The organism is Ancylomarina sp. YFZ004, from assembly GCF_054254355.1.
The window spans coordinates 57,672-115,342 of sequence record NZ_JBTCHQ010000010.1 but is presented as its reverse complement, the minus strand read 5'-3'; the positions used below and the strand labels follow the sequence as shown (position 1 = coordinate 115,342).

Below are 57,671 nucleotides of genomic sequence, written 5' to 3'. Positions count from 1 at the left end.
CTAATGGGAAATTTCATGAATATACCATTATCGACAAAGATAAGGTGGAGCGCAATCAGTTTTGGGCTGGATTTAAGAGTGCATCGGGTCTCGTGATTGGTGTAGGCTATGATACAACTGAGCTTACGAAGACCTTGACTGAATTAAATATCACGGCAGACAAGCTTCAGGAAGCTAATCAAACAAAAGATAAATTCTTATCGATTATTGCTCACGACCTTAAGAATCCTTTCAATGCTATTGTTGGATTTTCTGATTTATTGTGTTCTAGCTATTCCGATTTAGATGATGAAACGAAACTAGATTTAATCAAGGATATCCAGCATTCGGCTAAGCTTAACTTTAATTTACTAGAGAAAATGCTCGAATGGGCTATGAGTCAATCGGATCATATTCCGTTTAATCCTGAAGTTCTAAATTTGCAAAATCTCATTTCAGATTCTACTTCTTTTGCTGCATTTCAGGCCAATCAAAAACAAATAAATATCATAACAGAAATTCAAACCAATATTCAGATTTTTGCTGATGAAAACATGCTAACTAGCTTACTTCGCAATTTAATATCTAATGCTATAAAATTTACTCCCGACCAAGGTGAAATCAGAATTAAAACTGAACCTATGGACGATCAGGTTAAAATTTCAATTAAAGATACCGGAGTAGGTATGAGCGCTGAAAATATTGAGAAGCTATTCCGCACCGACGCCAAGGTGCAAACCTCAGGAACCAAAGACGAAAAAGGAACTGGCCTAGGTCTTCTTATCTGTAAAGAATTTGTAGATAAGCATCAAGGTGAAATTTGGGTAGAAAGTGAACTAGGAAAAGGTAGTGAATTTATCATGATATTCCCTAAGCAAGGTATTAATTAAGACTAAACGTATATAGATTCAAAATAACAAAACGCAAGGAATTGACTGTATCAATCCTTGCGTTTTCTTTGGTTATCCCTATTAAATTAATGCTGAAGCATCGCTTCAAAAGTCTTAACCAGATCTTTAAAATCTGGATATATTCTTTCTGCATTTTCTATAGTCTGATCCTTCAAAAGCTTCTTAAGATTCGCCTGTCCTCCTTTATGAATCAGAAAATCAATAAAAGCTCCTCCCATTGGGTAAGATAAGTCTCTTTCATATTGTGTTGGAGATTCCCAAAGTTCAAGCAAATGAAACTCATCTTTAGGCAATACTTTTCTAGCTTGATCCATTTTATTACGAGATGTTTGATCAAAATACACACAGATACCTTCATTTATCAACTTGCTTTTTTTCTTTGGTTTAATAGCAATATCACAAAGAATATGGCAAATTTCATGTCCCTTAGTTTGTTTATACCAAGCATTTATAATTTTTCTTTCCGAATTAGCAAAACCTAAAGGTCTTTCAAACAAATCAAAGGCTTCTTCCCTATCCTTCCAAACAAAGAAATCGATTTTCTTAGGCAAATCAGTCTTAAAGAACTTATTAACACTTAAAAAAGCCTCTTCATGTCGCTTAATATAATTTTCTATATTCTCAATAATTGATTCATCCTGAAAATGAAACCTAAGATGTTCAGTTTCGTGAATATTCCATTTCTGGAAAAATTTATTCTCTTGAAAACGCATTAATTGGTTATGAGCAAAACGAGTACAATTTCGGGTCGCTTTCATTTCCCTCGCCTTTTTTAAATTCTCCACACCCATATCAACCAATCCTGTATGGTAATATGCAGTACCCAATTCAGCTAAACTCCATGATTGAACTGATGGATGAGCAATTTTGTCAGCCAGAGCCTTCTTTAAAAGAGGAATAGCCATATCATACTGTCCAATAGCCACATAAGATCGACCAATAATCATATTAAGTATAGCATCATCAGGTGATTGCTCAAGTTTAAGCATCCCTTTTTCAATTGCTTTTTCGAATTTACCTTTTAAGTATAGCTTACTTAAATCTTTATGTTGAGCTGAAAGCAAAAGACTAAAAGACAGGAAGATGATTAACAAAACATTCTTCATAATTACATTATATTTTTTCTGTTTCTGAATAAAGACATAAAGCTACAGTTAAATACATATTGAGCAATATGTTTTTTATTAAAATTCTATAAGATATACGATTAATAACTTAACCTACACTTTTAATCTATTCGTGTAAGAAAACTGTCATTCCATTTTATTTTATCACTATTTTTGCGGATCTTTAAGAGTAATTATATATAACAAACATTTATATTATCATGAATTTGCCAATATCTAAGTTTAAAGATTGGAAAATAAAATCCAGACTATTTATTTTAACTATTGTCTCCATTACAAGCATTCTCCTTTTGGGATTCCTGGCAAATTACTTTTTCCAATCCAGCCGTGTTATTACCCTATTTATGAATGCTAACCGTATTCATAACAACACCTTTAATAATGGTGTTCAGGATTATTATAAATACATTGCTACGGGTGATACAACCTATTATATTTCCTCGGTTAATAACTTAAGGGAAGCAAATAAAATGGCTTATACATTTTCTAATGTAAATGATCATTTAATAAATTTGAATAAAGAAGAATTTATTGCTCTTTTTTATAGTGCGTTCCCTAAAAAGCATCATCCTGAAGAACAAATTGTTAACACTTTTTACGATCGATTAAAGCTACTACAAAAATTCGATCCTCAAAGAATGGCCGATAATCAAGCAATTGCTCAAAATGGCTATCAAATTGGCTTAGAAGTTCAAGAACATGTAGAAAATCATAAAGCAGGGGAAATCAACTACGAACTATTAAAAGCAATACATCAACTTCAAGCCCATTTTGGTGAATTCGCTCAGCAAACTGATCAATTATCAAATACGGTGAGCAATGCTTTGATTTACGTGATTGGTTTTGTCATCTTACTTATTGCTATTTTTATTTCGAGTATTTCATACATCATCAATAACTCTATATCAAAGCCAGTTGCTGTTTTAGCGAAGAGTTTCAACTTATTAAATAAAGGTATACCTCAAAGGAGATTAGAGTATAAGAGTAATAGCGAACTAGGTATTTTAACCCAATCTTTCAACGAAATTCAATTTGGCTTCTCCCGAATTATTCACAACATTCAGAAAGTTGCAGAAGGAAATTATCAGGTAAAACTAAGTCCTAGATCGAAAAAGGATGAATTTACTCACACTTTTAATCGCATCGTCGATCAGCTTGAAGCTGCAGATAGAAAAAATAAAAACGCCAACTGGTTTCGTACTGGTATGAACCAACTAAATGAGCAGTTACGTGGGGATCAAGAGATAAACGAAGTTTCGAGTAACGCTCTTGAATTTACAATCAACTTCCTTAATGCTGAACTGGGTGCGTTATATCTTTTTGATGAAGTTAGTGAAGCGTTTAATCTTGTTGCATCACATGGACTACCAGACAAAAATCAGTTTAAATTCATAAAAAAAGGGCATGGTTTAATTGGTTCCATGGTTGGCAACGAGGAAATTAAGCATATCAAAGATCTACCTCGAGATTATTTCACTATTTTCTCAGGAACTGGAGAGATTAGTCCTCAAGAAATCATTTTAATCCCATTAATATTCAACAATCGCCTATGGGGCGTTATGGAGTTGGCCTCAATTCGAGAATTTGGGAAACACAAGATCAATTTTCTGAAAACTGCTAATGAAACAATAACAGTAAATATTGCTTCTTCGATTGCCAGAGAACGTCTTGAGACATTACTACAAACAACTCAAGATCAAGCCAGTGAATTGCAAGTTCAGCAAGAAGAGTTAAGAGTGGCTAATGAAGAGCTTGAGGAGCACACTAAGATATTAACTGAAAACGAAAAGAAACTCCAAGTCCAACAAGAAGAGTTGAGAGTTGCCAATGAAGAGTTGGAAGAACGGACAAATCAGTTGGAACTACAAAAGAATGAGATTGTACAAAAAAATCTTAACCTATCTCAAACTCATACCGAACTTGAATTAAAAGCTAAAGAGCTTGCACAAGCTAGTCAATACAAATCTGATTTCTTAGCAAATATGTCGCATGAACTGCGTACTCCTTTGAATTCTTTGTTGATTCTATCAGGGATGCTTACTAAGAACAAAAAGGGAAACCTGACTAAATCTGATATTGAATCTGCTGAGATCATTCACAAGAGTGGCAAGGATCTTTTGCAATTGATCAACGAAGTCCTTGATTTATCTAAAATTGAAGCTGGCAAAATGACGGTTGAATTTGCTACTACCAATGCAGCAGATATCAAACATGAAATTATGCTCGATTTTAAACATCAGGCTGAAAAGAAAAAAATAGCACTCTCAGTTGAGATTGCAAATGATATACCAGCATCATTTGTTAGTGATAGATTAAGATTATCACAAATCATCAAAAACTTACTATCAAATGCCATCAAATTCACAACAAAAGGAAGTATCACTGTTACTTTTAATAAGTATGATGAAAAGATAGCACTCATGCGAAACGATCTAGATCCATCTCAAGCTCTTTCTATTTCGGTAACAGATACTGGAGTTGGTATTCCTGATGATAAAAAGGAAGCCATTTTTGAAGCATTCCAACAAGCAGATGGAAGCACATCCAGAAAATATGGTGGTACAGGCTTAGGCTTATCTATCTCAAAAGAATTAGCCTTTATGCTGGGTGGGGAAATTCACCTGGAGAGCAAACTCAATCAAGGTTCTGTATTCACTATTATTATTCCTATTGAACCCCGCGAAAGTTCTCTTAATAACAAGGCTCAGATCGCAGAAATTTCATCATCTAAAGTAAACCATTCTGAAGTTGCACCTAAAAAGAACGAAAATATTATAAAATTCATTGATGATGACAGAGAGCAAGCGTTATCAAAAGCTCTGGTTCTTTTAATTCATCCCGATAAGAAGAAAGCAGAAAAACTTATAAAGCTTATTCATAAAAACGATTTTCAAGCCGTAGTAGCTATCGATATAGAGTCGTCAATGCCATTAGTGGAGAAATATCAACCGACTTCTATTATTATTGCGTCTAAACTTCTATTAACAAATGGTGAAGAACAATTAGCCAAATTAAAAGAGAATCCACTAACATCAAATTTACCTCTTCATATCGTCTCACCAATTGATGGACTAAAGAATGAGAACAAAGAACAACTAACGACTGTAAATGCCATTGATTTTAATTCGGCAATGAACAAAATTAACAAACAGCTTTTCTCTGATTCAAAACAAATATTAATAGTTGAAGACAGTGCCTTAACAAGAAAAGTAATTCACACCCTATTACAGCAAACCAATGCTCAGATTGATGAAGTTGAAAGCGGTTCTGATGCACTAGAACAAATAAAAATTAAACAATACGATTGCGTAATACTTGATTTAGGTTTACCCGATTTTTCGGGGCATGAATTATTACAAAAATTATCAATTTTAGACATTAAGATTCCTAACACAATTATCTATACAGGGAAAGAACTTTCACGAGAAGAACATCGTGAACTAAGCAAATACACTAATTCTATTATTCTTAAGGGAATAAAATCAGATGTTCGTCTAATGGACGAAGTGACTCTTTTCTTACACCATGTTGCTATTAAGAATCCTCCAATTCCGACTAAAGCTATAAGCGAAATTGATGAATCTATCTTTAAAGGCAAAACGGTTTTAGTCGTTGACGATGAAATTAGAAACATATTTGCCTTGGGTAAAATACTTGAAGATAAAGATATGGAAGTACTTGAAGCCGAGAATGGAAAAATAGCACTTGAAGTACTTAAAAAACACAAAAATATAGATTTAGTTCTAATGGATGTCATGATGCCTGAGATGGATGGTTATACAGCCATTGAGCATATTAGGAAGACTCCAGGCATTAAGGATATTCCTGTAATATGCACAACAGCTAAGGCTATGAAAGAAGATTATGACAAAGCTATTTTTCATGGAGCTAACGATTATTTATCGAAGCCTATTGATGAAAACAAGTTATTTTCTATGTTAAAAATTTGGTTATACAATTAAGCTATGAATAAGGACAAAATACTAATAGTAGACGATAAAGAAGAGAATTTAATAAGTCTTGAATATATTCTTAGCGATTTTAATGTTGAGATCATTAGAGCTTTTTCTGGTGAAGAGGCATTGAAGTGTACGCTAAAAAATGAGTTTGCAATGGCCATTCTCGACGTTCAAATGCCTGGTATGGATGGCTATGAAACATTGGAATTAATGCGTCACAGAAAAAAGACTAAATACCTTCCTGTTATCTTTGTTTCAGCCATACATCAAAGTGATTTTCACATTATAAAAGGAATAGAAACAGGTGCTGTGGACTTTATACCAAAGCCAATTATACCAGAAGTTCTAAAAGGAAAAGTAAGCGTTTTCCTTGATCTATACCGACAAAGAAAAGAATTAGACCTTGTACTAAAATATCTTGAGGATAAAAATGAAGAACTAATTATAGCTAAAAATAAAGCTGAAGAAGCCACTCAAGCTAAATCGATGTTTCTAGCGAATATGTCTCATGAAATCAGATCTCCTATGAATGGCATATTGGGTCTTTCTCGCTTAATGCAAAATGAAACGAAGAATTCAGAACATCATGATATGCTCAATGTTGTAACAACATCAGGCGAACATCTCTTACAAATTATAAATGACATTCTCGATTTCTCAAAGATTGAAGCAGGACAGATTGACTTAGAATGTATTGATTTTGATATTAGAAAATTATGTGATACGATATACCAACTACTCAACTATAGAGCTGTTGAAAAAGGAATTAGTTTTAATATAGATATTGACCAAAACATTCCAAAAGTTCTAAGAGGAGATTCTTTTAGATTAAACCAGATCATCATGAACTTAACCAATAATGCGGTTAAATTCACACTTAAGGGTGCTGTTAATGTGACAATTAAGGTGCTTGAGAAAAACAAGGAGTGGGTATCTATATTATTCTCAGTAAAAGACACTGGAATTGGAATCCCAGATAAGGCACAAAAGACATTATTCAAAGAATTCACTCAATCTGACAGTTCTATCTCTAGACAATATGGAGGAACTGGTCTTGGGCTCGCAATTTCAAAAAATCTAACCAATTTAATGGGTGGTAAAATCACTCTTCAAAGTAAACAAGATTTAGGTTCGGAGTTCATGTTTGAACTCAAATTCGAATATAAAGAACAGGAAATGATAACAGGTCTTAGCAACAACAAAGAACTATCACAAGATCTCACAATTCTTGTGGCAGAAGATAATCCTATCAATCAAAAAGTAGCCGTTTTAACTTTACGCCATCTAGGTTTGACTTGTGATATTGCTAAAAATGGTCTTGAAGCTCTTGAAATGTACAAAGAAAAAAGGTATGACATTATCCTTATGGACATGCAAATGCCAGTACTTGATGGACTTAATGCTTCATCTAAAATTAGAAGCTATGAGATAGATGAAAATATCGACAATTCAACTTATATTATTGCTCTAACAGCAAATGCATCATCTGATAATAAACAACAATGTCTTGATGCTGGTATGAATAATTTTTTAAGTAAGCCATTTAAAGAAGATGGCTTAAAGGCTGCTTTGAGTCAAGGAATCAAAATTATTCATTAAGATGACCGGCAAGCAAGATAAACTCGATAAGTTTGAGAATATCGATATCGAAATACCTTTAATACTTGAAGCTATCTACCAAAAATATGGTTATGATTTCCGAAGGTATTCTCGTTCTCATATTAAAAGACGATTGGTACACAGATTAGCCATCAGTAATTTGGAAAGTATTTCTCAAATGCAGGACAAGCTAATGCGTTCGAAAGATTTTTTCATTGAACTACTTGAAGATTTATCAATCAATGTCACTGAGATGTTCCGTGATCCTGATTTCTACGCTTCATTTCGAGAACATGTCATTCCAAATCTAAAAACGTATCCATTCATTAAAATATGGCATGCAGGCTGTTCAACAGGTGAAGAAGTCTATTCCTTTGCAATACTTTTACGGGAAGAAGGCATTCTAGATCGTTGCCAAATTTATGCTACAGACTTTAACCGAAAAGTTCTCGAAGTGGCCAAACAAGGCATCTACCCTATTCGTAACATCGATCAATATGAGAGAAATTACGTAAAATCAGGAGGCAAATCTAAATTATCTAATTTTTATACGATGAAGTATGGATCTATTAAATTGGATCAATCCTTAGTGAAAAAAGTCGTTTTTGCTGATCACAATCTTGTAACTGACTCTGTTTTTGCAGAAGTAAATCTAATTATTTGCCGAAACGTACTCATATATTTTAATCGAGACCTACAAAACAAAGTGATAAACTTATTCCATGAAAGTCTATCATCTAGTGGTCATTTGTGTCTTGGTTCAAAGGAAAGTTTGAAATTCACAAGCAAAGAATCCTGTTTCTCAGATGTGGATGATAAACAGAAAATTTATAAGAAAAGCTTGAGCAAATCATGTATAAAGCTTTAGTAATTGGCACTTCTTTTGGAGGACTAGAAGCTCTAAAGGCTATTATTCCTCTTTTACCAAAGGATTTTCCTCTGGCAGTCATTGTTGTTCTCCATATTGGCGACAATCAAAATGATTCTTTTATTCGATTTCTCAATGACATCAGCCAATTACGCGTAAAGGAGGCCGAAGAAAAAGAAACAATTTCTCCTGGGACAGTCTACTTTGCACCTCCAAACTATCATTTATTGATTGAAGATGATGAGACCTTCACACTCTCCACAGATGCTAAAATCAATCATTCCAGACCTTCAATAGATGTTCTTTTCGAAACAGCAGCTTGGTGCTATAGACATGATCTTATTGGTGTTGTCCTATCTGGCTTAAACCAGGATGGTGCCTATGGTTTACTCCAAATAAATGATTTAGGTGGTATTTGTATAGTTGAAGATCCTGAAAACGCTATTGCCAGAATCATGCCTTCAGCAGCTTATAAAATTGCAAAACCACAGTTTATTACACCTCTTCATCAAATTGCTGAAAAAATTACTGAACTTATACTATCTCAAAACTAAACAAATCAACTTCATATCAAATTAATCTCTACTTTTGAGTAATTAATTTATTCAAAATAGACTATGCCAATAAATATAGAAATCAAAGCAAGTTGTTGCGATTTAAGCAAGATTAGAGAGATCCTTAAAAGTCAAAATGCAGATTCCAAAGGTACAGATCATCAAAAAGACACCTATTTCAATTCTAACAAAGGACGTTTAAAACTTCGTGAAGGGACTATTGAGAACAACTTAATCCATTACGAACGAGAAAACATTGAAGGTAGTAAAGAAAGTAAATTCACACTTTACAAAACCGAGCTAAATTCTAATCTTAAGACGATATTAGAAAAAGCTCTTGGCAACAAATGCGTTGTCGAAAAAGATAGAGAAATATTTTATATAGACAATGTGAAATTCCATCTTGACACAGTCAAAGATCTTGGAACATTTTTAGAGATTGAGGCTTCAAACAAAGATAATATCCTCACGAAAGATAAACTTCAAGAGCAATGTAACTACTATATAAAGTTGCTTCAAATCAATCCCAAAGATTTTATCTCAGATTCTTATTCTGATATGATTCAACGAAACAATTTATTTTCACAAATCCTCATTGAAGAATAATAGGTATAGTCTTGAATTCTAACAAAGGTTTTTATGTTGATTCAATTTTGAGTAACTTGAATAAAATCTTAAAAACAAACTGCCATGCTTCAATTCGAATACGATATCCGAAGTCATAAGGTTAAAGCACTTAATGGTAAGAGTAAACAGTTAGCTGTTGGTATTGCATTTGTCATCACAGCTATTGTTTTATACTTCTTTGTTAGATACTTAGAAATCATACCTCTATGTAGATATTTTGCCCCTTTTTTAATTCTTATAGCATTTATCTATACTATCGGAATTCTATTAGGCTGTAAGTTTATGTACCCTCGTGAATATCTGAAAATAAACTCTCGAAGGATAAAATATAAATATGGGTGGTTTAAAAGACGAACAAAAATCTATAGAAAAGATATCAAAGCTTTCAAGTTGGAGAATTATGAACTCATCGTACTAACGAAAGAACAAGAAGAGTTTAGAATTTGCCTAAAAGATTTTTCTGATGAAGACATCATAGTTTTAAAGGGTTACCTAAACATTACTAAAGAATAAATTCAGAAGATATAAAAAAAGCAGCCTTGAAAAAATATTTCAAGGCTGCTTCATTTTATTTGATAGTCATTCGAGCAAAAGGAGCTGTATCCTGTTCCACAAAATCATTTTTTAGATATTTAAAATAACCTGTAACAGCTACCATTGCAGCATTATCAAGAGAGTAACCAAGCTGTGGAATATAGACTTTCCAGCCCATCTTAACAGCAGCATCCTTCATTGCATTCTGAAGTCCTGAATTAGCCGAGACACCTCCAGCAATAGCCACTTCTTTTATTCCAGTCTCTTTAACAGCACGCTTAAGCTTATTCATCAACACATCAACAATTGTATTTTGAATTGATGCACATATATCATTCATATTTTCCTCTATAAAGTTAGGATTCACCTTCACTTTATCTCGAATGAAATATAAAAATGATGTCTTAAGCCCACTAAAGCTATAATTTAGACCTTGTATTCTTGGTTTATTAAACTCAAAAGCCAGAGGGTTTCCTTCCTTAGCTCTTTTATCAATTACGGGGCCTCCTGGATAAGGAATTCCCATAACTTTTGCACATTTATCAAAAGCTTCTCCAGCAGCATCATCAATAGTTTCACCTATCACTTCCATTTCCATATGATCTTTCACAATTATAATTTGCGAATTACCTCCTGAAACTAAGAGTGCTAAAAATGGAAAGTTCGGATGCTCATAAGTATTTTTCAAATCATCAATAAAATGAGCTAGAATATGTGCTTTCAAATGATTAACCTCGATCAAAGGAATATTCTTTGATAAAGCAAAACCCTTTGCAAAAGAGGTGCCTACCATCAAGGATCCCAAAAGCCCTGGTCCTCTCGTAAAAGCCACAGCATCAATATCATCAGCAGTTACATTGGCTTTCTTTAAAGCTTGATCAACAACTGGAATAATATTCTGTTGGTGGGCACGAGATGCCAACTCTGGCACAACACCACCATATGCCATATGCACAGTTTGAGTGGCAGTAATGTTAGAATGAATCACTCCATCGCGCAAAACTGAAGCCGACGTATCATCACATGATGACTCAATTCCTAATATCGTTATACTCATTAAATTAAAAATTAACGTAAAAACATTAAAAAAGACTATAATCACAGCTTTCACAAGCTGTTTTCTATTTCTTTTTATCTAATTTTGTGCAACTGCACTCAAAAGCACAAAACTATTAAAAAATTTCTCAAAATATCAATTTGGGCCATAGCAAGTATCATTATGGTGCTTATATTGGCATATCTTATATTTTTGAGCCCTCGAGTACAGACTTATATCAGTCAAAAGATAGCCAAATCTATATCAGAGCAAACCCATACGCCTGTTACGATTGAAGGTGTAGATTTTTCTCCTTTTAAAAGCATTATCCTCAAAGGTATTTACGTTGAAGACTATAAACAAGACACTTTGATTTATGTTGGAGAACTTAAATCGAAGCTCGATTCAATAAATTTCAAAACACGAAAAGCCTATATTGGTAAACTTATCCTAAATAAAGCTTACTTTAATTTGTACGAAGACGAGGATCGTAAACAAAACCTTCAGGTTTTTATTGATTCGCTTTCTAAAAAACAAAGCCCACAAGACACTTCAATCCATAAAAAATCGTGGGACATTAATGTTTCCAATCTCGATTTAATTAATTCTCATTTTAGCTTTGTAACTAGTAAGGCCAAAAAGCAAGCTTTCGGGATGAATTACGACGATATTGATGTTAGAAACATTAAACTTCAAGCTCGTAATATTAAAATCATAGGCGATTCTGTTGATTTCGATATGAAACACATGAGTTGTGTTGAAAAATCAGGCTTTGAATTAAAAGATTTTAAAACTCATAGCTGGATTACACCCACTCAATGGGGCATGTCTAAAGTTACATTCGTCTCACCTAAAAGTCGACTATCTGCACGTCAAATACTCTTGAATTATAAAACTGGACAAGGGTATTGGAGACAGTTTACAAAGAAGATGGAACTGGATTTTCAAATCGAATCGTCAAAAATTAATTTTGAAGATATTGCCTATTTTAATGACAAGCTTTTAGGATTTAAAGAATTTGGGTTTTTATCAGGGAATATTTATGGTACCATTTACGATCTAAAGGGGCGTAATATCAATATCCTATATGGTAATCAAACCAGTTTCAAAGGTCGGTTTTATATGAATGGTCTTCCTAAAATTGCGGATTCATATCTTGAAGCTGACTTCAAAGAACTGACCACTAGCATTGCTGACATTGAAAATGTATATATCCCAAATTATAAAGACAATCACATTCAGCTTCCCAGCCAACTTGATAATTTAGGGCTCATTCATTATCAAGGTAAGTTCAATGGATTCATAAATGATTTTGTCTTTTATGGAAATTTCCAAACTGACCAAGGTGATATTAGAACCGATATTCTACTTAAACCTAGCCTTACAGAAAACAACCTAAGCTTCACAGGGGATATCAATACTCAAGATTTTAACCTTGGAAATCTATTAAGTCAAGAAAAAATCGGAAAAGTATCGATGAATTTAGCCTTGAAAGGTTCAACTTCCAAAGATGTAACTCAGGGAGTAATGAAGGGTAATATCACTAAATTCAATTTCTTTGATTACGATTACAAGAATTTATCACTCGATGGGTATTTCGCTGATAAACATTTTGATGGTAAAATCTCACTTCTCGACCCAAATATTGGCTTTGACTTTACAGGTAAAATCGACTTTTCGAAAGAGACTCCAGTAGTTAATTTCGAATCTCAATTGAAGAATGCTAAATTATTCCCTCTACATCTAAATACAAAAGATGAACTCGCAGAACTCAATTTGAGCTTAAATGCAAATTTTACCGGTGCTCGATTTGATAATGCAAATGGTAATATTATCATCAATAATATTGAATACAAGAACGGCAGAGGAGAATACAAATTAAATGAGATTAAAATCGATTCTAAAACCACTCCTGAGCTCAAACAGTTTGATTTGAAGTCAGATTTGGCCGATTTAAGTGTAAAAGGTAATTACGAACTCGGAGAGCTTGTTTCGTCCTTATCAAACATGATATATTACTATCTTCCAGCTTATGCTCCAGATTCATCATACACAAAAATTGATTCAACCAATAAATTTGAATTCGATCTTTTATTAAAAGAAAATGTTGGATTAACCGAATTAATTTACCCAGAAATAAACTTAGCACCACAAAGTCAGCTGAATGGAGAAATTAATGCTAAAGAGCATTCCTTAATTCTTAAGCTTGACATTCCATCCTTAAATTACGATTCAAAAATTATTGAGGGAATTAAGGTTAGCTTGAACACCGATAATAATAAGCTTACTTTAAAAGGACGTAGTGATAAATTTTCCTTCACAGATGATTATAACATTTTCAATCTTTCACATCAGATTGAAGCCCAAAATAACCAACTCAAATACGATTTAAACTGGAATAACTGGGGTGCAAAAACCTATAGTGGCTCTTTATCAGTCATCGGAATTGCCAGCTCAGAAACACTGAATTCAGACCCCAAATGGGAAATTGATATTCTGCCAAGTACTGTGATTCTTGCCGATAGCACTTGGAAAATCAGCCAATCACACATTCAAATAGACAGTACGAGTTATACCATCGATCAATTCAGTATTAGTCAAAATGATCAATTCTTATCAATAGATGGTAAGGTATCAACTCAAGTTGAAGATATAATTAAATGTCAAATTAATAATATCAGCTTAAAGAATATAAATACCATTACCGACAGTAAGAATTTAGGTGTTGATGGTAATACTAGAGGTTATTTTCAGCTTTCAGACTTTTATGGAGATCGCCTAACCAAAGCTGATCTTGTTCTTGATAATTTGACTTTTAATAAAGATACGATTGGAGATTTCTATCTTAAAAGTGATTGGGATAAAATTGAACAAAAACTCTCCGTAGAATCATATGCGATTCATAACAATAAGCGAGAAATTAATATTGAGGGAGGCTATTTTCCTGCTTCAGATTCAATTAATCTAAGTCTCACCTTAGATTCTATGCGCATGAATGCACTTCGACCTTATTTGGATGGTAATATATCTGAATTGGAAGGACGATTGGGTGGATTCCTGAAAGTAGAAGGTCCCAGCAGTTTACCTCGCTTTTATGGCAAGCTTAAATTCCTAGATACGAGCTTTAAAATTGATGAGTTGCAAACAAAATACTCATGTAATGACAGTATTATTTTAACACCTCAAGAAATACAATTTAATAACTTTAAATTCTATGATTCTGAGAATAATCTGGCTGAAATTTATGGTGCCATCACACTTAACGATTTCGAAAATATTGGTTTAGATCTAGCTCTAACTACCAAAAACTTCAAACTTCTTAATACAAAAATTACTGACAATGAGCTTTTATACGGTCAAGCTTATATGACAGGCATTACACATTTATATGGCTCTCCTGATGATATAGAAATTGAGATTGATGCAAAAACAAATAAAGATACGCGCATATACATCCCTCTTAATAAGACAGGTGACATTGAAAAAAGTAATTTTATCACTTTTATTAACTCTTACGAAACAGTCGAAATCGTAAAGGAAAAATATGATATTGATCTAAGTGGTATAAAACTAAATTGCAATCTTGAAATTACGCCAGAAACCGACATACAAATCATTTTAGATCCTAAAATTGGAGATATAATAAAAGCCAATGGTAATGGTAACCTAAAACTAGGAATTGATACAAAAGGTGATTTTAATATTTACGGTAACTACACCATTAACACAGGAAGTTATTTATTTACGCTTCAGAATGTAATCAACAAGAAATTTGATTTATCAAATGGTGGAACTATCAAATGGAATGGAGATCCTTATAGTGCAACAATTGATATCAATGCCGTATACAATGTAAAGACGACACTATACGATCTTTTATTGAATACGCCTTACGTCGATAATACTAAAAAGATACAAGTTCAGTGTAATATGAACCTAAGTCAACAGCTTAGCAATCCGATTATTCGTTTTGATATTGATTTTCCATCACTCGATCAACAAACTCAAAGTATCTTAGAAGCTCTCTTCTCAACAGAAGATGAAATGAATAAACAAATTTTATCTTTACTCGTATTGAACCGTTTTTATACTCCAGAGTATATGAGGTCTACAGATCCTGAGTTTGAAAACAAAAATTCAAGTTATGCAGTTGGGGTCACAACTAGTGAGCTATTATCTAATCAATTATCTAACTGGCTTAGTCAGATTAGTAATAAATTTGATGTTGGATTCAGTTACCGCCCCGGGGATAATATTACCGGTGATGAAATAGAATTCGCACTCTCAACACAAGTTTTCAACGATAAAGTTACTATCAATGGTAATTTAGGAACCAACTCCAATTCCAACCAAAATCAAGACAATGATATTGTTGGTGACTTTGACGTGAATATAAAGCTTGATCAAAAAGGGAAGTTTCAAATGAAGGCTTTTACCCGATCAAACGAATATTTATCCGATTATGCCTCTCGAAACACCCAAGGTGTTGGTATATTTTATAAAGAAGATTTCAACACTGTCGGTGAATTATTCAGAAAATACCTGAGTTTTTTAAGAAGCAACAAAAAAGACAAAAAGACTGAGTAACAAAAACTTAGCAAAACATTCCTTTTATTTTGAATTTTAGCAATCTAATAATTCAAACTCACCTATTTTTATTAAAGCTCATTCTAAATTACAGCATATACACTTTTATTAGTGTTTAGGTAATATACAGCATATTCTGGATAGTTAAATATAGCTATATTAGACATCTACAAAAATCAATTAATTAACTATTTAAAAAAAATAATATGTTTACATTAATGGTCGTGGTTTTTGTTCTTGGCTATATTGCGATTGCCCTCGAACATCCATTGAAGATTGACAAAGCAGCTTCTGCTCTGCTTATAGGAACAATAACTTGGGCACTTTATGTGTTTGGAGGCGTTGATATACTTGGTTCGGGAGTAAGTCGAGCGTGGAATGAGTTCGTACTTCTCAACCCTGATGAAGATACGGCCAAAGGTATGCTTCATTTTATTACGCATAATGAAGTTCTTCATCATCTTTCTGAAATTTCCGCAATTCTTTTCTTCCTTTTGGGAGCCATGACTATTGTTGAAATCGTAGATCAACACCAAGGTTTTAAGATCATTACTGATAAAATTAAAACAACTAATAAAGTTAAGCTTCTTTGGATATTAAGCATCTTAACTTTCTTCATGTCGGCAACTTTAGATAATCTTACAACAACAATTGTACTTGTTGCCTTAATCCGAAAACTTATTGATGATCAGAAGGACCGTTGGTTTTTCGCATCTATGGTTGTTTTAGCTGCAAATGCAGGTGGCGCATGGTCCCCTATTGGTGACGTTACAACCATTATGTTATGGATTGGTGGACAAGTAACCACTGTAAATATTATTGGACACGTAATCTTGCCTAGCTTGGTAACAATGCTTGCTCCTCTTATTGTAGTTAGCTTCTGGTTAAAAGGGGATATCACTCGTCCACAATTAAATGATGCTGATAGAATAGAGTACACAACACCTAAAGAACAACTTTTCATCCTATGCTTAGGCGTATCTGCTCTTCTTTTTGTTCCTGTTTTTAAAACGGTAACTCATTTACCTCCTTACTTAGGTATGTTATTCGGACTTGGAATAATGTGGGTTGTAACAGAAATCATGCATCGTAATAAAGGTAAAGAATACAAATCTCGTTTAAATGTTACAGGTGTACTAAAAAAGGTAGATGTACCAACAGTACTTTTCTTTTTAGGTATCCTTTCTGCTGTAGCAAGTATGCAATCTGCTGGACACCTTGACATTTTGGCTACCTGGTTAGATACTAACATTCATAATGTATATGGTATTAACTTGGTTATTGGAGTCCTTTCTGCTATCGTTGATAATGTACCTTTAGTTGCAGCTGCAATGGGAATGTACGATATCGCCGGACCTGAGGCTGTAGGTTATACTGCTCACTTTATGCAAGATGGTATCTTCTGGGAATTCCTAGCTTACTGTGCTGGTACAGGAGGATCTATCTTAATTATTGGTTCTGCTGCAGGTGTTGCTGCCATGGGAATGGAAAAAATTGATTTCATCTGGTATTTTAAGAAAATATCTCTTCTTGCTCTTATCGGCTATTTAGCTGGTGCTGGTGCTTTCTATTTACAAGCAACATACATTTTATAAGACACAATTTACTGGTAGCAATACCCTTAAAAGTTTGACTTGAGGAAACTGAAAAAAAAGATCCTCGATATAGTCGAAGAAGAAATTACAAATATTAATTTAGCGAGATATAATATTTTATATTATATCTCGTTTTTTTATATATCGACTAATCAGAAAATTGACAATATGAATTACCTTTCGATGCTTGCAGGACTTCAGAACATAGCTCAAAATGAGGATATTATAAGCAAAACTGGCACAAAGTCCACTGAAATAACACTTAACTTTATTGATTTGGCTTTTAAAGGTGGATGGATCATGATTCCTATCTTTGCTCTATCTGTTATTGCCATTTGGATTTTCTTCGAACGTTTTTATGCAATTCGACGAGCTTCGAAGAAGGATGATAATTTCATGAACCGTATTAAAGATTATATTCATGAAGGTAAAATCGATTCAGCTTTATCACTTTGTGAGTCGAATGACACGCCAGTTTCAAGAATGATCTCAAAAGGTGTTAAACGTATTGGTCGCCCTTTAAACGATGTAAATGCCGCTATTGAAAACATAGGTAACCTTGAGGTTTCTAAACTTGAAAAGAACCTGCCAACTCTTGCTACTGTTGCTGGTGCTGCACCTATGATCGGCTTCCTTGGAACGGTTATGGGAATGATTCAAGCCTTCTATGCTATGGCAAATGCTGGAAATAATATCGATGTATCTCTTTTAGCAAACGGTATATATACGGCAATGGTAACAACTGTTGCTGGTCTTATCGTTGGTATTATTGCTTATTTTGCCTACAATATTTTGGTTGCTAAGGTTGAAAAAGTCGTTTTCACAATGGAAGCAACAACAACCGAATTTATGGATCTTTTGAATGAACCAATCAAGTAATTCACACTATGGCATTAAAATCTAGAAATAAAGTCAACCCCAATTTCAGCATGTCTTCCATGACTGATATTGTCTTTTTGTTGCTGATCTTTTTTATGGTAACATCAACCTTAATAGCACCCAATGCGTTAAAGTTATTATTACCTAAAAGTAGCAATCAGACAGCTTCAAACCCGATTACCTCTGTATCGATAGATAAAAATTACAATTATTATATTGAAACGACACCTACTCCATTTTCAACGTTAGAAGGCAAATTACAAGCTCTACTAGCACAGCATGAAGATCCAACTATATCACTTCATGTAGATAAATCTGTACCCATGGAACAAGTTGTGAAAGTGATGAATATTGCTAAAAACAATAAGTATAAATTGATTTTAGCTACATCAGCAAATTAATTTATGAAGGATACCAGAAGTAAACGAATAGGATTTGTGGGAACACTATTGTTTCACGCAGGAATCATTGCGCTCCTATTTTTTCTAGGTTTCCGCACGCCACTTCCTTTACCAGAGGAAGAAGGTATTGTAATTAACTTTGGTAATACTGATCAAGGTTCAGGTAATAAAAGACCAGCTCCTTCACAATCTCGACCTGCTAGGAAATCAAAACCCAAGCCTGTTGTTGAAAAGAAAGAAGCCGTAAAACCAGTTGAAAAGACAGCAAGCTCTCCAAAGGAAAAAATATTAACTCAGAATACTGAAGATGCTCCTGCTTTACCTTCTGCTGAAGAAGTTGCAAGAAAAAAGGCAAAGGAAGAAAAGACTAAAAAGTTAAAAAAAGAACAAGACAAGGCGAGAAAAATTGAAGCCAACAAAAAACGTATTGCTGAGCAGAAAAGACTAGACGAGGAAAAAGCAGAACAAGAAAGATTGGCTGAGCTAGAGCGTGAAAGATTAGCCGAGCTTGCTCGTCAAGAGAAGATTAAAAGCATTAATAATAAAACGAAGAATGCTTTTGGTAGTGGCACATCAAATGCGAGTTCACAAGGAAAGACTTTTCCTTCCGGCAATCAAGGAAAAACAAATGGGTCACCCGATTCAAATAACTATACAAGTAATGGCCTAGGTAATAAAGGTTACTCATTTGATCTAAAAGGAAGAAATTCTATATCGATACCTAAACCAAAATACGACCTACAGGAAAGTGGAAAAGTGGTGGTAGAGGTAACGGTTGACCGTAATGGAAAAGTAACAAGCGCACGACCTGGAGTCACTGGATCTACAACTACAAACATTACTTTGCTTGAAGCTGCTAAGAGAGCTGCTTTAAAAGCAAAATTTAATTCAGATAGTAAAGCTCCAGCTTATCAGCGTGGAACCATTACCTATCATTTTCAATTGGATTAAATTCTAGCAACTTCTTATTTTAGTATCATCATAACTAGATCAAATACACCTAAGAATTTGATTGAAGCTACAACAATGACTCCCATTAGGATATAACGAACGTATTTGGCTCCCCAGCTAACAGCGAATCTCGTTCCGAACCAAGCCCCTATCATATTACCTAAACCAAGTATTAAACCAATTTTAAAGTCAACCTGATCGTTATAAATAAATACTACAAGAGCAAAAGCGGTATATAGAAGGACTATAAATATTTTAATAGCATTAGCTTTCACTAGATTAAAACCTGCACCAAGCACTAAACCTGCCAATAAGAAAAACCCGACACCTGCCTGAATAAATCCGCCGTAAAATCCAATAAAAAAGAAAATAATGTATTGACTCAAACTGGGGCGTTTGCCCATCTTCCCTACTTGACCTTTAACCCAAGCATCTGGCTTATAAAGCACAATAAAGAAAAGAACAATCAGGATAGCGCCAATGGTCTTCTCCATGATTTCTTCATTGATATTAACAGCAAATATTGCCCCAAAAACAGATCCCACAATAGCGGGTAATGCCAAACCGATTCCTTCCTTGTAGTTGAAAACTTTCTGCTGTTTAAAGCTGGCTACACCTACAATATTTTGCATTAATATAGCAATACGTAAGGTTCCATTAGCCACGGTAGCTGGCAAGCCTAAAAAAATGAGTAAAGCCAATATTAGTATCGATCCACTACCTGCTAATACGTTTATAAAACCAGCAAATACACCGGCTAAAACAACTAAAATATAAGAGTACCATTCCATAATTTATCCAACTAATATCAAAAAAACATTGACAAGGTATAAAAATAAAGGCCACCCAATGGGCAGCCTTTAAAATATATCAGTAATAAAAGATTACCAAGCAAACATTGGGCGCTCAGTCATCAATTCATTTACACGAGTTTTAACAGAAGCAATTACTTCTTCGTTATCGATGTTAGAGATTACCTCATCAATCATTGAAACGATAATTGGCATCTCAGCTTCCTTAAGACCACGAGTTGTGATAGCAGGAGTACCGATACGAATACCTGAAGTAGAGAAAGGAGAACGTGTATCAAATGGAACCATGTTCTTATTGATAGTGATATCAGCTTTAACCAATATATTCTCAACTTTCTTTCCTGTAATTTCTGGAAATTTAGAACGAAGGTCAACCAACATAGAGTGGTTATCAGTTCCGTTAGAAACAACCTTGTAACCAAGTTTAATGAACTCTTCAGCCATTACCTTAGCATTCTTCTGCATCTGTACAGCATAGTCTTTGTAGCCATCAGTTAAAGCCTCTCCAAAAGCAATAGCTTTGGCAGCAATAATGTGCTCCAAAGGACCACCTTGTTGTCCTGGGAATACAGCAAAATTCAATACTTGAGACATCATTTTGATAACCCCTTTTGGAGTTGTTTGTCCCCAAGGATTTTCAAAATCTTTACCCATCATGATCAAACCACCACGAGGTCCACGAAGAGTTTTGTGAGTAGTAGTTGTAGCTATATGTACATAAGGCATTGGATTACTCAAAAGACCTTTAGCGATAAGACCAGCAGGGTGAGCAATATCAGCCATTAATAAACAACCAACTTTATCAGCAATTTCACGCAATCTAACGAAATCCCAATCACGAGAATAAGCAGAAGCACCTGCAACAATCATTTTAGGCTTGTGCTCTAAAGCTAAAGCTTCTACCTCGTCATAATCAACTAAACCAGTTTCCTCATTCACATGGTAAGGAATTGGATTATAAAGATTACCAGAAAGATTTACTGGAGAACCATGAGAAAGGTGACCACCATGAGCCAAATCTAATCCCAAGAAAGTATCACCTGGTTGCAAACAAGCATAGAATACTGCTGCATTCGCTTGAGCACCTGAGTGAGGCTGAACGTTAGCATACTCTGCACCAAATAATTCACAAGCTCTATCAATTGCCAACTGCTCAGTTTGATCAACAATCTGGCAACCACCATAGTAACGCTTACCAGGATATCCTTCAGCATACTTATTAGTTAAACATGACCCCATAGCTTGCATTACCTGCTCACTTACAAAGTTCTCTGAAGCGATCAATTCGATTCCTTCTTTCTGACGATTGTGTTCTTGTCCAATCAGGTCGAAAATAAGAGTATCTCTTTCCATTGTTGTTGTTTTCTTTTGTTTATTTTATAATATCTGTCAGTGCTATTCTATAAGTTAGATCCTAAAAACACATTAAAATCATAACTTAAATTTATTGAATAAAGGACTAATTAAATCGATTACAACCCTCTGAATTACAAGTTGTAATTACCTACAAAGAAGCATAATCCCCACCTCTATTCAATTTCCCAAAAATAGACAATTAGACCTATTAAAAAAACATTTAAGACCTTTTTTACAATAGCTTTTCAATAATAGATTAAACGACTAATAATCAATAATATTTAATGCTCAATAATTGGGATTTCTTTTATTAATCTAGTTCTATAAAGTTTTATTCAAAGAGGATAGAGATATCAAAATCGAGTTGTTTACAGTACTCAACTATTTTATGTAATTAATTGTTTGCTTTTTTGTACATTTAATACCGACAAAAAAAACAGATTTAATTAGATAAAGAATTACACTAAACAAGACCTAATATGGAAACTCTATCTGTTCACCCACAACCTCGTCCAATATTACTTACAGTATTATGCATTTTGACCTTCATTGGAAGTGGCTTTGGTGTTTTTTTCAATCTTATGGGGATGTTCGCTGCTCCATTCCTTGATTTTTTTCAACCTTCAATGTTTGATGAAGCTTTTAATCAATTAGGAAATAACCCGGGTGATGAATTTGTAAAACAAGCTCTGGATATGGCTCTATTAGCCATTGATAATTTTCTTGGTATAACACTCACTAAATTTATTTTCTATGCCTTAAGCCTAGTTGGTGCTATCATGATGTTTCAGATGAAAAAAATTGGCTTTTACCTCTATATTGTTGCCCAAATTGGTTTCCTATTTATAGGTCCTGTTTTTTTGGGTTGGAATATGTTCGTAAGCTCAGCACTATTTTTCTCAGGTTTTTTCTCGGTACTATTTATAGCCTTATATGCGATAAATCTCAAGCATATGTCTTAATATCTAATAATTCAATAATCAAATATTAACCTATACTAACACATTAAATTTACACCCATGGAAGACATTACTCAAGTTGTATTACCTAAAAAAAGACCAACATTTATTACTGTACTATGTATTTTATCCTTGATTGGCAGTGGAGGATTTGGATTATTACAACATGCCTATCAGTATGTAACATTTGATAAAACATATCCTGCTAATATTGCCAAAATGGAAGAGGCTTTAGAAAATCTAGAAGAAGCAGGTATGGATTCAGGCTTCATTTATGAAAGTGCTCAGAATGGTATTTATGCTCTTGAAAAAACAGCTGAAAATTTAGTCCCAATGACAGCAGCTCATATTATTTTTGCGTTGTTAAGCTTATTAGGCATTTTCTTAATGTTTAGACTTAAAAAGAATGGTTTTTATTTATACTCTGTTGTCAATCTATTCTGGATGCTCGTACCCGTTTATTTTATTGGAATGGAAGTTGGCATGATGATGCTTGGAATGGGAGCTTTCTTCACAATTCTCTTCATCATTCTCTATGCTGTCAACTTAAAACATATGGAATAATTTCAAAACTCATAAAAGAAGAGAGGCTGTTCATTAGGACAGCCTCTTCTTATATCATCTAAATTGATTTTGATCGGATGACCATTAACTTATCTCTAGTCATTTCCTTCATTGAATAGGGAATCCCTCCTACTCCAATTCCTGAAGCATCTCTGCCTCCAAAAGGCATCCAATCCACGCGAAAGGCCGTATGGTCATTTACCATGACTGCTGAGGCATTCAGTTGGCTAACTGTATCCATAGCTTTGTCAATATCTTTAGTAAAAATTGATGCTTGAAAAGCCAAGTCCAAAGAATTACTCCTATCTATGGCATCCTGTAACTTACTATAAGTATACAAACAGACAACGGGTCCAAAGACCTCCAATTTTGAAACTTTTGATTCCTCTGATGGGTTTAACAAGACAGTTGGCAAATAACATGTTTCCACACATTTATGACCGCCACACAATAAGTTCGCTCCTTCTTCCACAGCTTCATTCACCCAACTGTGAACTCTCTCCTGTTCCCCAGAGTCAATTAAGGGACCAACTTCAGTGAAGGGATCCAAAGGATCACCAACTTTTATTGATTTTGCATAAGCCACTAGCTTCTCACTAAACTCATCTAAAATAGATTGATGTACGAATATTCTTTGAACAGAAACACAAACCTGCCCTGCATGATAGAAAGCACCTTTCCCCAGTAAAGAAACAGCCTCATCAATATCTGCATCAGGCTGAATTATGACAGGTGCTGATCCGCCATGTTCCATGGCGCAATGTGTTCCCGGAGCAAGTTTAGAGCGTAAAGACCAGCCCACTTCTGCAGAACCAATAAAAGAAAAGTAATTGATACGATTATCCTTTACCATAATCTCAGCATTCTCACGATTGCAAACAACCACCTCAGCCCAATCATCAGGCAAACCAGCCTCTTTCATCATTTTAACCAACTCAATAGCTGACAGTGGAGTACTACTTGCTGGCTTAATAATGACAGGACAACCCACCGCAAAAGCTGGAATAATCTGATGAACAGCTAAATTCAATGGGTGATTAAATGCAGATATACTCAAAACAACACCAATGGGTTCGGGCATAGTAAAAGCTAGTCGATTAAGAGAAGCTGCCGTTATTCCCATTGGAATTTGCTCTCCTTTAATCTGACCTATATATTCTATGGCCAATTGAACGCCATTAATTGCACGTAAAACCTCAAGCTTACTATCTTGGTAGGGTTTACCTCCTTCTGAAGCTGCAATTATAGTTAATTCCTCAACTCGAGCTTCCATCGATTTCTTAGTTCTTTCAAGAATTGCAATTCGTTCGTAAGGCTTTAACCATCGAGATCGATTTTGAAAAAGGGAATGGGCTTTAGCCATTTTTTCTTCAATAGCTTGTGTATCCATTAAGGGGATTTCCTGGAGTAATCGACCATTAAAAGGGGATTTAACTTTTATACTTGTCATCATAAATGTTTTTTGATTTTGTAATCCCAAAATACAAGAATTTGAGGCCAATATCAACAAGTATTCTTTACTTTTGCACGAATTTTCAGTTAAAAGAACCCTTCAGCTCAATCAATATGCAATATCTATCACAGAATCTAAAATATCTTCGTCTCAGAAAACGATTATCTCAAGCAAAGCTTTCATTCAAAATAAGTATTGGAGCTTCATCCATATCTGCCTATGAGAAAAAGAGGTCGACTCCTAAACTTGAAACGATTCTTAAGTTCACAAATTTCTTTAATAGAAGCTTAGATGAATTAATCCTGACTGACATTAGTGCTCAGGATAGAGAAAAACTGCAAGATACCAAAGGCGATAAATTAAGGATTCTGCCTATTGTTGTGGATAACAAGAATGAAGAAATGATTACTCTAGTACCTGTAAAAGCTGCTGCTGGTTACCTAAATGGTTATTCTGACACTGAATTTATAAGTGAATTGCCCAATTTCAGAATGCCTTTTGCTGAACTTTCAGAAAACAAAAGCTATCGTGCTTTTCAGATTGAAGGAGAAAGTATGTTACCAATTCCAGCTGGTGCTTATATCATCTGTGAATATGTACAAGATTGGGAGCTTATTCGTAATGGCTCTTGTCATGTTATTGTTAGTACTGAAGATGGGATCGTATATAAGCGAATTCAAAAGGATATCGAAAATAATCAGTTCATTCTTCACTCAGACAATACCGAATATTCTAGTTTCGAAATTGGCTTAAATCAAGTTCTGGAAGTATGGAAAGCTCTGGGTTATGTCTGTTTTGATTTGCCTAATGGCAACAGCTAACACCAAAGACCTCATTTTCAACTCGAAAGAACTAAAGGTGATTTATTGAAAACAAGACTAAAATCATACTTTAAGAAACTTTTGTTTTGAAAATTTAGTTTACTTTCGTCCTGATTAAATTCATTCTAAATAACTCTATCCGATCATAATGGGCAACTCAGGAATATCGACAAATCTTAAAGGGGTTTTATTTGCTTGCCTTACGGCATTTCTTTGGGGCTTTTTGCCTATTTTCCTGAAGATCTCACTTAAATATCTCGATCCAAATTCCATTGTCTGGTTTCGATTTACTTTTGCTGCTGGCGTTCTCTTTATTTACTTTCTATTTACAGATAGAAAACAGCTTCAAATATTTAAGCGTCCACCAGTTCTACTTGTAATAGCGGCATTAGCCTTGGGTTTAAACTATATTGGTTTTCTGCAAGGCGTCAACTATACAAGCCCGAGTAATGCTCAGATCATTATTCAAACAGGCCCTATTCTTCTCGCTTTGGTCGGATTTATCGTTTATAAAGAAAGACTGAATATTAAACAATTGGGTGGATTTGCTATTGCTGCTATAGGCTTAATTCTATTTTACCAAAATCAACTACAGGGTTTTCTTCACGATCCACAAGCTTTTAATAAAGGTTTTTTATGGATTGAAATTGGAGCAGTAGCCTGGGTTCTATATGCAGCATTACAAAAGAAATTGGTCCAAAAACATCCTGCGCAAACGCTGAATATGTTTCTTTATGGTCTTCCCGCCTTGCTTTATGTACCGACTGTTGATTTCCCTGCTTTCACAGAACTAAGCTTTCCCACTTGGCTTATTATTATATTCCTGGGTGTGAATACACTTGTAGCATATGGTGCTTTAGCCTTTGCCTTTAAATACACCGAAGCTTATAAAGTGAGTATCATTGTCACTTTGAATCCAATTATCACACTTATCACCATGGCCGTTCTTTCAAGTCTTCAAGTAGATTGGATTAAAACTGAAAACTTAGATCCAATCTCAATGATCGGAGCTGTTTGCGTGATTGGCGGTGCAATAATTGCTGTTTCTTTTGCTAAAGCGAAGAAACTTGCGAAAGCCTAAATTACAGATTAAGAATCGAAACTTATATGTTCTTCATCGTTAGGATCGATATGTAAGGTTGCAGAATAGGCATGTTCCTTTGCAATCTGATTTTCGATATAATCCACAATCTCGTGGGCTTCTCTAATTGTCATTTCAGCTGGCAAACAAATATGAAAAGTGATCTCATTGTGGTCTCCATAAGAATGGACGTGAAAATGATGTGGATACAAATTCTCAGGGTAACAACGTTTACAAGTTAATTTCAGTTTCTCTATGATATCCTTAGAAGGGCTTTCTCCTAATAAAGTGTAGATTGAATCCCTGATAATTTCATAAGCGGCATAACCAATTAACAAAGCTACAATTAGCCCTAAAGCTCCATCGATCCACCAAAAATACTTGCCTAAAAAGATACCTGCCAAAATAACTAAAGATGATATAGCATCACTACGGTGATGCCAAGCATCTGCTTTAAGCACTTTCGAATTAGATTTTTTCGCACCCCAAAAAGCAAACTGAGCGAGTAATTCTTTTAAAATAACAGATGTTATCATGACATAAATAGCCAAAGACCCAAACGTAGAACTTTCTCTATGTTTAAGCGCATCATATGATTCTAAAATAAAATCAAAGGCAACTAAAAGAAGCATTATTCCGATGATAAAAGCAGCAATTAAATCTGCACGTCCATGTCCAAAAGGGTGGTCTTTATCAGCAGGCTTTTTAGAAAATTTTGCACCTAATAATACGATAACTGAACTCAAACTATCAGATAAGGTATGCCAGGCATCTGCCATAATTGCGATAGACCCCGTAACGATACCAGCCCAATATTTAAGAGCAAATAATAAGATGTTTGCAATGATTGAAAGAACACCTTCAACATAGGGTAAATTAGACTTATTCAGTTTTTTTAATAGCTTACTCATATTCTATAAAATCTGATTATTCCTTAGAATCGTGTTCATTATTAAGCTTCCAATCTTTTATCTATGCTATGTAGAGTTGAACTGGCTAGCTTAGTTCCTTCTTCTTTATCAATGTAAAAATCAATTCGTCCAAGAGCAATACCAGCCCATCCAACTTGATTGACAACAACTTCTTCTCCATCTAAATTACGAACACGAGTCGCAGTTTCCAATAGAGTATGAGAATGACCTCCTAAAATAACATCGATGCCACTGGTATTTTGAGCCAGTTTCATATCACACATACCTCCTGTACTACTTGAATAACCAATATGAGATAAGCATATAATAAGATCACATTTCTCATCTTCTTTAAGAATAGGAACAATCTTCTCAGCCACATCAATTGGATTGCGATAGGCCACTCCTTCACAATTCTTACTAGAAACGAGTCCTTCTAGTTCAATTCCTAAACCAAATATACCAATCTTAATTCCTCCCTTATTGAAAATCTTATAAGGCTTAATCTTTCCTTCAAGTACTGTACCTGAGAAATCGTAGTTTGCATTGATGAATGGAAAATTCATATGTTTCATCTGAGAAGAAATACCTACAAGACCATTGTCGAATTCATGATTCCCAATCGTTCCAGCATCGTAGCCCATCTTAGACATCAATTTCAATTCAGCCTCACCATTAAAGAAATTGAAATAAGGTGTGCCTTGATAAATATCGCCACAATCAAGTAATAAAGAATGTTCTTCTGTAGCTCTAATTCGTTTGACAAGAGCATTTATACGTGCAAAACCTCCTAACCCTGGATGTTTTGGGTCAGTCTCGGGGAAAGGATCGATATGAGAGTGCATATCGTTGGTATGCAGAAGGGTTATTTTAGTCAGTTTATTTTTAGCTGCTTTCGAACTTAAAGCATAGCCACCAAAGCCTAAAAAAAGACCTCCCATTCCTAGTTTCTTAAAAAAATCTCTTCTACTTCTCATAGTAAACCCTCCCATCTAATTCTGCTTTAATACCTACACCTGACTCAAATAAAACCTTAGCATGATCAATAATTGCTTCACGAAGTTTCATATGCATGTGGCGAAAATTCTCTCTCTTATCAAATGAGTTCATTCCATCACCACCATTTACAAGATAGTCGATACTGATAATATGGTAAATCTTATTTAAATCAAGTTTTTGTCCTCCAACTTTAACATCAACAGCTTGATCACCTTTAATCCCCATCTTTATACCAGAAACGCCTTCTCCATCTCTTGTGGCTATATATCTCAATACATTCTGAAGATCGGAACCTTTCATTCCAATAATAACAAGTTTATTTTCAAAAGGTAGAAGTTCAAATAATTTTCCAGTCGAGATATTACCTTTTGGTAAACTTGTTCGCAAACCACCATTATTGATGATAGACAAATCAACGCCATGCCCCAGTTTATTATCTAAACAGTATTTATTACCAATAGAAAGCATGGCATCAGCAACATAATTACTCAGAAGAGATTCTGGTTTTCCAGACATCATGGCTTCATTTGTTTCCGAAACCAACTGATTCATCTGAGAATCAAGACCAAGTTTATATTGGTTGATCATATTTGTGAAAGCGGTATCTTGAAGAGCTTGTTGATCCAGGCTTGAATCAACACTGAAATTAGTGTCAAAAACGCCAACTTGTTGCGGGTTTTGAGGTTTACAAGCAATTGCTAAAATTAAGCAAGTCACCCATAATAAATGATTTAACTGTTTTTGCATCCTTTAAAAATAAAATACTTAAATATCTTTATATGAAGAGCAAAAGTAGAAAAATCATTCTGAATGAAAGCATAAATAGCCTAAATCCTTAGGCTAAAAATCAAAAGTTAATTGAATAACTTCATTTGGCTTAAATTGATTTGAAATACCCAATCCGAGAAGTCGTACACTATCAGTCAATTCAAGTTGATCGAGCAATTTATTAGACAAGTCCATTATCTCATCGTAATCTGTAATTTCAAGCAAAACAGTTCGAGAGCGAGTTATTTGTTCAAAATTACTATACTTGATTTTTAAACTTATGGTACGTCCCTTAAATTTAGTCCGTTGTAAGCGTCGATAAAGATCTAATGCCGCTTCTTCCAAGCGTTTTTTAAGCTGCTCTTTATTTCTAACATCGTGGATAAAGGTATTCTCTGTACTCACCGATTTTCTTATACGATTAGGATTCACCTCTCGATTATCGATACCTCGGGCAATATTATAATAGTAAGCTCCATTTTTACCAAACAGACGAGTTAGGTCCAATAAAGAACGCTTTTTTAAATCCTTACCGTGAAAAATTCCAATTTGATGCATCTTTTCAGCAGTTACCTTTCCCACACCAAAAAACTTCTCGATACTCAGTTTCTCAATGAAGGATTCCACCATTTTCGGCTTTATAACAAACAAACCATCTGGCTTTTGATAATCTGAAGCAATTTTAGCCAGAAACTTATTTACCGAAATCCCTGCAGAAGCTGTTAAGCCTGTTTCCTCTTTAACTCTTCGCCTAATCTCTTCTGCAATTGCAGTGGCAGAAGGCAATCCCATTTTGTTGTGGCTAACATCAAGAAAAGCCTCATCAATAGAAAGTGGTTCAACCAAATCTGTAAATTCATGAAAAATGGCCATAATCTGATCCGAAATCTCTTTATAGCGGGAATGACGAGATTTTACAAAAATTAGATGAGGACATCGTTTCAAAGCTGTTTTAGATGGCATGGCTGATCGGACACCGAATTTTCTAGCTTCATAGCTAGCTGCCGCAACAACTCCTCGATCTCCTCCTCCACCTACTGCTACAGCTTTCCCCTTAAGTTCGGGCTGATCTCTTTGCTCAACCGAAGCAAAAAAAGCATCCATATCAATATGAATTATCTTCCTAATTACATCTTCACTCATAATGCCTGCAAGATCTGAATTAATCGAGCTATATTCAATATTATTGCCTCAAATTCTTAATTTTGCATCACATTATTTTAGGAGAGTTTATTCAATCCTAACTTCAATAAACAAATGGTCATTTTCCGATTCAATCCATAAAAATTAATTTAGTGTCACAAATAAAAGATCTTACAAGAGGACGAATTTTCCCTCAAATATTAAAACTTGCCATCCCAATCATTGCGACTTCATTTATACAAATGGCGTATAATATGACTGATATGGCTTGGCTGGGTCGCGCTGGAAGTGAAACCGTTGGTGCTGTAGGGATAGCTCTTTATTTGGTTTGGCTAGGTTCGTCTCTCATGTTCATTACAAAGATTGGAGCTGAGGTTTGTATCTCTCAATCTATTGGGCGTAAAAACTTGGAGGATGCCAAAGCGTTCACACGAAATGCTTTCGGTTTATCATTTCTTATTGCCATTGGTTTTGGTTTTTTGGTTTGGTTATTTACCGGCCCAATTGTTAATATATTTCAGATTGAAAGTGATTTTGTCAACCAAACAGCCTTTGTATATTTAAGGATTGTAGCTATCGGTATGCCTTTTACCTATTCGAATATCACACTTTCGGGTATATACAATGGAACAGGTAACACAAAAACTCCTTTCTATGTTAACGCAGTGGGTTTAATGCTGAATATGATTCTAGATCCAATTCTAATTTTTGGCTGGGGAAGTATTCCTGCAATGGGTGCTGAAGGTGCTGGTATAGCAACAGTTGTTTCTCAAATATTAGTATTCACTTTGTTTATAATACTCCTTAGGGGAAAAAACAATCCTCTAAATACAAAAAAATATTTAGGCAAATTCCAAAAGCAATTCTTAAAACCAATTATTAAAATTGGTGGTCCAGTTGCTCTTCAATCTGCTGGTTTCGCAGCACTTGCAATGTTTCTTGCTCGAGTCATGAATAATATTGCACAAGGAAATAGTATCCCATTTTCTGTACAATCAATCGGTGCAGAAATTGAAGCGCTTTCATGGATGACCGCCTTAGGCTTTTCGTCCGCTCTAGGAACTTTCACAGGCCAAAACTATGGTGCCAAACGATGGGATCGAATTCAAAAAGGATTCTTCATCACACTAGGCATTGCCTCTACATTAGGTCTTTTAAGTACGGCCTTGTTTTACTTTTTTGGAGCTGAAATCTTCGGTCTATTCATTAAACAAAGTGAACCTGAAGTTCTTAAAATGGGAATTGTTTATTTAATGATTCTTAGTATTTCACAAGTTTTTATGAGTATCGAAATTACGGCTACAGGAGCATTTAACGGCATTGGTAAGGCAATGCCCCCAACAATAATTGGGATAATTGGAAATATTCTTCGCATACCATTTGCTTTTATTTTAGCTTATAGTTTTGTTGATATCTTACCCCTATTCTCAGAATATATTGAACAAGGTTCAGTGCCTGTAACAGGTGTTTGGTGGGGAATGACTATAACAAGTATTCTAAAAGGATGCTTCTTATTTTTCGGATTCATCATCTTACTACTTCGTCATCCGGAGAACGACCAACAGCTACCATTCCAAAACAAATGGATAAACCTTATTCCTAACAGACTAAGACAACAAGCTGCTGTCATACCACCTGCAGACCAGGTAATAAATAAGGAAACAGAAATAAACTTATAAATTGGATCAAGTGCCATACATTATTAAATTTAAGCATGCTGAAAAGAGAGATTAAATTAACCGAAGATGGTTCTCACACCATATTTATTCCAGAACTCAACGAGCATTATCATTCAACACATGGTGCCATTCAAGAGGCTATTCATGTATATATTAATGCCGGCTTGCGATTTTCAGATAAGAGTCCAATTCGTATTTTAGAAATTGGTTTTGGCACAGGGCTTAACACATACCTTTCACTTGTAGAAGCTGAAAGCAATAAAAGATCTATTGTTTACCATAGCTTAGAACGTTATCCTATCGAAACAGAACAACTTGAAGTCCTTAATTATCCAGAACTAATCGATTTTGATAAACCTGAGTTATTCAAGAAGCTTCACGAAGCTGATTGGAATAAACTTTGCGAAATATCTGATTATTTTAGCCTTGAAAAGATAAATGGTGATTTAAAAAAGATAGACTTTAAGGATCAATATGATCTGATTTACTTTGATGCCTTTGCACCTGACATTCAGCCAGAACTATGGACTGAGACGATATTCAAAAAGCTTTACCATTGTACAAATCCTAATGCCACATTAGTGACTTACTGCTCAAAAGGTATTGTCAAGCGAGCACTACGTACATCTGGTTTTGAAGTGAAAAGACTGGCTGGTCCTCCAGGTAAACATCATATTTTAAGAGCCACAAAAATTGCGGATTTCGATTTTGAAAATCAAATTGAAAAACATTAAAAAAATCTTAAATAAACAGTCCATCGCTCGCATTCTTAGAGAAAACTGCTAACTTAGGGCTTTGTTTTTTCAGCGAGTCATAATTATCTGAAAAACAAGAAAATAACTAAATATTGATATTTCTCAAACCCAATGAAGATTAATTTCAAGTGCAAGTATTTTAGTATCTGCATTTTGGAATTTAAGATTCATTTTTGAGATGAATAATTTTGAATAGATGAAGTATACTGAAGAACAAGATAAGGTAAGCTATTGCCTTGGTTTAAGCATTGCAAGCAATTTAATTACATCAGGTGTTAAGACAATAAGCACTGAGCCATTTGTTGAAGCTCTTGAAGCTGCATTTAATGGTAAAATGCCAGAATTGTCCCCAGACGAGGCTAATGGTATTCTACAGGAGTTTTTCGGGAAAATGCAAGAAGAGCAGGCTGGACAAGCTATAGGTGAAGGAAAAACTTTCCTTGAAGGAAACAAGAAAAACGAAGGTGTAATTGAACTAGAAAGTGGTCTTCAATATCAAATTATTACAGAAGGTAATGGTGATATTCCAAAAGCTACAGATAGCGTTAAGTGTCACTATCACGGAACATTAATTAACGGAACTATTTTCGATAGTTCAGTAGATCGTGGCGAGCCTGCAACATTCCCAGTAAACGGTGTTATTGCAGGATGGGTAGAAGCGCTTCAATTGATGCCTCAAGGATCAAAATGGAAATTATTTGTTCCATCGAACCTAGCCTATGGTGCACAAGGTGCTGGTAACCTAATCGGCCCACACACAACTCTTATGTTTGAAGTAGAGTTATTAGAGATAGTATAATTTTTTTTACAGATAAACTAAATATTCAAAACAATGAAATTAAAAGCATTAACTCTAGCATTAGGACTAGGCGTATTCGCATTTAGCTCTTGCGACAAGAAAGTAGATACAAACATGGCTTTGAACACAACTGTTGATTCTGTAAGCTATAGTATCGGTGCTAGTTTCGGAGGAAACTTATTGCAAAACAGCTTAAATGAGGTTAATCAAGACGCTCTTTTAGCAGGTTTAAACGCTGCTTTAGCTCAGGAAGATTTAAGAATTGAACAACGTGCAGGTGGAGCAATCATCAATAAATTCATTAAAGAACTTAAAGAGAAAGCTGCTGAAGCCAATGTTGCTATTGGAGAAAAATTTCTTGAAGATAACAAAGGAAAAGAAGGTGTTGTAACTACTGAAAGTGGACTTCAATACAAAATTTTAACAGCTGGTACTGGTGCAGTTCCAACTAAGGAGCAAGAAGTTAAAGTTCACTACCGTGGAACTACTATCGATGGTAAAGAATTTGATTCTTCATACAAGCGTAAAGAGCCAGCTACATTCTTACCTACTCGTGTAATCAAAGGATGGACTGAGGCTCTTCTAATGATGCCTATTGGTTCTAAATGGGAACTTTATATTCCTTCTGCTTTAGCTTATGGTCCTCGTGGAGCAGGTGCTAATATCGGACCTAACTCAACATTAATTTTCGAAGTTGAGCTTCTTGAAATTGTTGCTGCAGCAGCTCCTGTTACAAAATAATTTCTTAAGAAAAATTAAAATTAGAGAATTTGTCTAGACAGAACTCTATTAAAATATTCCCTTTTCGATTTATTTCGGAAAGGGATTTTTTTTCCCTTTTGCGAGTACAATTCTTTTCTTAGCTTTGTAAGCTAATTGAAAACGAAAAGCTTCATTTGAGATAAGGGGTTTAGCTAGATGAATAATTCATACTCTTTATTTTTTAAGTAGACTCATAATCAAAGCATAGAGAACAAAGTCGATTTTGTTTTTTTTTGTCAGACTAAGACGTTTTGAAAGAAAATGAGTACTTTCAGTCTTCAATTTTATAGAATAAAAATTAATAAAAATCAAAGATATGTTACAAGCAGAAATTCATACAGAAAAAGGTTTAATGAAGGTGGAATTTTTTGAAAAAGATGCCCCTACTACAGTTCAAAACTTTGTTACTCTTTCAGAAAAAGGATTTTATGATGGACTAACTTTTCACCGTGTAATTCCAAACTTTGTTATTCAAGGTGGATGTCCTGATGGAACAGGTGCAGGTGGACCTGGTCACACTATCAAATGTGAATTAACTGGTGATAACCAATTCCACGACAAAGGTGTTCTTTCTATGGCTCACGCTGGAAGAAATACAGGTGGATCTCAATTCTTTATTTGCCACAGTCGCGAAAATACAGCTCACTTAGATCGTCAGCATACTTGTTTCGGAAAAGTAATCGAAGGTCTTGAAGTAATCGACCTAATTAAAGGTGGTGATGAAATCGAGAAAATCGTAATCATTAGAGAGTAATTCTGACTTAAGAAAATTTACAATAATCAACATTAGTAAATACTTACTAAGCAAAAGATATTTATATGAATTTTGAAATTAACGGTAAGGTTATCCTAAAAGAGGATACTCAACAAATAAGCGATCGTTTTAAGAAAAGAGAATTTGTAATTGAAGTTGAAAATGAAAGAAATTCTGATTGGAATGACTTCATTAAATTTCAGTTGACTCAAGATCGTTGCGATTTATTAGAGACTGTTTCTGTTAACGAAAACATTAAGGTTTCTTTCAATATCAAAGGAAGAAAATGGGAAAAAGACGGAAAAGTAAACTACTTTTCGAATCTTGAAGCTTGGAGAATTGAAAAAATGCAAGCTGCAGCTGCTGCAGAAATGCCAGAATTCAATGCTGCTGATATGCCTCCAGCACCAGAAGAAGATGATCTTCCATTCTAGGAATGAAATTCTCATAAAAAAAATGCTGTCGAATTATCGACAGCATTTTTTTTTGCCTCGTAGACAAATTCTTTAGGATTGATGTAACATCTTTTTAACAAGACTGTCAAATACAACTAAAGATAATCCAGCAATCATGATAATATAAACAATAACAGGTAGACTGACCATTCGATCAACTACCCCTAATAATAAATCATGTATTGGTTGAATTAAGATAGCATTCACTTGTTTGATTAAAGGATGCTCCCACGAAGCAACAATGCTGTGCACATCAGTTCCTAAAAGTATCATAACAATCAATAATACAAAAGCTATTAGAATCAGTAAACGTTTAATAGGCATGCGCTTCTTTACACTTACTGAGTTGGTCAACCAATCTTGCATCACATCGTCCATCACATGCTTTGTGAAATCAGACGATGGCTCTTCAAGTTCAACCTCTTTCAATAGCTTTTTTATGAATTCGTCTTTATATATATCTTCCTTTTGCATCTGTTCCAAATTTTGTCTCAATTAGAAAAGCAAGTTTCTGTTATTTTAATAATCATCTTAAAGTATCGTCTTCAATTCTTCCTGTAAAAACTGCTCTAAGATACCGTATAATTTCTTACGTGATCGATGTAATTTAACTTTTACATTTGACACACTCAATCCAGTAACTTCACTAACTTCATCAATTGAATTCTCTTCTAAGTAAAAGAGATGAATGATCGTTTTCTCATCACCACTCATTTTATTAAGAGCTCTATTGATATAAAACTTCTGCTCCTCATTTGTTAGAGCTTGAAGTGCTGACTGGGTCGATTTCACATTTACTGATGCATTATAATCATCATCAATGGAAACCTGATCTAATTTTTTTTTTCGCATCTTCGAAATCGATGCGTTATATATAATACGATAGAGCCAAGTTGAAAATTTCGATTCTCCTTTATAGCTATCTAATGCCTGATAAGCTTTTAAGAAAGCATCTTGAGTTATTTCTTCAGCATCCTCTCTATTCCCAATTATTTGCATAGCAATATTAAAAGCCATTTTTTTATGACGATCAACCAAGTAGGCATATGCACCAACATCACCATTCTTAATCTTTTGTATGTAATAGTTATCCTTGTTCGATTTCATGTTCTAATGTTTAGAAACTAGATTAACAAAATCATTCAGAGACGATTTTCTTTTCACATTTCCCCTCACAATACAATAGACTGCAAAAAGTCATTAAATGTTGCATCTGTTTCGAACTACTAATAGTTAGACGCACCAAACCAGTATTGGTTACAGATATAATGACAAAAAAACAACAACACTACAATATAATGATTAACAAACGGATATAACCCCTATTAAAAAAGTAAACTTATTTGTAACCCTTTCTTTAAACATGGCGTCATAAAGTTGAAAGCAAAAATCAAGAAGCTTTTATTTACAACTTAGAAAATTATTGTACGTTAAAATTAAAACTTATATTATGGATATCACAGGAGTAGTAGCAATCATTTCTTCATTTGGAATTGTACCACTAATCATTTTCCTTGTTCACCGTCATCGTGAAAGAAAAGCTCTAATTGAAAAGGGACTTAGCACAGAACTTTTAGTTAGTGCCACTAAAGATAGAACTCAGGAGAGTTTAAAATATGGAATTTTAGCTATTGGCTTAGCTATTGGAATTTTAATCGGAAACATTCTTGATGAATATACTAGAATGAGCGAAGAGGTTTCATATTTCTCTATGATCTTCTTATTTGGAGGACTAGCTTTACTAGCATTTTATAGTCTTGCTAAAAAAGATAAAGAATAGGAATCTAAAATAGCCTGTTCAAAAAAAATGCACTCATTAATAATGAGTGCATTTTTTTATATCGAAATATCAGAGCTATTCTCCAATTGTAAACTTAATCATTCTTTCACAAGCCTTTTGGCAAACAGGACAGAATTCATCTTTATTATTTGATTTCATCTTACAGTCTTGCACAGGAGAATAAATTCCCTTGCTCATATAACCACCACCTTCAAAAAGACCAACTTTAGATTCATATTCTTCAGTTCTTGGCGTCGGTGTAACAATTCCTTCTTCTATCATTGACTTCCACTTACTATCGAAATCGACTAAAGTGGTAATATTAGGCTCCCAAGGTTCTACTTTCAGATTATAAAAATCCTCTACAGATACACCTGAGGTATAATATTCATCAGCTAATCCAACAAAACCATGTCCAAACTCGTGGCTGGCTACTTCCTTGGATAATTTATGATCAGATGCACAGGAAGTGTAATAATTATAGATACCTGCACCGCCATATTTCTCAGTATTTATCAACACGAAAATCTGATCATAAGGCACATTAGCAGCTATATCGTACATACTTTTCAAATCAGAAGTCGTGAGATATCGCTCCGAATCAAAAGTATAGAAGTTTGAATTTAGAATCGTATTCTTATAAATATGCTTCCCTGGAATATCTGGTCCTGATTCTTCAGAAATGGATTCTAAGGCATAGATATTAAAACGATCTGCATAAGTTTTAAAAGGTTCTACATTCAAAACATAGCCAGCAACTCGCTCAACATCTGCTCTAAACTTCCCCATTTCGTCTTTAGTATAACCTTCAGCTATGAAAGCCACATCAATACAAGAATCACTATCTCCATTTCCGATTATCTTAGAATGCTCAACTTTAATTGCCGTTTCGTCTAATATAAAATAGTTAGTTGGATCAATTTCGTATTCAAATAGCTTGACAAAAACACCATCTCTATTTCTATAATCAATAATAAACTGAACCTTATTTTTAGGAAAAGGCATCACATTCACTTGATAATAGGATCTGTTCAAAGTTTTAGCCTCAGGAGTAGCTTGCCATTCCTGAAACAAAGATCCAAACCCTCGAGAATAAATTAAAGTCCCAGACGTTTTATCAACCAACTTATAACGAAAATTACCGTAGTTGAAGCTATCAACAAGATTCTTCGTTGTACCACCCCAATGCGCCTCCTTCTTTAAATTTTGTAAGAATACGGTTTGTTCTTTTGCATTACCACCAAGTAGATAATCAATCCGTAAAGTTTTGTGTTCAAAATAAGTATCGAATTCAACTGAGGCAAAGCTCAGCTTAGTTACTGCTAATAGCAGACTTAATATTAATGTTAAAGATCGTATCATTTCTATATGTTTAAGGTTATTGCAAAGTTAAAGGAAAGTTTGCTGCATTTAAATGATCTTTTTCAGCTCTTTTAGTTATTTATAAGGATTTGAGAATTCTCTTTAGAGGAATCCCTTTCAAGTTTCTTTTTAATAAAGCGATTCAATATATTTGTTCAGATATTAAACTCAACTGTACATATTATCAATTGTAATTAAAACATCCTCATTCATAGATAAGTAAACATGAAAGAACTACTTGGAGTGCATTTAAGAGATTGGTTAATCAATCAAGGCATTGCTGAAAATATAGCCGCCATTTTTCAAACAGCTATTGCTATACTTGTCGTTTCAATTCTAGCATGGCTTTCCGATGTTATTTCGAGAAAAGTTTTGATTACGATCATTACTAAACTCGTACGAAAAACCAAGACACATTGGGACGATATTCTTTTGGAGAGAAAAGTTTTCAACAAATTATCTCATTTTGCTCCAGCCATTATCATCAATCTTAGTGCTGGCATGATTTATCATGAGCCAACAGGGCAGTTTATTCAACATGCCACTCAGGTTTACATGATTATCTTAGCTTTAATGCTTATTAATTCATTCTTCAATGCAGCAAATGATATTTACAACACACTTCCTGTTAGTAAAACCCGTCCTATAAAAGGTTACATTCAAATTATCAAGATCTTTTTCTATGTAATGGGGTCCATCTCAATTATTGGAATTCTGATTAACAGGACGCCGATTTTTATTTTGGGAACCATGGGTGCCTTTGTTGCCGTCCTGATCTTGGTTTTCAAAGATACAATCTTAGGTTTCGTAGCATCTATTCAACTCTCTGCCAATAAAATGGTGAATATTGGGGATTGGATAAGCATGCCATCTAAAAGTGCAGACGGAACCGTTATCGACATCAGTTTAAATACGGTAAAAGTTCAAAATTGGGACAAAACGATTAGTACCATTCCTACTTATGCTTTAGTTTCAGAATCATTCAACAACTGGAAAGGGATGGAAGACTCAGGTGGACGAAGAATTAAACGTCATTTGAATATCGACGTGAAATCAATTCACTTTCTTGATGATGAAGAGATTGAGATGGCTAAAAGAATCAAACTCATTTCAAGCTATATCGCAGAGAAAAAAGAAGAAATCAAACATGCAAATCCTGAAAATGAGATTCCTGTTAACCAAAAACGCTTAACAAATATTGGTACATTTCGTAAGTATATTGAAGCTTATCTTGAAGCGCATCCAAAGATTCATAATGATATGACTTTTTTGGTACGACAACTTCAACCTTCAGAGAAAGGACTTCCAATTGAAATATATGTATTCTCAAACGATCAGGAATGGGCGAACTATGAAGCTATACAATCTGATATCTTCGACCATATTTTAGCGATTGTGCCGGAATTCAATTTAAGAATCTTTCAGAACCCTACTGGAGATGATTTTAAAAGACTTATTCAATAATTAATATGCACAAATTTTTCAAAAAGATAAGCTTCTTCAAATCATTGGGTTGGTTTGGAAATATTATACTAAGTATTGGCGTTATTCCACAAGTTGTTCAAACCTGGGAAACCAAAGATGTAAGCAGTTTCAACTGGTCGTTCCTTTTGATGTGGGCTTTTGGTGTCTTTTTCACGTTTATATACATATTGGAAGGTGACCTAAGATCTGGTAAACGACAATACCCTCTATGGCTCAATTACATCGTTAATATCATAGCAACTTTTTACTTATGCTATGCTAAAATTATATATAGCTAGGTTGATTTATACAAACCATTTACTTAAAACTATAATAATGAAAAAATTACTTATACCTATAATTCTGGCTTTTTTCAGTTTAAATGCCATATCTCAAAACAAAACTGAAGTTTTCCCACAGAGTCTTAAAATTGAAAACCAAGATCTTCAACTCAAGGGAACTGGAACCCGAGTGAAATTATGGATGGACATGTACACACTTGGCCTATTTGTATCAGACACAAAGCAAGATGCAAATCAGATTGTTTCGGGTAATGAAACTGCCATTGTTCGCTTGAGTATTATTTCAGGGCTGATTACGGCCGAAAAAATGGACAAAGCCATACGTGATGGTTTTAAAAAATCAACTCAGGGAAATCCTGAAGCTATTCGTAGTGAAATAGAAGATTTCTTGAATGTATTTAAGCAAGGCGTTGAGAAAAAAGATTTGTTCCAATTTACATATCAGCCTGAGCTTGGCACTATCATTTCAAAAAATGGGAAGGAGCTTGCAAGCATTAAAGGTTTAGATTTCAAAAAGGCACTTTGGGGAATTTGGCTAGGTAATAATCCAGTTGACAAGAAACTAAAAGCTGAGCTATTTAAATAGTTTATTTAGTTACAATATACTGAAACGCAATCGATATCTGATTGCGTTTTTTTTGTGTGAAAAATCGTATTTATAAATTAATTTCTATCTTAGCCGCAACTACTATAACAGAATGCTCTAATTTGGAGCGTTGATTCTCGAATTCATCTATCTGACTTTAAGGCTATTCCCCTTAAGGTTTTTTTTTCGTGCACCCTACTCTATCTTAATATTAAAAGAAAATTGATGATGAGTATATATTCGAAAATTGTTGGATCAGGAAGCTATATTCCTGAAGTTGAAGTAAAGAACGAAGATTTCTTAAAAAATATCTTTTACAATTCTGATGGCAGTCACAATGGAGTGACTACTCCTGAAGTTCTTGAAAAATTTCATAGCATTACAGGCATTGAAGAAAGACGCTATGCTCGCGAAGATCAAAAAGCATCTGATCTGGCATATATAGCAGCAAGCAGAGCTCTGGAATCATCAGGAATCGACAAAGAAAGTCTGGATTATATTCTTGTTGCTCACAATTTTGGTGATGTCTCAGCCAACACGGTTGCGCCACAATTGATGCCAAGTTTGGCTGCTCGTGTCAAACATTTGCTTAAAATCGAAAACCCTAAGACCGTAGCTTACGATATTCTTTTCGGATGCCCTGGTTGGGTACAAGCCATGATTCAAGCAAATTACTTTATCAAGTCTGGCGATGCAAAAAGAGTTTTAGTTATTGGTTCTGAAACACTTTCTAGAGTATGCGATCCGCACGACAGAGATTCAATGATTTATTCCGATGGTGCAGGTGCGACTATTCTCGAAGCAGTTGAAAGCGAAAATGAGACAGGTATCATATCTCATTCTGTTCGTACAGATACTTTAGACGAAGCCTATTTTCTTTGGTCAGGTGCCTCTCACAATCCTGATTTCCAAAATAGAGATCGTGATTTCTATATTAAAATGCAGGGTCATAAAATCTACGAATACGTGATTTCAAACGTACCTCAGCTTGTAAAAGAATGTATAGAAAAAGCAGGCTTGGGATTGAAGGACATCAAGAAAGTTCTGATTCATCAGGCCAATGAAAAAATGGATGAAGCCATCGCAAAACGTTTATTCCGCCTATATGGCGAACGACAAGTTCCTGATGATATTATGCCGATGATCATCAAAAAAATGGGTAATAATTCGGTGGCAACCGTACCTATTTTGTACGATATGATTGCCAAAGGAGAACTAGAAGGTCACCATTTCACAAAAGGTGATCATGTGGTATTTGCCTCGGTTGGTGCAGGCATGAGTATCAATGCATTCGTCTATCAATTTTAGATTTAAAAATATCTCAATACAATGAAAGCCTCACCTAAATGAGGCTTTTTTTTATTCATTCTAAACTTGATAACAAAACAATCTAAAAGCCTAATTTGCCTATATTGACGAACGTATTATTAAATGAAATAACACCATTAATCGTCGTCATAAATGGATACTCTTTTCAATCTTTCAACACTATTCTGTCTGATTAGTGCATTGGCTTTTATAATCATCTTTCTATACAGCACTTATATCTTTTATATCGAAAATGAGAAAAGAGCAGCATTCAGGGCCCTTATCATCGGCTTGCTACTTCCAATACCTTATTTCATCGCTTGGTATTATAACTACAACATACTGGCATTAGTTCTAATTGCTGATTTGATAATGACAGGGCTCTTGTTTATTTATCCTTTTAAAACACCACAAACAATTTGTGATGAAACCCCATTGACTAAGATTGATGAGAGAAACGTGATGTTTTCGAGAAACGAATTGATTGTAGGAAGCGAAAATTATAAAAACTACTACACTAAATACCCTGAGAAAGAAGAACTCGACAATATATTCAGAAAGGAAGCAGGCTTATGCTCTGAAAAATCCTTATTCAACCATCCTTTCGCTTTTGCAGCTGCACATGCCAGCTTCTTTGCAGTTGGACAGTTCAAAAAAGCTGTTGATAGTGAAGTCAATCCCACTCGTAAAGAAACAGAACCTAAAGAAATGAGTTCTTTTATAAAAGCTTGGGGTAAAAAACTAGGTGCATTAGACATTGGATTCTGTGAACTTAAGGACTATCATTTATATTCCCACAAGGGACGTGGAGACGAATATGGAAATGAAGTACACAACTCGCATAGCCATGCTATTGCTTTCACTGTTGAAATGAATGAAGAAATGGTTCAATCTGCGCCACAATCATCTATTGTGATGGAGTCTGCACAACAATATCTCGATTCAGGACGCATAGCCATTCAAATTGCCGAATTCCTAAGACATCTGGGTTATTCAGCACGAGCACATATCGATGGAAACTATCAAGTTGTTTGTCCATTGGTTGCACGTGATTCTGGCCTAGGAGAGATTGGGCGTATGGGCTTACTGATGACACCAAAGCAAGGCCCAAGAGTTCGCTTAGGCGTTGTCACAACTGAATTCCCATTAACAACCACAGATCGTAAGAAGTTGAACTATATGCTAGACTTCTGTTTACGTTGTAAGAAATGTGCCGAAGTTTGCCCTAGTAAATCAATTTCATCTGAGAATCCTAAAATGGTTGACGGTGTTAAAAGATGGCAAATCAATTCAGAATCTTGTTTTACCTACTGGTGCAAGGCAGGAACAGACTGTGGACGCTGCATGGCAATTTGCCCCTACTCACATCCTGATAATTTATTGCACAATGCCATTCGATTTGGAATTAAACACTCCCCGCTTTTTAGACGCATTGCTGCTCCACTGGATGACTTCTTTTATGGTCGCAAACCTAAATCAAAGAAACTGCCTAAATGGATCAATTGATGTGATGATGTGATGATGTGATGATGTGATGATGTGATGATGTGATGATGTGGAGATTAAAAAAAACTATTAACATCGCACCTCTAACTCCCGAATACTTTCGGGATAAGCTTTATCACCCCTGAGGCGGACTTCGTTTCACTCAGCCTTAAATTTAAGCCTTTATCCTTTTTTACAATTTAACCTTACTTCTCCTGATTACGAACAATCCAATAAAGGTTAAGAATCCATTCAGCATCAACAATTCAAAGCCTAATTTGAATCCAAACCAGTCCACGGAGTTCTGAGCAAAAACATAACACAAAACTGGAGCGACTATAGTCACTAGAGGAACCCACTTATCTTTAACTTGAATAGACGTAAATAAGCCAAAAGCATACAAGCCTAACAAGGGACCATAGGTATATCCTGCAACTGTAAAAATGGCTGAGATAACAGAATCGTCGTTAATAGCTCTAAAGAGTAAGATGACAAGCAATAAAATGAAAGAGAACAGTAGATGAGATCGACCACGCAGTTTTTTGGTCCTGGCTTCATCATTTACATCAGCTCCCAATATATCAACAGTAAAAGAGGTCGTTAGCGAGGTAAGAGCAGAGTCTGCGCTAGAATAAGCTGCTGCCATTAAACCAACCAAAAAGAAGAGTCCAACCACAGGGCCTAAATGTTGCGTTGCTAGCATAGGAAATAGATCATCACCTCGTTCAGGAATAGCAATCCCTTCGTGTTGCGCAAACATTAAAAGCAAAGCACCAAGAAGAAGAAATAATAGGTTTGCAGGAATAAAAGCAAAGCCATACCAATACATATTCTTTTTAGCATCTGCCAAGTTCTTACAACTCAAATTCTTTTGCATCATATCCTGATCAAGTCCCGTCATGACTATAGTGATAAAAGCACCTGTGAAAAATTGTTTCAAAAAATGCTGCTTACTAGTCCAATCATTGAATTCAAATACCTTCCCATAATCACTTTCTCGAATTGTACTTAATGCACTTGCAATATTCAGGTCAAGCTTATCCATTATCAAATAAATACTAATCCCAACAGAAAGCAACATAAACAAGGTTTGTAAACTATCAGTCCAAATAATGGTCTTAATCCCACCTTTAAATGTATAAAGCCATATCAACATTATTGTGATCAAAACAGTAAGTGCAAAAGGGACACCCCATGCATCAAACACTGTTATTTGAAGCACATTTGCCATCAGAAACAAACGGAATGAAGCTCCAATTGTTCTGGAAAGTAGAAAGAAAGAAGCACCCGTTTTATAAGAAACAATACCAAATCGGCCTTTTAAATAGGTATAAATTGAGGTTAGATTCAAACGATAGTACAGAGGCAGTAGAATATTGGCTACAACAATATACCCTAGCATATAACCCAATACCATTTGCATGTATGAAAACTCGGTAGATCTAACCCAACCAGGTACCGAGATAAAGGTAACGCCTGATAGCGAAGCTCCAATCATACCAAAAGCCACCACATACCAAGGAGACTGTTTGTTTCCTAAGAAAAAGGCTTTATTATCAGCTTTACGGCTAGTAAAATATGAGATGCTTAAGAGAAGTGCAAAGTAGCCAACAACTACAAAGATGATATTTAGTGGAGACATAAATCTTGTTTGAAATTAAGTCTCAAAAATAGAAATTATTATCATCATAACGCTATCTAAATTATCCATTTTGTGACACACTTTTCCTTAGTCTACATCGCAAATACTCCCAAGCATATTTAAGTCCTGGGAAAAGTAAAACTAAAAATACTTACATTTGAGCTAGAGATCTCAGAATTGGTCCCGCTGTATGTCGATTATATATTAAAGAATGAATTACGATAACTTCCCATCCAAACTATTAGAAAATGCCGTTGCTGAATTTTCAAAACTACCAGGGATTGGTAGAAAGACAGCTCTAAGGTTAGTTTTACATCTCCTCAATCAAAATAAGGAAGAGGTTCGAAAATTTGGGAATACTATTATTCAACTTCGTGAAGAGGTTAGACACTGTAAGTCTTGTTTCAATATTTCGGATACCGATCTTTGCGACATTTGTGCCAGTCCTAAGCGTGATAAAACAACCATTTGTGTGGTTGAAAGTATTCGCGATGTCATGTCGATTGAAAGAACTCAACAATATAATGGTATTTACCATGTTTTGGGTGGTATTATATCACCAATGGATGGAATTGGCCCCAGTGATTTGCGTATACAACCCCTAGTTGAAAAAGCTAAAGAGGAAGATTTAACCGAAATCATTTTAGCTCTTAGCACAACAATGGAGGGCGATACAACCAATTTCTATTTATACAAAAAATTAAACCCCCATCAAGTTCCTGTTACAACTATTGCTCGTGGTGTATCCATTGGGGATGAGTTGGAGTATACTGACGAAATTACATTAGGGCGTTCTCTTCTGAACCGAGTGCCTTTTGATAAAAGTTTATAATAGTCAATTTCTTGATTCTTTAAGTTTGAGTATTTTATTAGCAAAGTAATTTAATTCAAACAGAAAGCCTACCTTCAAAGAAGTTATCATATTTTATGATATAGAGAAAACTAATTAGAGATTAAAAAAAGGTGATCTACTTTACTAATAAGACATACTTGTCTTTTACTCTTTTTTAATTAAATTTGTATTCTATTTAGACTAAATAAACAAACACTAAACAAAATCAATATGGCAAAATACGAAATCTTTCTTCCAGCAATGGGTGAAGGTATCATTGAAGCTACAATTACAAAGCTCCTAAAAAAGGAAGGCGACTCTGTTGAAGAAGAAGATTCAATTATGGAAATTGCAACTGATAAAGTTGATTCTGAAATTCCTGCTCCAGCAAGTGGTATTATTGCAAAAATTTTATTCGAAGAAGGTGATGTACCCAAAGTTGGTGATATCGTTGCAATAATCACAACAGATGGTGAAAATATTGATGGTGCAGAACCATCTCCAAAAAAAGAAGAAGCTCCTATTGAAAGCAAAGAACCTCAATTTACTCTTATAACTGAGGCTCCTGAAGAGGGTGAACCTATGAAAGCCAAAACTGAAAATGGCAATTTCATTTCTCCACTTGTTCGTACGATTGCTAAGGCTGAGAATATCACAAATGAAGAACTAAACACACTTGCTGGTTCTGGTGAATCGAATCGAATTACGAAGAAGGATATTCTACAATATATCGAAAACCGCAAGACATCTAAAAAAGCAGAACCAGTCGTTGTACCTTCAGCACCTGCTCCACAAGTAAGTGCTCCTGCTCATAACTCATATGCAGGTAAAAACGTTGAAATTATTGAAATGGATCGTATGAGAAAATTGATTTCTCATCATATGACCAATTCTCTTCAGGTATCTGCACATGTAACCTCTTTTATAGACGTGGATGTCACTCCAATTGTACAATGGAGAGACAAAATCAAAAACGATTTCTTGAAGAAACACAATCAAAAATTAACATATACACCGATTTTTGTAGAGGCAGTAAGCAAAGCAATTCAAGATTATCCATTAATCAATGTATCTGTTGATGGCGATAAGATTATCAAAAAGAATTTTGTGAATATTGGAATGGCAACTGCTCTTCCAAACGGTAACCTGATCGTTCCAGTTATCAAAGATGCTAATGAGAAAAATCTAATTGGCCTAAGCAAATCGGTTAACGATCTTGCAAACAGAGCTAGAACCAATCAATTAAAACCTGATGATATTCAAGGAGGCACATTCACAATTACAAACTTAGGCGCTTTTGGTAGTACAACAGGTACACCAATTATTAATCAACCCGAAGTTGCAATTTTAGCTGTTGGTGCAATCAAGAAAAAGCCTGCTGTTATCGAAACACCTCAAGGTGATACAATCGGAATCAGACACATCATGGTTATGTCTTTATCATATGATCATCGTGTTGTTGATGGAGGTCTTGGCGGCATGTTCCTAAAAAGAGTAGCTGAGAATCTTGAAAATTTCGATACTAGCCAATTATTCTAAGACGATTTTAGAGATGTAAAGCTCTAAGAAAGAACATAAATCATTTATCAAAAGAAAACGCAGATCTCGAATTCTGCGTTTTTTTTATGCAAAAAAATCAAAGTTTTTTATATCTTGCATTGTTCAGTGGCAATATGGGATGTCACAACGCATATAAGTCTTTTATTTAATAAGCTTAGTCTATATAGGTTCAAGGATCTTTAAAGGGATTGTTACAACAAATATTCTAAATGATCAAAACCATTTCTAGTACTTAAAGAATTAAATAAAACACTATTATCTCATTTTATATGATAACTCATTGTCTATAATATTTAAACATATGCTAAAGTTGAATTCTGGAATTCACAAAATAACATCCACTCAACTTTTAAGAACCTTCTTGTTCTTTATAATTATAGCAATTGGTGTCAGTAATAGTTTCGCTAGTAACTCACTCGCTACCATCGACAAAACAAGTAAGCGCAAGAAAACTAAGATGGCAAAAATGTATTTTGCCAATAAAAATTATGGAGAAGCTGCCCCTGTCTTATACGACTTATTACTTCTTGACAGAAAGAATGCTGATCTCAATAATATGTTGGGTGTTTGCTATTTTAATCTAGAATCTGAAAAGGAGAAATCAACTGAATATCTTGAAAAAGCAATTCGATATACCAAATCGAGAAACAATATTCCGCTTGCCTACTATTACAATTTGGGTAAATCCTATCATATCAATTACCAATTTAGCAAGGCGATTAGAACCTACAACAACCTTCTAAATTTAGTACCTCGAGGTGATGTGCAATACACTGCTGAAATTGAACATGAAATTGAAATTTGTAGAAATGCCATCCAACTAACAGAAAATCCTGTCAATATCACAGTTGAAAATTTAGGGAATTCAATTAATACTGAATATGCCGAACATAGTCCAGGTGTAACAGCTGACGAAACAACCATGGTTTTCACTTCACGTCGTAATGGAACGGGGAGTAAAGTTGATAAGGATGGACAATTCTTCGAAGACATTTATATTTCTAAACAAGTTGATGGCGCTTGGTCAGAACCTAAAGGCATTAGTATTCTTAATACTAAAGATCACGATGCTTCAATTTCCATTTCAGCTGACGGACAAGAAATATATGTATACAAGGCTGGTTACTACAATAATAACGAATCAAATGGTGGTGATATTTATGTCAGCAAACTAAATGGTGAGAATTGGACCAGACCACAAAAATTACATTCTGATATCAACTCGCCTAGCAAAGAAAGTCATATTTCAATTTCAGCTGATGGAAGAACCATCTATTTCTCAAGTGACCGCCCGGGTGGTTATGGAAAAATGGATATCTATACCGTTAAAAAGCTTCCTAATGGGAAATGGGGACCAGCACAGAACCTGGGTCCAAATATCAATACAATTTACAACGACGAAGCTCCTTTTATCCATCACGATGGATCACACCTATACTTTAGTTCAAAGGGACACAAAACAATGGGTGGCTTCGATGTATTCAAATCATCATTTGAAAATGGGCGTTGGAAAAAACCTGTAAATGTAGGTTTCCCAATCAACTCAACTAAAGAAGATATCTATTACACCCCAACACCTGATGGAAAAAGAGCCTATATGGCTTCGTATAGAAAAGGGTCTTATGGTAGAGCTGATATTTTTAGAATTCAAACTCCAGATGCTGATAATACAGGTTTATTCGTACTCAAAGGAAAATTGATCAACACCAAAGGACAACCTGTGGGGAAAGCAAGAATCAAATTAAGTCTTGATAATAAAACAATTGGTTTATATCGTCCTAATACCGCATCAGGAAAGTTCCTTTTTATTATAGATGCTGGTAAGCAATACAATCTGGAAATTCGCGCTGAAGGCTATAGACCCTTGAGTACAGTCATGAATGTACCAGCCGAATACGCCAATAAGGAAAACCATAGCGTTATCACACTACTGCCTCTTGCACTTCAACGTGAAGATGAAGGAGATTATCCAGAGAACATGGATCTTATTGACTATGAAACAAGTCAAGTTAGTCTAGAGAAAGAAGCTATTGTTCCTGAAGTTGATAATAAATTGGAAGACTTAAAACTGAAAGAACCTCGTAAAATAACTCCACCAATCGCAAAACCTACTGAAGAAAAAACAGAAGAACAAGCAAAAAAGCAAGCAATAGTCAAAAAAGAAGAGCCTATTAGCAATCCAGTAGTGGAAATTCCTGAAGCTCCTAAGAAACTAAACAAACAAGAAACCTATTACACTATTCAGATTCTAGCTCTTCAAATCCCAATGGATCCTGAAATGTTTAGCTATCTTGATAATGTTAAGATATTCCAGACAAACGATGGTTTGAGTCGATATGCCTACAAAAAATTCAGATCTTATACTGCTGCCACTCAGGAGTTAAATCGATTAATTCGCATCGGGTATTGGGATTCGTTTATCCGAACGGTTATTAATGGTCAACTGATTCATCCAAAAATGAATTTCTCAACAAGTACAGCTTACACCATTCAGTTGATGTCACTTAAAGAGGTAAGACCGGTATCTTACTTTAAAAATCTTAAAGGAGTTAATGTATATCGAGATTCAGAAAATATTTACAGATATACGTATAAGATTTTCCCGACTAAATCTGATGCTCAATTGGCTCTTGGCGAAGTTTTGAAAAAGAGTTATTGGGATGCCTATGTTCGTAAGGCTTATTGGGGTGAAGAAGTTCTTTTCTCTGACTTAAAGACAAGGAAATCGAATAAATACACCATTCAAATTATGGCTCTAAATCGACCAAAATCGTTGAATTATTTCAACAATTTACCAGTTAACAGGCTCAATATGAACAAAGGGAAAGATGGTTTATCAAGATATACTTATCAAGCCTTTGAAGATAAAAAGGATGAGAAAACTTATTTGAATATCGCTTTCAAGAAAGGTTATTACGATGCCTTTACACGAACTATTAAGTGGTACAACAAGAACTAATCCATTATTAAAAACCAATATTCTTTCGATCGATTTATATGCAAATTTTAGAAAATAATTCAATCAGACTAAGAGCTTTAGAACCTGAAGATTTGAAACTTCTTTATCAATGGGAGAACAATTCAGATATCTGGGAGGTTAGTCATTGTCAAAAACCGTTTTCTCTTTTTGTATTAAAGCAATATCTTGAAAATTCACATCAGGATATATATGAAAGTAAGCAGCTGAGGTTGGTTGTTGAATTGAAAGAAAATAGTGAAGCAATTGGTTTAATCGACTTATTCGATTTCGACCCTTTTCATAATAGAGTTGGAATTGGTGTACTTCTTCACGATAAGATACATCGACAAAAAGGGTATGCGAGTGAAGCACTGGAAACGCTAATAGAGTATTGCTTTAAAAGCTTACAGATACATCAACTCTATTGCAATATTACAACTTGCAATCAATCAAGTATTGATTTATTTTGTTCTAAGGATTTCGAGATTACAGGAACAAAAAAACAATGGATTAAAAGTCAAGATGGATGGAAAGATGAATATCTGCTTCAATTGATTGATCCCAAACAATAAAAGACAAACAAACTCTAAATACCAGAAAAGTCCAGCAATGCTGGACTTTTTTTTAGGCTATATTTTAATCAAAACTGATTATTCAACAATAATCACTTCATCGAAAATCTCAATTTTATCTCCTGGACGAATTTTAGCACGCTTACGATACTCAACTTCACCATTTCGAATAACCTGACCATCTTCCACAAATATCTTAGCTTGCGCCCCACTTTCACTAATACTTAATGCTTTTATCAGTTTTATTAGTTCAATATATTCCGAATCGATTTTAAAATTAATCATAGCTTACTCGTAAATTTCATTTATAAAAATTGTGTGGCAAAGGTATTCTTTTCCAAAGACTAATGAAAGAATAAATAAGCAATACCAATTGCAGCAATAATCCCTGCTAAATCGGCAATTAAACCACATGTAATAGCGTAGCGCGTATTTTTGATACCAACAGCTCCAAAGTAAACCGCAACTATGTAAAATGTTGTGTCAGTAGCTCCTTGCAAAACGGAGGTCATTCGTCCTACGAAACTATCAGCACCATATTGAGTCATGGCATCAACCATCATACCTCGTGCCCCAGAACCACTTAAAGGTTTCATGAGTGCTGTGGGTAAAGCAGGAATAAAGTCACCATTAACACCCAGCATGACACAAAGCTTCTCAACAGCTTGAATAAACATATCCATAGCTCCTGAGGCCCTAAAAACACCAATTGCGACCAATATAGCTATGAGGTAAGGAATAATCTTTATAGCAATATTAAAACCATCTTTAGCACCTTCGATAAAACTTTCGTAAACATTAACTTTGCGAATAAAAGCCAGTAAAATAAACGCAACAATAACTGAGAAGAGAAAAACATTACTCACAACTCTCGAAATTATAGCTATCTGCTCTTTTTCTATACTCGAAAAGTAGATGATAATTGCAATAATAAAAGCAGTCATTCCACCCAAATAAAGCAAAATAACCTTATCCCAGAGCTTTATCTTCTGCATTATAGAAACAGCAATTAAGCCGGTAATAGTCGAGAAATATGTAGCTAATAAAATTGGAATAAAAATATCTGATGGGTTCACTGCTCCCAATTGAGATCGATAAACCATGATCGATATTGGAATAATGGTCAAGCCTGAAGTATTCAAAACCAGAAACATGATCTGAGCATTCGAGGCACGATCTTTAATTGGATTCACATCTTGCATCTGAGTCATGGCCTTCAAGCCCATTGGTGTCGCAGCATTATCCAAGCCTAACATATTAGCTGCTAAATTCATCATGATAGAACCATGAGCAGGATGGTCTTTAGGTAATTCTGGGAATAGACGATTAAAAAATGGACCAATCAAACGAGAGAAAATTTTAATAATTCCTCCTCGTTCTCCAATTTTCATGATACCTAACCAAAGCGTTAGTACGCCTGTTAGTCCAAGGGAAATATCAAAGCCCGTTTTGGCCATATCAAAAGTCGAATTGACCATGGCTGGAAACACTTCCATATCACCAAAAACAATCAACTTAATTAAACCGACAACAAAAGCTAATACGAAAAAGAAAACCCAGATATAATTTAATGCCATGTGTCTTTATTTACTTCAGTGAGTTTTTAATATTTTCCAAATTCGCTTTCAACTTCTCGTCCTTAGGCTTAATTTTTAAAGCTTTGATAAAATAAAATTTAGCTACCGATAAGTTACCTGATTTAAAAGCTGAATCCCCTTTCTTTACTAGTTCATCAAATTCAAGATCAAGAGCTTTTTGCTTCCCTGCTGCAATGGCCTCTTCAATTTCATTTAATTTATCTTCAATAAGACTCCTGTCTGTTGCCAAAGGGAGGGCCTTTTTAAAATAATGTCGAGACACAGAATAATTTGTTTTCTCATACTCCTTTTTACCAGATCGCATTAGTTTTTCATATTCAAGACGATCTTTCTCAGATCTAAAAGCATATCTCAGTTCTTCAATTTCAGCCAACTTCTCTCTCGGATAATCGCGCTCAAATACACCTAAAGCCTTTTTGTAATAAGCTTTGGCTTTTCCTAAATATTTGTCCTTAATTGCCAAATCAGCTTTATCAATAAAGGCTTTGTATTCTAGCTCTTTTCTCTTCAATAAATTATCCCCAAAGGCATTTGAATGCTGCCTTAACAAATCATCTTCTTTTGATTGCATGTTGGCTTTCAAAATCATCTTAATCTCATTCAACTGAGATTTGACATAGCCATCTTTAGGTTTTATTTTTTCTGCTTCCTTATAATGATGTCTCGCTAAAGTGTATGATTTCTTTTTAAAATGAGCATCTGCTATTGTAAGTGATTCTCCAAATTCCTTTTCAAGCCTATTGTTCTTTCTATCTGCTTTCTCTTGCTTGGTCAGAATTTCATCAATTATTTCGATCTGATTCTTAGGATAAGAACTCTTAACTCTAAGCTTAAGTGCTAATTGATATTTTTCTTTAGCTGATCTCAGTTTATTGTCAGCAAATAATTTATCTGCAGAACTGATATAAGCGTCATACTCTTTTTTAAGAGCCAAACTTTTCTCTACACCTAGTTTCTCTTCAGCCAACTTCTCATTTACAAGATCAATCTGCTTTAAGGCATATTCATCGTTTCGTCTGATCTGAATAGCAGCTTCATATTTCCCCAGGGCATCCGTGTACTTTTTGTTCTTAAATAGCTTGTTTCCCTCACTTATAAACGTACGGAATTGCTTATCTGAAATTGCTTTCTTTTTAGATAAGAGTTCGGCAGCCAAAGCTTGATTTTCTTTTTCAGCAATCAAGTTCTTTATCTTCAAAAGTTGATCTGAGGCATACTGATCTCCTTTTTTATATTCTAATGCTTGCTTATAATTTGAATTCGCACTCTTAAAATTCTCAAGATTTAAAGCAGCATCAGCCGTAGTAATTGCTTTAGAATATTTCTCATCAATTAAGCTCTTCGCTTTCTCTTCTTTCAATTTTTCTATAGCAACTTGAGCAATTTCTCCCAAAGCCAGTTCGGCTTTCTCTATCTGCTCTTTAGGATAATTTTCTTTTGCTTTTAAACTCAAAGCTGACTGATAATTCGTAATTGCAACTTTATAATCTTCCGCTTTGAACGCCATATCAGCTTTCCCAACAAAAGCATTATATTTCTCATTAAGTAATTGCTCATCAGCCTTAATTCTATTAGCTTCTGCAATTAAGTCACCTAATTTTTTTAGTTGCAACTTTGGATACGCTTCTTCAGGTTTCATCTCCGAAGCTCTTTGATAGCTTCCCTTGGCCAAATCGTATTCTCTCGTCTTTAATTGAGAATTTGCAGTCGTTATAAAAACCTCATATTTAGCGTCAAATTCTTTAATAGCCGTTGCTTGTTGAAGTTCTTTAGCCATCATATCTTCCAACTTGTTAAGCTGGTCCTTTGGGTATTTTTCGTTAGGCTTTATCTCTAAAGCATCTCTAAAATTATCACGAGAATCAAAATACTTTTTAGATGCAAAATTGTTATCCCCTTTGGCAATTAAAGCATCATACTTCTGGTATTTAATTTGTAAATCTAATTCTTGTTTAGCTTTCTCTTCTAATTCTCGTTTTTTATCGATTTTACCTTGTTTTGCTTTTTTAACCTGCTCATTCAAATAAGCAGCCTTAGGTTTAATATTAAGAGCTTGCTGATAATTACCTAAAGCCTTATCAAATTCCCCTGAGTTCATTTGAGAATCGGCCATAGAAATCAAATCGGCATATTTCTGTTCACGTGCTTGTTTGTCTGCTACTAATTTTGCCTGATGAGCCATTAAGCTCTCAATTTTTATAAGCTGAGCTTTAGGATGACTTTCATTTGGTTTTAAAGCCAAGGCTTCCGTATAATTTTGCTTTGCTTGAATATATTCACCCTCCTTTAACTGTTTGTCTCCAGAATCTACCAGTAAATTATACTTATCATCTATCTCTTTTTGCTTAGCCTTATTAGTTGCTAGTTCTTTTTCTCTAGCAATTGTCTCGTTTATAATTTGAATTTGTGATTTGGGATAAGATTCTTCAGAATCTAACTCAATCGCTTTTTCGTAGAAAGTTATAGCTTTCGGGTAATCTTTCTTTTTAAATTGCACATCAGCAAGCCTAATAATTCTATTATACTCAGCTTTTAGTGCTTTTTGTTCAGCCACAAATTTTGCATTTGCAGCAGTCAACTGTCTCTCATAATACAGTTTATCGTCAATCAACTGAATCTGATTTTGAGGATAAACTTCATCAGGCATGACTCTAAGAGCTGAAGTATATTGTGATTTAGCAGTCTGATATTGTTTCAACTCGAAAGCTTTATCTGCTGATGCAATAAAAGCATCATATTTACCCTTCGAAACTTTTTCAGCAGCCAATCTCTTTGCTTCATTTTCTGCATTTAACTTCGAATCAAGTTCAAGTTTCTTAATCTTTACTAATTGAGCTTTAGGGTATTTCTCAGTCGACTTAAGGCTAATAGCTGATTTATAATTAACTTTTGCTTGCTCATAATTAGCTTCAACAAAATCCTTATCAGCAAGTTCTATCAATGCATTATATTTCTCATCTAATAGGCGTTGAGCCTCAAATTCATCTTTTTGACTCAATAGAAGAGTCTCTATTTTAGAAAGTTGATCTTTAGGATAGACTTCTTCAGCTTTAAGATTCAAAGCTGCTGTATAAAACAATTTTGAATCGGTATAATTCTTCTTCTGAAACTCAACATCACCTTTCTTAATCGCTTTACTATACTCAGCATTTATTCGTGCCAGTTCAGCCATATAAGCTTGTTGCTTCAATCTGGTTTCTTTCTCAATACGTTTAAGTTCAGCCTCAATTTCTGTAAGAAATGATAAATCAGTTTCAATCAAGTCTGTCTCATTATTATACATGATCATACCAATGGGCTGATCAAAAATAGATAAATCAATACCTGGGAAAAACCTGAATAGCTCTATTGAAAACTTAGATGGAGGGAAACGGCTATCTCTTTCCAAAACATCTTGAGGGACATAAGTTGAAACACTCACACGCTTAGTAACAAAATCCTTTTTCGAAAACTCAAAGATGTAATCGTAACCAAAATTCAATTGATATGAGAACTTCCCATTCTTCGAAACATTCCTTACACTTTCTTGTTCAGAATCCTTGTATAAAGTGATCTTTATATCATTAAGATCTCCTCCATTTATTGTAACATTCCCTTTTACAATACATTTTTCCTGGGCAAAAGTATTACCCGAGAAAAGAATAATCATGAATGATAAAAAGAAAATGTGCTTATATTTTGAAATGATAGCTCTCATTAAATTGATTTGATTGGATTGGATTGGACTATATTGTATGAAATTCCAGTTCTATTTAGAATTAGACACTTCATTATAGAAACAAAAATAAAGAAATATAGCCAGTATTTACATAGTTCCGAAATTGGATAAAGACTTTAATTCAAAAGTTCTAAAATATTTAACGTTCATTAAGAAATAAAAGTGTCTAACACAACATATAAACATAACAAAATAAGTAGGTTGAAACAAAAAATCCTATGAATCACTTCAGATTCACAGGATAGGTTGGGAATAACTAATTCCTAATTAAAATATGATATTATATATAAGCTTTAGTTGTTAAGAATCTTAACCAATACCTCAGCATTTCTATTTTTTAAAATTTGATCACGCTCTATTGTACACAAGTTCTCTTTAGTTTGTTCACCCCAAGCATTGTAGTATTTAGCCATTTTTGTAAGTAATCCTACCTTACAGAAATCATAACGAGCGAACTCACTAATTGCAAATGCTCTATTTGAATGTCTTTCTTGAAGATCTCTATTCCCTTCTTCAAAATAAACTTCAGCTAATGAGCTTTTAAAGAAGATCTGTAAAGGATAGGCTTTAGAGCTAATTAAACTATCATTACAAAATTCTAACTCTTGAATTTGACCAGCTGTTAACTTCATTCCCAACTTAAATTGAGCAATTAGTTTATAAGCTCTTAATAATTTATGATTTGAAAAATGAGCTTTAACATTCAATTGATCGTAAAATAATTCAGCATCTTCAATCAACTGAATAACTTTGTGATAAGATTGCATATAAAATAAAGCATTGCAAACTAAAACTTCAAACTCACCACTCCAACTCTCGTATGTA

The 57,671-nt window shown here is 34.5% G+C and carries 49 protein-coding genes (2 of these 49 cut by a window edge); 32 read left to right on the top strand and 17 right to left on the bottom strand.

Annotation, left to right across the window (positions count from 1 at the left end; translation table 11 throughout):
• Positions 1-869, top strand: the end of a protein-coding gene (locus tag ACXR6G_RS15430) for a cache domain-containing protein (RefSeq protein ID WP_458362338.1). It extends 1,501 nt beyond the left edge of the window; 869 of the gene's 2,370 nt are visible here — the last part of the coding sequence; its start codon lies off the left edge, out of view; it ends in the stop codon at positions 867-869.
• Positions 870-955: 86 nt separating this feature from the next.
• Here the strand turns inward: ACXR6G_RS15430 and ACXR6G_RS15425 are convergent, their stop codons facing one another.
• Entirely contained in the window at positions 956-1,996 is a 1,041-nt protein-coding gene (locus ACXR6G_RS15425) for a tetratricopeptide repeat protein (protein WP_458362337.1), read from the bottom strand.
• 221 nt (positions 1,997-2,217) lie between these two features.
• On the opposite strand from ACXR6G_RS15425, the gene ACXR6G_RS15420 reads away from it, so the two are divergent.
• The 6 genes from ACXR6G_RS15420 (at position 2,218) to ACXR6G_RS15395 (ending at position 10,137) form a co-directional block, all read left to right on the top strand.
• Positions 2,218-5,979, top strand: coding sequence for a response regulator (locus tag ACXR6G_RS15420; RefSeq protein ID WP_458362336.1), 3,762 nt, complete (start codon positions 2,218-2,220; stop codon positions 5,977-5,979).
• Positions 5,980-5,982: 3 nt separating this feature from the next.
• Positions 5,983-7,575 (top strand): response regulator, encoded by a 1,593-nt coding sequence (locus ACXR6G_RS15415; RefSeq protein ID WP_458362335.1) that lies wholly within the window; start codon positions 5,983-5,985, stop codon positions 7,573-7,575.
• 1 nt (position 7,576) lies between these two features.
• Positions 7,577-8,443, top strand: a complete 867-nt coding sequence (locus tag ACXR6G_RS15410) for a CheR family methyltransferase (RefSeq protein ID WP_458362334.1) — start codon at positions 7,577-7,579, stop codon at positions 8,441-8,443.
• A complete protein-coding gene (locus tag ACXR6G_RS15405) occupies positions 8,428-8,997 on the top strand; it encodes a chemotaxis protein CheB (protein WP_458362333.1) in 570 nt (189 codons plus the stop codon). Before ACXR6G_RS15410 ends, ACXR6G_RS15405 begins: the two co-directional genes overlap by 16 nt.
• A 63-nt stretch (positions 8,998-9,060) precedes the next feature.
• Positions 9,061-9,603: a class IV adenylate cyclase gene (locus ACXR6G_RS15400; protein ID WP_458362332.1), complete on the top strand. Its 543-nt coding sequence runs from the start codon at positions 9,061-9,063 to the stop codon at positions 9,601-9,603.
• An 84-nt stretch (positions 9,604-9,687) separates the two neighbouring features.
• On the top strand, positions 9,688-10,137 hold the full coding sequence (locus ACXR6G_RS15395; protein ID WP_458362331.1) for a hypothetical protein: 450 nt from the start codon (positions 9,688-9,690) through the stop codon (positions 10,135-10,137).
• Between the two features lie 55 nt (positions 10,138-10,192).
• On the opposite strand, the gene tsaD is transcribed toward ACXR6G_RS15395, so the two are convergent.
• Positions 10,193-11,215 (bottom strand): tRNA (adenosine(37)-N6)-threonylcarbamoyltransferase complex transferase subunit TsaD, encoded by a 1,023-nt coding sequence (tsaD, locus tag ACXR6G_RS15390; RefSeq protein ID WP_458362330.1) that lies wholly within the window; start codon positions 11,213-11,215, stop codon positions 10,193-10,195.
• 162 nt (positions 11,216-11,377) lie between these two features.
• On the opposite strand from tsaD, the gene ACXR6G_RS15385 reads away from it, so the two are divergent.
• The 5 genes from ACXR6G_RS15385 (at position 11,378) to ACXR6G_RS15365 (ending at position 19,607) form a co-directional block, all read left to right on the top strand.
• Entirely contained in the window at positions 11,378-15,781 is a 4,404-nt protein-coding gene (locus tag ACXR6G_RS15385) for a translocation/assembly module TamB domain-containing protein (protein ID WP_458362329.1), read from the top strand.
• Positions 15,782-15,987: 206 nt separating this feature from the next.
• Positions 15,988-17,376: a sodium:proton antiporter NhaD gene (gene nhaD / locus ACXR6G_RS15380; RefSeq protein ID WP_458362328.1), complete on the top strand. Its 1,389-nt coding sequence runs from the start codon at positions 15,988-15,990 to the stop codon at positions 17,374-17,376.
• Positions 17,377-17,544: 168 nt separating this feature from the next.
• The gene (locus ACXR6G_RS15375) at positions 17,545-18,255 is read left to right on the top strand and encodes a MotA/TolQ/ExbB proton channel family protein (protein ID WP_458362327.1); all 711 of its coding nucleotides are present in this window, start codon (positions 17,545-17,547) and stop codon (positions 18,253-18,255) included.
• A gap of 8 nt (positions 18,256-18,263) precedes the next feature.
• A complete protein-coding gene (locus ACXR6G_RS15370) occupies positions 18,264-18,656 on the top strand; it encodes an ExbD/TolR family protein (RefSeq protein ID WP_458362326.1) in 393 nt (130 codons plus the stop codon).
• Between the two features lie 3 nt (positions 18,657-18,659).
• Positions 18,660-19,607: a TonB family protein gene (locus ACXR6G_RS15365; protein ID WP_458362325.1), complete on the top strand. Its 948-nt coding sequence runs from the start codon at positions 18,660-18,662 to the stop codon at positions 19,605-19,607.
• 14 nt (positions 19,608-19,621) lie between these two features.
• On the opposite strand, the gene ACXR6G_RS15360 is transcribed toward ACXR6G_RS15365, so the two are convergent.
• Positions 19,622-20,398, bottom strand: a complete 777-nt coding sequence (locus tag ACXR6G_RS15360; protein ID WP_458362324.1) for a sulfite exporter TauE/SafE family protein — start codon at positions 20,396-20,398, stop codon at positions 19,622-19,624.
• 93 nt (positions 20,399-20,491) lie between these two features.
• Positions 20,492-21,772, bottom strand: coding sequence for a serine hydroxymethyltransferase (glyA, locus tag ACXR6G_RS15355; protein WP_458362323.1), 1,281 nt, complete (start codon positions 21,770-21,772; stop codon positions 20,492-20,494).
• 482 nt (positions 21,773-22,254) lie between these two features.
• Between glyA and ACXR6G_RS15350 the strand changes: the two genes are divergently transcribed.
• Complete coding sequence (locus ACXR6G_RS15350; RefSeq protein ID WP_458362322.1) at positions 22,255-22,737, top strand: hypothetical protein; 483 nt, start codon at positions 22,255-22,257, stop codon at positions 22,735-22,737.
• 57 nt (positions 22,738-22,794) lie between these two features.
• Positions 22,795-23,298 (top strand): hypothetical protein, encoded by a 504-nt coding sequence (locus tag ACXR6G_RS15345; RefSeq protein WP_458362321.1) that lies wholly within the window; start codon positions 22,795-22,797, stop codon positions 23,296-23,298.
• A gap of 58 nt (positions 23,299-23,356) precedes the next feature.
• Here ACXR6G_RS15345 and ACXR6G_RS15340 read toward each other — a convergent pair whose 3' ends face one another.
• Complete coding sequence (locus ACXR6G_RS15340) at positions 23,357-24,751, bottom strand: aldehyde dehydrogenase family protein (protein ID WP_458362320.1); 1,395 nt, start codon at positions 24,749-24,751, stop codon at positions 23,357-23,359.
• A gap of 113 nt (positions 24,752-24,864) precedes the next feature.
• Between ACXR6G_RS15340 and ACXR6G_RS15335 the strand changes: the two genes are divergently transcribed.
• Both ACXR6G_RS15335 and ACXR6G_RS15330 read left to right on the top strand, forming a co-directional pair.
• The gene (locus tag ACXR6G_RS15335; protein ID WP_458362319.1) at positions 24,865-25,572 is read left to right on the top strand and encodes an XRE family transcriptional regulator; all 708 of its coding nucleotides are present in this window, start codon (positions 24,865-24,867) and stop codon (positions 25,570-25,572) included.
• Between the two features lie 148 nt (positions 25,573-25,720).
• Positions 25,721-26,653 carry a DMT family transporter gene (locus ACXR6G_RS15330; protein ID WP_458362318.1) on the top strand — a complete coding sequence of 311 codons (933 nt, stop codon included), beginning with the start codon at positions 25,721-25,723 and terminating at the stop codon, positions 26,651-26,653.
• Between the two features lie 8 nt (positions 26,654-26,661).
• Here the strand turns inward: ACXR6G_RS15330 and ACXR6G_RS15325 are convergent, their stop codons facing one another.
• The 4 genes from ACXR6G_RS15325 to dinB form a co-directional block, all read right to left on the bottom strand.
• On the bottom strand, positions 26,662-27,564 hold the full coding sequence (locus tag ACXR6G_RS15325) for a cation diffusion facilitator family transporter (protein ID WP_458362317.1): 903 nt from the start codon (positions 27,562-27,564) through the stop codon (positions 26,662-26,664).
• Positions 27,565-27,605: 41 nt separating this feature from the next.
• Positions 27,606-28,556: a bifunctional metallophosphatase/5'-nucleotidase gene (locus ACXR6G_RS15320; protein ID WP_458362316.1), complete on the bottom strand. Its 951-nt coding sequence runs from the start codon at positions 28,554-28,556 to the stop codon at positions 27,606-27,608.
• A complete protein-coding gene (locus ACXR6G_RS15315; protein ID WP_458362315.1) occupies positions 28,531-29,310 on the bottom strand; it encodes a 5'-nucleotidase C-terminal domain-containing protein in 780 nt (259 codons plus the stop codon). The genes ACXR6G_RS15320 and ACXR6G_RS15315 overlap by 26 nt, the downstream gene beginning before the upstream one ends.
• Positions 29,311-29,403: 93 nt before the next feature.
• Positions 29,404-30,474 carry a DNA polymerase IV gene (gene dinB, locus ACXR6G_RS15310; protein WP_458362314.1) on the bottom strand — a complete coding sequence of 357 codons (1,071 nt, stop codon included), beginning with the start codon at positions 30,472-30,474 and terminating at the stop codon, positions 29,404-29,406.
• Positions 30,475-30,626: 152 nt separating this feature from the next.
• Here dinB and ACXR6G_RS15305 point away from each other — a divergent pair, with 152 nt between their 5' ends.
• From ACXR6G_RS15305 to ACXR6G_RS15280, 6 genes are all read left to right on the top strand, one after another.
• Positions 30,627-32,153: an MATE family efflux transporter gene (locus ACXR6G_RS15305; protein WP_458362313.1), complete on the top strand. Its 1,527-nt coding sequence runs from the start codon at positions 30,627-30,629 to the stop codon at positions 32,151-32,153.
• Between the two features lie 35 nt (positions 32,154-32,188).
• Complete coding sequence (gene mnmD, locus ACXR6G_RS15300; protein WP_458362312.1) at positions 32,189-32,887, top strand: tRNA (5-methylaminomethyl-2-thiouridine)(34)-methyltransferase MnmD; 699 nt, start codon at positions 32,189-32,191, stop codon at positions 32,885-32,887.
• Positions 32,888-33,104: 217 nt separating this feature from the next.
• On the top strand, positions 33,105-33,707 hold the full coding sequence (locus ACXR6G_RS15295) for an FKBP-type peptidyl-prolyl cis-trans isomerase (RefSeq protein ID WP_458362311.1): 603 nt from the start codon (positions 33,105-33,107) through the stop codon (positions 33,705-33,707).
• 33 nt (positions 33,708-33,740) lie between these two features.
• Complete coding sequence (locus tag ACXR6G_RS15290; RefSeq protein WP_458362310.1) at positions 33,741-34,448, top strand: FKBP-type peptidyl-prolyl cis-trans isomerase; 708 nt, start codon at positions 33,741-33,743, stop codon at positions 34,446-34,448.
• Between the two features lie 337 nt (positions 34,449-34,785).
• Entirely contained in the window at positions 34,786-35,223 is a 438-nt protein-coding gene (locus tag ACXR6G_RS15285; protein WP_458362309.1) for a peptidylprolyl isomerase, read from the top strand.
• A 65-nt stretch (positions 35,224-35,288) separates the two neighbouring features.
• Entirely contained in the window at positions 35,289-35,657 is a 369-nt protein-coding gene (locus tag ACXR6G_RS15280) for a DUF3127 domain-containing protein (RefSeq protein WP_372639373.1), read from the top strand.
• Positions 35,658-35,729: 72 nt separating this feature from the next.
• Here ACXR6G_RS15280 and ACXR6G_RS15275 read toward each other — a convergent pair whose 3' ends face one another.
• Both ACXR6G_RS15275 and ACXR6G_RS15270 read right to left on the bottom strand, forming a co-directional pair.
• Positions 35,730-36,152: a hypothetical protein gene (locus ACXR6G_RS15275; protein ID WP_458362308.1), complete on the bottom strand. Its 423-nt coding sequence runs from the start codon at positions 36,150-36,152 to the stop codon at positions 35,730-35,732.
• Between the two features lie 57 nt (positions 36,153-36,209).
• Positions 36,210-36,785 (bottom strand): RNA polymerase sigma factor, encoded by a 576-nt coding sequence (locus ACXR6G_RS15270; protein WP_458362307.1) that lies wholly within the window; start codon positions 36,783-36,785, stop codon positions 36,210-36,212.
• A 343-nt stretch (positions 36,786-37,128) separates the two neighbouring features.
• Here ACXR6G_RS15270 and ACXR6G_RS15265 point away from each other — a divergent pair, with 343 nt between their 5' ends.
• Positions 37,129-37,458, top strand: coding sequence for a DUF6249 domain-containing protein (locus tag ACXR6G_RS15265; protein ID WP_458362306.1), 330 nt, complete (start codon positions 37,129-37,131; stop codon positions 37,456-37,458).
• 75 nt (positions 37,459-37,533) lie between these two features.
• Here ACXR6G_RS15265 and ACXR6G_RS15260 read toward each other — a convergent pair whose 3' ends face one another.
• On the bottom strand, positions 37,534-38,820 hold the full coding sequence (locus ACXR6G_RS15260) for a M64 family metallopeptidase (protein WP_458362305.1): 1,287 nt from the start codon (positions 38,818-38,820) through the stop codon (positions 37,534-37,536).
• Positions 38,821-39,045: 225 nt separating this feature from the next.
• Between ACXR6G_RS15260 and ACXR6G_RS15255 the strand changes: the two genes are divergently transcribed.
• The 5 genes from ACXR6G_RS15255 to ACXR6G_RS15235 all read left to right on the top strand — a co-directional run bounded on the left by ACXR6G_RS15255 (position 39,046) and on the right by ACXR6G_RS15235 (position 43,986).
• Entirely contained in the window at positions 39,046-40,284 is a 1,239-nt protein-coding gene (locus ACXR6G_RS15255; RefSeq protein ID WP_458362304.1) for a mechanosensitive ion channel family protein, read from the top strand.
• Between the two features lie 5 nt (positions 40,285-40,289).
• On the top strand, positions 40,290-40,583 hold the full coding sequence (locus ACXR6G_RS15250; RefSeq protein WP_458362303.1) for a PQ-loop domain-containing transporter: 294 nt from the start codon (positions 40,290-40,292) through the stop codon (positions 40,581-40,583).
• 37 nt (positions 40,584-40,620) lie between these two features.
• The gene (locus ACXR6G_RS15245) at positions 40,621-41,172 is read left to right on the top strand and encodes a chalcone isomerase family protein (protein WP_458362302.1); all 552 of its coding nucleotides are present in this window, start codon (positions 40,621-40,623) and stop codon (positions 41,170-41,172) included.
• 225 nt (positions 41,173-41,397) lie between these two features.
• The gene (locus ACXR6G_RS15240) at positions 41,398-42,480 is read left to right on the top strand and encodes a 3-oxoacyl-ACP synthase III family protein (RefSeq protein ID WP_458362301.1); all 1,083 of its coding nucleotides are present in this window, start codon (positions 41,398-41,400) and stop codon (positions 42,478-42,480) included.
• A 153-nt stretch (positions 42,481-42,633) separates the two neighbouring features.
• Positions 42,634-43,986 carry a 4Fe-4S dicluster domain-containing protein gene (locus ACXR6G_RS15235; protein ID WP_458362300.1) on the top strand — a complete coding sequence of 451 codons (1,353 nt, stop codon included), beginning with the start codon at positions 42,634-42,636 and terminating at the stop codon, positions 43,984-43,986.
• Between the two features lie 172 nt (positions 43,987-44,158).
• Here the strand turns inward: ACXR6G_RS15235 and ACXR6G_RS15230 are convergent, their stop codons facing one another.
• Positions 44,159-45,607 (bottom strand): sodium:solute symporter, encoded by a 1,449-nt coding sequence (locus ACXR6G_RS15230; protein ID WP_458362299.1) that lies wholly within the window; start codon positions 45,605-45,607, stop codon positions 44,159-44,161.
• 211 nt (positions 45,608-45,818) lie between these two features.
• On the opposite strand from ACXR6G_RS15230, the gene recR reads away from it, so the two are divergent.
• From recR to ACXR6G_RS15210, 4 genes are all read left to right on the top strand, one after another.
• Positions 45,819-46,439, top strand: a complete 621-nt coding sequence (recR, locus tag ACXR6G_RS15225) for a recombination mediator RecR (protein WP_458362298.1) — start codon at positions 45,819-45,821, stop codon at positions 46,437-46,439.
• Between the two features lie 231 nt (positions 46,440-46,670).
• The gene (locus ACXR6G_RS15220) at positions 46,671-47,978 is read left to right on the top strand and encodes a dihydrolipoamide acetyltransferase family protein (protein ID WP_458362297.1); all 1,308 of its coding nucleotides are present in this window, start codon (positions 46,671-46,673) and stop codon (positions 47,976-47,978) included.
• Positions 47,979-48,300: 322 nt separating this feature from the next.
• The gene (locus ACXR6G_RS15215) at positions 48,301-50,958 is read left to right on the top strand and encodes a hypothetical protein (RefSeq protein ID WP_458362296.1); all 2,658 of its coding nucleotides are present in this window, start codon (positions 48,301-48,303) and stop codon (positions 50,956-50,958) included.
• Positions 50,959-50,996: 38 nt separating this feature from the next.
• A complete protein-coding gene (locus ACXR6G_RS15210) occupies positions 50,997-51,530 on the top strand; it encodes a GNAT family N-acetyltransferase (RefSeq protein WP_458362295.1) in 534 nt (177 codons plus the stop codon).
• A gap of 78 nt (positions 51,531-51,608) precedes the next feature.
• On the opposite strand, the gene ACXR6G_RS15205 is transcribed toward ACXR6G_RS15210, so the two are convergent.
• The 4 genes from ACXR6G_RS15205 to ACXR6G_RS15190 all read right to left on the bottom strand — a co-directional run.
• Positions 51,609-51,815, bottom strand: a complete 207-nt coding sequence (locus tag ACXR6G_RS15205) for an RNA-binding S4 domain-containing protein (RefSeq protein ID WP_458362294.1) — start codon at positions 51,813-51,815, stop codon at positions 51,609-51,611.
• Positions 51,816-51,874: 59 nt separating this feature from the next.
• Entirely contained in the window at positions 51,875-53,107 is a 1,233-nt protein-coding gene (locus ACXR6G_RS15200) for a nucleoside recognition domain-containing protein (protein WP_458362293.1), read from the bottom strand.
• A gap of 10 nt (positions 53,108-53,117) precedes the next feature.
• On the bottom strand, positions 53,118-56,825 hold the full coding sequence (locus ACXR6G_RS15195) for a hypothetical protein (RefSeq protein WP_458362292.1): 3,708 nt from the start codon (positions 56,823-56,825) through the stop codon (positions 53,118-53,120).
• Between the two features lie 314 nt (positions 56,826-57,139).
• On the bottom strand, positions 57,140-57,671 hold the end of the coding sequence (locus tag ACXR6G_RS15190; protein ID WP_458362291.1) for a hypothetical protein. 2,018 nt of this gene lie beyond the right edge of the window; the window shows 532 of its 2,550 coding nt (coding positions 2,019-2,550); its start codon lies off the right edge, out of view; its stop codon occupies positions 57,140-57,142.

Bases quoted from the DNA above. Each gene is read 5' to 3' on its own strand.
- ACXR6G_RS15280 (WP_372639373.1), top strand. From the start codon at position 35,289: ATGAATTTTGAAATTAACGGTAAGGTTATCCTAAAAGAGGATACTCAA.
- ACXR6G_RS15220 (WP_458362297.1), top strand. From the start codon at position 46,671: ATGGCAAAATACGAAATCTTTCTTCCAGCAATGGGTGAAGGTATCATT.
- dinB (WP_458362314.1), bottom strand. From the start codon at position 30,474: ATGAGTGAAGATGTAATTAGGAAGATAATTCATATTGATATGGATGCT.
- ACXR6G_RS15320 (WP_458362316.1), bottom strand. From the start codon at position 28,556: ATGGGAGGGTTTACTATGAGAAGTAGAAGAGATTTTTTTAAGAAACTA.
- ACXR6G_RS15275 (WP_458362308.1), bottom strand. From the start codon at position 36,152: ATGCAAAAGGAAGATATATATAAAGACGAATTCATAAAAAAGCTATTG.
- ACXR6G_RS15205 (WP_458362294.1), bottom strand. From the start codon at position 51,815: ATGATTAATTTTAAAATCGATTCGGAATATATTGAACTAATAAAACTG.
- ACXR6G_RS15295 (WP_458362311.1), top strand. From the start codon at position 33,105: ATGAAGTATACTGAAGAACAAGATAAGGTAAGCTATTGCCTTGGTTTA.
- nhaD (WP_458362328.1), top strand. From the start codon at position 15,988: ATGTTTACATTAATGGTCGTGGTTTTTGTTCTTGGCTATATTGCGATT.
- ACXR6G_RS15375 (WP_458362327.1), top strand. From the start codon at position 17,545: ATGAATTACCTTTCGATGCTTGCAGGACTTCAGAACATAGCTCAAAAT.
- ACXR6G_RS15420 (WP_458362336.1), top strand. From the start codon at position 2,218: ATGAATTTGCCAATATCTAAGTTTAAAGATTGGAAAATAAAATCCAGA.
- ACXR6G_RS15250 (WP_458362303.1), top strand. From the start codon at position 40,290: ATGCACAAATTTTTCAAAAAGATAAGCTTCTTCAAATCATTGGGTTGG.
- tsaD (WP_458362330.1), bottom strand. From the start codon at position 11,215: ATGAGTATAACGATATTAGGAATTGAGTCATCATGTGATGATACGTCG.
- ACXR6G_RS15350 (WP_458362322.1), top strand. From the start codon at position 22,255: ATGGAAACTCTATCTGTTCACCCACAACCTCGTCCAATATTACTTACA.
- recR (WP_458362298.1), top strand. From the start codon at position 45,819: ATGAATTACGATAACTTCCCATCCAAACTATTAGAAAATGCCGTTGCT.
- ACXR6G_RS15415 (WP_458362335.1), top strand. From the start codon at position 5,983: ATGAATAAGGACAAAATACTAATAGTAGACGATAAAGAAGAGAATTTA.
- ACXR6G_RS15325 (WP_458362317.1), bottom strand. From the start codon at position 27,564: ATGAGTAAGCTATTAAAAAAACTGAATAAGTCTAATTTACCCTATGTT.
- ACXR6G_RS15345 (WP_458362321.1), top strand. From the start codon at position 22,795: ATGGAAGACATTACTCAAGTTGTATTACCTAAAAAAAGACCAACATTT.
- ACXR6G_RS15265 (WP_458362306.1), top strand. From the start codon at position 37,129: ATGGATATCACAGGAGTAGTAGCAATCATTTCTTCATTTGGAATTGTA.
- ACXR6G_RS15285 (WP_458362309.1), top strand. From the start codon at position 34,786: ATGTTACAAGCAGAAATTCATACAGAAAAAGGTTTAATGAAGGTGGAA.
- ACXR6G_RS15340 (WP_458362320.1), bottom strand. From the start codon at position 24,751: ATGATGACAAGTATAAAAGTTAAATCCCCTTTTAATGGTCGATTACTC.
- ACXR6G_RS15370 (WP_458362326.1), top strand. From the start codon at position 18,264: ATGGCATTAAAATCTAGAAATAAAGTCAACCCCAATTTCAGCATGTCT.
- ACXR6G_RS15335 (WP_458362319.1), top strand. From the start codon at position 24,865: ATGCAATATCTATCACAGAATCTAAAATATCTTCGTCTCAGAAAACGA.
- ACXR6G_RS15410 (WP_458362334.1), top strand. From the start codon at position 7,577: ATGACCGGCAAGCAAGATAAACTCGATAAGTTTGAGAATATCGATATC.
- ACXR6G_RS15360 (WP_458362324.1), bottom strand. From the start codon at position 20,398: ATGGAATGGTACTCTTATATTTTAGTTGTTTTAGCCGGTGTATTTGCT.
- ACXR6G_RS15215 (WP_458362296.1), top strand. From the start codon at position 48,301: ATGCTAAAGTTGAATTCTGGAATTCACAAAATAACATCCACTCAACTT.
- ACXR6G_RS15315 (WP_458362315.1), bottom strand. From the start codon at position 29,310: ATGCAAAAACAGTTAAATCATTTATTATGGGTGACTTGCTTAATTTTA.
- ACXR6G_RS15240 (WP_458362301.1), top strand. From the start codon at position 41,398: ATGATGAGTATATATTCGAAAATTGTTGGATCAGGAAGCTATATTCCT.
- ACXR6G_RS15405 (WP_458362333.1), top strand. From the start codon at position 8,428: ATGTATAAAGCTTTAGTAATTGGCACTTCTTTTGGAGGACTAGAAGCT.
- mnmD (WP_458362312.1), top strand. From the start codon at position 32,189: ATGCTGAAAAGAGAGATTAAATTAACCGAAGATGGTTCTCACACCATA.
- ACXR6G_RS15235 (WP_458362300.1), top strand. From the start codon at position 42,634: ATGGATACTCTTTTCAATCTTTCAACACTATTCTGTCTGATTAGTGCA.
- ACXR6G_RS15395 (WP_458362331.1), top strand. From the start codon at position 9,688: ATGCTTCAATTCGAATACGATATCCGAAGTCATAAGGTTAAAGCACTT.
- ACXR6G_RS15270 (WP_458362307.1), bottom strand. From the start codon at position 36,785: ATGAAATCGAACAAGGATAACTATTACATACAAAAGATTAAGAATGGT.
- ACXR6G_RS15200 (WP_458362293.1), bottom strand. From the start codon at position 53,107: ATGGCATTAAATTATATCTGGGTTTTCTTTTTCGTATTAGCTTTTGTT.
- ACXR6G_RS15195 (WP_458362292.1), bottom strand. From the start codon at position 56,825: ATGAGAGCTATCATTTCAAAATATAAGCACATTTTCTTTTTATCATTC.
- ACXR6G_RS15255 (WP_458362304.1), top strand. From the start codon at position 39,046: ATGAAAGAACTACTTGGAGTGCATTTAAGAGATTGGTTAATCAATCAA.
- glyA (WP_458362323.1), bottom strand. From the start codon at position 21,772: ATGGAAAGAGATACTCTTATTTTCGACCTGATTGGACAAGAACACAAT.
- ACXR6G_RS15400 (WP_458362332.1), top strand. From the start codon at position 9,061: ATGCCAATAAATATAGAAATCAAAGCAAGTTGTTGCGATTTAAGCAAG.
- ACXR6G_RS15245 (WP_458362302.1), top strand. From the start codon at position 40,621: ATGAAAAAATTACTTATACCTATAATTCTGGCTTTTTTCAGTTTAAAT.
- ACXR6G_RS15365 (WP_458362325.1), top strand. From the start codon at position 18,660: ATGAAGGATACCAGAAGTAAACGAATAGGATTTGTGGGAACACTATTG.
- ACXR6G_RS15230 (WP_458362299.1), bottom strand. From the start codon at position 45,607: ATGTCTCCACTAAATATCATCTTTGTAGTTGTTGGCTACTTTGCACTT.
- ACXR6G_RS15290 (WP_458362310.1), top strand. From the start codon at position 33,741: ATGAAATTAAAAGCATTAACTCTAGCATTAGGACTAGGCGTATTCGCA.
- ACXR6G_RS15210 (WP_458362295.1), top strand. From the start codon at position 50,997: ATGCAAATTTTAGAAAATAATTCAATCAGACTAAGAGCTTTAGAACCT.
- ACXR6G_RS15330 (WP_458362318.1), top strand. From the start codon at position 25,721: ATGGGCAACTCAGGAATATCGACAAATCTTAAAGGGGTTTTATTTGCT.
- ACXR6G_RS15385 (WP_458362329.1), top strand. From the start codon at position 11,378: ATGGTGCTTATATTGGCATATCTTATATTTTTGAGCCCTCGAGTACAG.
- ACXR6G_RS15425 (WP_458362337.1), bottom strand. From the start codon at position 1,996: ATGAAGAATGTTTTGTTAATCATCTTCCTGTCTTTTAGTCTTTTGCTT.
- ACXR6G_RS15260 (WP_458362305.1), bottom strand. From the start codon at position 38,820: ATGATACGATCTTTAACATTAATATTAAGTCTGCTATTAGCAGTAACT.